This is a genomic window from Aeromonas sp. R2-1 (genome assembly GCF_040908425.1).
Taxonomy (GTDB): domain Bacteria; phylum Pseudomonadota; class Gammaproteobacteria; order Enterobacterales; family Aeromonadaceae; genus Aeromonas; species Aeromonas caviae.
In genome coordinates, this window is record NZ_JBFODR010000055.1 from 167729 (window position 1) to 224406 (window position 56678).

Consider the following 56678-nt stretch of genomic DNA (forward strand, 5'->3'; position numbering starts at 1 on the left):
CCGCCACGCAGCGGCTGCCCTCCTCGGCCAGCTGGCTGGTTTCGGCGGTGGCGTGGGACGCCTGCTCCGCGTGGTTGGCCACTTCTCGAATGGCACCGACCATCTGGCTCATGGCGCTGGCAAGCTGCTCAATCTGGGTGAACTCCTCGTTGATGGCCTCGTTCGCCTCATCCATACAGAGAGTCACCTGGGAGGCGATCTCGTTGAGCTCCTTGCAGGCGGCACGCTGGGTCCCGAACACCTCCTTGAGGTTCTCCTGGGAGTGGGCCACCGCCTTGGCGATGTCGCCGAACTCGTCCCGGGACTTGAGCAGCACGCTGTGGCTGAGATCCTTGTTGGCGAAACGCTCCAGCAGCCCCACCAGGTAGTGGACCTGCTTGACCATGAGGCGGGAGCCGGTGAGCAGCAGCACCACGAAGACGACCCCCATGAGCGCCGTCTCCACCAGCCCGGTCCAGAGCAGGCGATCGGCGATGGTGTTGGCCATGGCGGCATCAATGCCCTCGCTGAGCAGGGTCGCTTCCAGGTTGCTGGCATCGAACCAGAGTTTGGCCAGCAGCAGCAGGGTGCTGAACACCATGAGCAGCACCACCTTGGGCACCAGTCGGATGTTGCTCATGCGCCTCTCCAGCGGGTTCAACTGCATAATTTTTCTCCTTTCAACGTCCATTATTCCTTTGCCGTCATAGCTATCGGCATTATCTTCCTTTTTATTAATTTGCACCGTGCTTAAAGTTGGAAAATGTATGCGACATCACTTAACTCATTTGCGTACCATGGATCTGCTGATGGGGTTTCTCTCCGTGATTTCGGTCTGCCTGGTGGCTGCTCGCTGGCTGGGGCACGGTGAACTGAGCCCCCAGACTTTGCAGCTCTTTTATGATGTCGACAGTCTGATCTGCTACTTCTTCCTCGCTCACTTCGCCTATGGCTGGGCGCGCGCCTCCGACAGGATCGCTTTCTTCAAGAGCAACTGGTTCTATCTGCCCGGCAGCCTGCCCATGGTGGAACAACTGCGCTGGGCGCGGCTCATCCAGCTGTGGCGGGTCTACCAGTTGCTCCGGGACAGACCGGATCTGCTGGCCATGTTCCGTCGTGAACGCAACGAAACCACCCTCTCCGGCATTCTCTTCCTCTTCTTCCTGTTGCTGGGGGTCGGCTCCGGCGTCATGTACTGGCTGGAAACGGGGCAACCCGGCAGCCAGATCCAGACTCCTTACGATGCCTTCTGGTGGACGCTGGTGACCCTCTCTACCGTGGGGTACGGGGATCTGGTGCCCAAGACGGAGGAGGGGCGCTTCGTCGCCAGCCTGCTGATCCTCTTTGGTGTGGGGTTGTTTGGCGCCCTCAGCGGCTTCATGGCCAGCCTGTTCGTCCATCCCGGCAAGACCAACGACGACACCGCGGTGTGGCGACGCCAACAGAGCGAACAGCAGGCGCAACTGCTCAAAGAGCTCAAGGCCCTGCGCGCCGAGGTGCAGGCGCTGAAACAGAAGTAGGTACGACGTCTGGAATGGTCGCGTCGTAAACCGGCGGCGCTGCGAGACAGCTCTCACTCGGGGAGATGGCGCTTTTCTTTGCTTGTCCTTTGACCCGCAGGCGGCTTAACATTCGGCCTGCAACCTAATCCAACGAAGAGAATCGATCGACCATGCGCGCCCTTCTCGGGATCCTGATCTGCTTGTGTGCCCAACAGGCACTGGCCGATACCCGCTATGTTTCAGACAACATCTTTACCTATATCCACAACGGTCCGGGTACCCAGTACCGGATCCTCGGCAGCGTCAAGGCCGGTGAGCCGCTGGAGGTCAAGGCGGTGAACCAGGAGGCCGGATTCACCCAGGTGGTGGACGGTCGTGGCCGCGAGGGCTGGATCAAGAACAGCGAGCTGCAGGGAGAGATCAGCCTGCGTGAACGCCTTCCCCAGGTTCAGAAAGAGCTGGACGAAGCCAAGGTCCGTCTGCTGAACCTCAATGGCGACAACGAGAAACGCTTCGCCGAGAAGGATGGCAAGATCGCCGAGCAGAGCAAGGAGATCGCCAGCCTCAAAGCCCGTCTGGACAGCCAGAGCGCCGAGATGAGCAGCCTCAAGGAACAGAACGACGCCCTGACCCAGAGCTATGACAACCGTGAGCACGACATGCAGATGGACTGGTTCATCCGCGGTGGTGCCATGGTGGGGGGCGGCATCCTGCTCGGGATCCTCCTGCCCATGCTCCCGCGCCGTCGCAAGAGCAGCGAGCGCTGGATGAACTGATCGCCCCGGCGGTCAACAGGATGAAAGGTCGCCAGAGGCGGCCTTTTTTCATGGTGTGTCTGGCGAGAAGAGGGCCATGTCGGGGGTCGCCATCGGCCCTTCCCGCTCGTAAGATGAGGCGAACGATCCTGTGCCGCGCGCATTCTCAACAAGAGCCTTCATCATATGTCATCAACTGAACAGGCCTTCTGGTTCGTGCTGGGGGGCGATCACCTCGTCCTGCTGGATGAACAGGGGCGTATTCCACAAGGGGCCCGCGCCGTTTTGCCCACCCATCTGCACACAGCCCCCTTCGAGCGCTTCGACGAGTGGGACGGCCTGCCTTGCCATCTGCTGGATCTGGGGGCGGAGGCGGAGACCGGGGCCATGGCCCCGCTGCGCCAGCTCATGGTGGCGGGGGACGAAGAGGGCTTTCGCCTCGCAGGACGGGCCTGGCAGCTCGCCACTTTTCGCCGAACCCATCGTTTCTGCGGTGAGTGCGGCGCCCCCATGACCCCGAGGGAAGGGGAGTGGGCCCAGGGGTGTCATCATGGCCATGTCGTCTATCCGCGCATCTCCCCCTGCATCATCGTCGCTGTGCGCAAGGGGCCGGCCATCTTGCTGGCAGCCCACCGCCGTCACTATCAGGCGGATGATCCCATGTATACCGTGCTGGCCGGCTTCGTGGAGGCAGGGGAGAATCTGGAGCAGTGCGTGGCGCGGGAGGTGTTCGAGGAGAGCGGCATCCGGGTGACCAATGTGCGTTACGTGGCGAGCCAGCCCTGGCCCTTCCCCCACAGCCTGATGATGGGCTTCACCGCCGACTACGAGAGCGGCGAGATCCGGGTGCAGGATGACGAACTGGTGGCGGCAGGCTTTTTTGAGGCTGACCGGCTGCCGCGCTTGCCCCCTCATGGCACCATAGCGCGTCGGCTCATCGAACAGTGCCTCGCCGAGGCGCGTTGAGGGAAAACGGGGGCGCTTGTATGCGCCCCCTCACATCTTTGCACTCCTGCGGCGATGTGCGGCGTCAGGGTCGCCCTCAGCCTTGCACAAAGTGGTATCATGTCCGCCATTTTATGCGTGACATGACTCAGGAACTGGGATGAAAGAGCTGAAGAACGATCGATACCTGCGTGCCCTGCTGCGCCAGGAAGTGGACATGACCCCGGTATGGATGATGCGTCAGGCTGGCCGTTATCTGCCGGAATACAAGGCGACCCGCGCCGTTGCGGGGGATTTCATGTCCCTGTGTCGCAACGCCGAGCTGGCCTGTGAAGTCACCTTGCAGCCCCTGCGCCGCTATCCACTCGATGCCGCCATTCTCTTCTCCGACATCCTGACCGTGCCCGATGCCATGGGGCTGGGCCTCTACTTCGAGCACGGGGAAGGCCCGCGCTTCGAGCGCCCGATCACCTCCATGGCCGCCGTGCAGGCCCTGCCCATCCCGGATCCGGAAGACGAGCTCGGCTACGTGATGAATGCGGTGCGCACCATCCGCCGCGAGCTCAAGGGCGACGTGCCGCTCATCGGCTTCTCCGGCAGCCCCTGGACCCTGGCCACCTACATGGTGGAGGGGGGCAGCTCCAAGGCGTTCACCAAGATCAAGCAGATGATGTATGCAGAGCCGCAGACCCTGCACCTGCTGCTCGACAAGCTGGCGGACAGCGTGATTAGCTATCTCAACGCCCAGATCAGGGCGGGTGCCCAGGCGGTCATGGTGTTCGATACCTGGGGCGGCGTGCTCACCCCGCGGGATTACCGCGATTTCTCCCTGCAGTACATGCACAAGATCGTCGATGGCCTGATCCGTGAACATGAGGGTCGCCGTGTGCCGGTCACCCTGTTCACCAAGAACGGCGGCCAGTGGCTGGAGCAGATCGCCGCCACCGGCTGCGATGCGTTGGGGCTGGACTGGACCACCGACATCGCGGACGCCAAACGCCGGGTCGGCGACAAGGTGGCGCTGCAGGGCAACATGGACCCCTCCATGCTCTACGCCACCCCGGAGCGGATCCGCGAAGAGGTCGCCACCATTCTGGCCGGTTTCGGTCATGGCAACGGCCATGTCTTCAACCTGGGGCACGGCATCCATCAGGATGTGGACCCGGAACACGCTGGCGTGTTCGTCAACGCGGTGCATGAGCTCTCCGCCCGGTACCACGGTCGCTGAGCGCGGCAAACAGCGTGATGAACGGGGCCTGCGGGCCCCGTTTTGCTGTCCGTGACACAGGGGGCTACATCCTGGTCGCGGCTCGGGTTACACTGCACCCCCATGTTGGCAGTCGTGGCCGGGATGGGGTCGTTGAGGGGCAGGAGGCTGGATGGAGAAGCGGGCGTGGGATTGGGGCATCGACCTTGGCGGGACCAAGTGCGAGTGCGTGGTGCTCGATGGCGACGAGGTGCTGCTGCGCCACCGCATTCCCACTGAACGGCACGGCGGCTACCAGCACATGCTGGGCCAGATCGCCAAACTGGTGGACGAGTGTGCCGCCAAACTCGGTCAGCGTCCTGCACTCATCGGCATGGGGACGCCGGGGGCCCGGGACCCCCAGACCGGGCTGCTGAAAAACAGCAACACCACCGAGTTCAACGGCAAGCCGCTCAAGGAAGATCTGGAGCGCAGGCTGGGCGTCCCCGTGCTCATCGCCAACGACGCCAACTGTTTCGCCCTGGCGGAAACCCATCTGGGGGCGGTGCGCCAGCAGCATCCCGATGCAAAAGTGGTGTTTGGCATCATCATGGGCACCGGGGTCGGGGCCGGCATCGTCATCAACGGCCAGATCCTCAACGGTCACCACGGCATCGCCGGGGAGTGGGGGCACAACGTCCTGTTGCCGGAGGGGCCAGAGTGCTACTGCGGCAAGCGCGGCTGCGTCGAAACCCTCATCAGCGGCCCGGCGCTGGAGGCCTGGTACGAGGCCAGGACCAAACGCCGCCTCTCGCTCGCCCAGATTGCTGCGGCCAGTGCCCATGATCATGTCGCCAGGCTCACCATGGACAGGTTGCACCTGCTGTTCGGCCAGGCCCTCGCCAACGTGATCAATATTCTCGATCCGGACGTCATCGTCATCGGTGGCGGCGTGGGCAATGTGCAGAGCCTCTATCGCGCCGGGCGCGAAACGGTATTGCCCTTCCTGTTCAACCCCCGCTTCGCCACCCCCATGATAGCGCCGGCCCTGGGGGACAGCGCCGGTGTATTCGGTGCCGCACTGCTGGCCCGCGGCGTCTTTCGCGAGGCACTGCTCTCGTGAGTCGCCCCTTCCTCCCATCCCTTTGTCGCAGCTAAGGACACAACGTTTCCATGATCAAGATTGCCATCAACGGCTATGGCCGCATCGGCCGCAACGTGCTGCGGGCCCTCTACGAGAGCGGCCGCGACAAGACCATCAAGATAGTGGCCATCAACGAGCTGGCGGCCCCCGAGGCCATGGTGCACCTGACCCGCTTCGACACCAGTCACGGCCGGTTCCGCTATCCGGTGCAGCTGGCGGGCAACAGCATGCAGGTGGGGGAGGATCTCATCGCCCTGTTTGCCGAGCGGGATCCGTCGAACTTGCCGTGGCGGGCGCTGGGGGTGGACGTGGTGCTGGACTGCACCGGGGTGTTTGGCTCCCGGGCCGATGCCGAGCTGCATCTGGGGGCGGGAGCGGGCAAGGTGCTCTTCTCCCATCCGGCGGACGCGGATGTGGACGCCACCATCGTCTACGGGGTCAACCACCAGGTGCTGACCGGGCGGGAGCGGATCGTCTCCAACGCCTCCTGCACCACCAACTGCGTGGTCCCCGTCATCGAAACATTGCATCGAGAATTCGAGATAAATTGTGGTACTATTACGACAATTCATTCGGCCATGCACGATCAGCAAGTCATCGATGCCTATCACGGCGACTTGCGCAGAACCCGGGCAGCCAGCCAGTCCATCATCCCGGTGGACACCAAGCTGGCAAAGGGGTTGGAACGTATCCTTCCCCACTTCGCCGGCAAGTTCGAGGCGATCGCGGTGCGGGTACCCACCATCAATGTAACCGCCATGGATCTGAGCATTACTGTTCGTAAAAAAGTGACAGTTAGTGACGTAAATCAAGCCCTGCAACGGGCATCCAGAGGTACATTACACGGTATTCTGGACTACACGGAAGAGCCACTGGTCTCCGTAGACTTTAATCATGATGCACACTCCTGCATCATTGATGGTACCCAGACCCGGGTCAGCGATGCCAACCTCGTCAAGATGTTGATGTGGTGCGATAACGAATGGGGCTTCGCCAACCGCATGCTGGATACCACCCGGGCCATGATGGCCGCAGGCTGAAAGTCTGCACCGGGCGCAAGGTTACTGTTTTTTTAACATTACCTGAAAATATATAGAGGACTGAATATGTCTGTTATCAAGATGACCGACCTGGATCTGGCGGGCAAACGCGTTCTGATCCGTGCTGACCTGAACGTGCCGGTAAAAGACGGCAAGGTCACTTCCGATGCACGTATCGTTGCGACTCTGCCGACCATCAAGCTGGCTCTGGAAAAGGGCGCCAAGCTGATGATCACCTCCCACCTGGGTCGTCCGACCGAGGGTGAATACAACGAAGAATTCTCCCTGGCTCCGGTTGTCAACTATCTGAAAGACGCACTGTCCTGCCCGGTTCGTCTGGCCAAAGACTACCTGGATGGCGTAGACGTCGCCGCCGGTGAGCTGGTTGTGCTGGAAAACTGCCGTTTCAACAAAGGCGAGAAGAAGAACACCATCGATCTGGCCAAAAAATACGCCGCCCTGTGTGACGTCTTTGTAATGGATGCGTTCGGTACTGCTCACCGTGCCGAAGGCTCCACCTACGGTGTGGCCCAGTTCGCGCCGGTTGCCTGTGCAGGCCCCCTGCTGGCCGGTGAACTGGAAGCCCTGGGCAAAGCCATGCTGAAGCCCGAGCGCCCCATGGTTGCCATCGTGGGTGGCTCCAAGGTCTCCACCAAGCTGACCGTACTCGAATCCCTCTCCAAGATCGCTGACCAGCTGGTGGTCGGTGGTGGCATCGCCAACACCTTCATCGCTGCTGCCGGTCACAACGTCGGCAAGTCCCTGTGCGAGCACGACCTGATCGACACCGCCAAGAAGCTGGCTGCCGAAACCAACATTCCGGTGACCACCGACGTGGTTGTGGGTAGCGAATTCTCCGAATCCACCCCGGCCACCATCAAGTCCGTGTCCGACGTGACTGACGGCGACATGATCTTCGACATCGGTCCGGATTCCGCCAAGGCCCTGGCCGACATCATCATGAACGCCAAGACCATCCTGTGGAACGGCCCGGTCGGCGTGTTCGAGTTCGACCAGTTCGCTGAAGGCACCAAGGTGATCGCCGAAGCCATCGCCGCTTCCCCGGCCTTCTCCATCGCTGGCGGTGGTGACACCCTGGCTGCCATCGACAAGTTCGGCATCGCCGACAAGGTCTCCTACATCTCCACCGGCGGCGGCGCCTTCCTGGAGTTCGTAGAAGGCAAGGTACTGCCGGCTGTCGCGATTCTCGAAGAGCGCGCCAAAGCCTAATTGACCCGGGACGGGGGGCAAAAGCCTCCCGTTTCGTTTATCATGTGGCCGCTGTGCCGGTTCATGATGAACCCCCCACTTTTTATTAACGGCATACGAGACAGGACGATTAAACATGTCTAAGAAAATTTTCGACTTCGTAAAACCCGGCGTGATCACTGGTGATGACGTTCAGAAAGTGTTCGCCATCGCCAAGGAAAACGGCTTCGCTCTGCCGGCCGTCAACTGCGTCGGTACCGACTCCGTGAACGCCGTGCTGGAAGCTGCTGCCAAGGTCAAAGCCCCGGTTATCGTACAGTTCTCCAACGGTGGTGCCGTGTTCACCGCCGGCAAGGGTCTGAAGCTGGAAGGCCAGCAAGCTGCCATCCTGGGTGCCATCTCCGGTGCCAAGCACGTGCACGCCGTTGCCGAAGCCTACGGTGTGCCGGTGATCCTGCACACCGACCACGCCGCCAAGAAGCTGCTGCCGTGGATCGACGGTCTGCTGGATGCCGGTGAGAAGCACTTCGCCGAAACCGGCAAGCCGCTGTTCTCCTCCCACATGCTGGATCTGTCCGAAGAGTCTCTGGAAGAGAACATCGACATCTGCTGCGAGTACCTGACCCGCATGGCCAAGATGAACATGACTCTGGAGCTGGAACTGGGCTGCACCGGCGGTGAAGAAGACGGCGTGGACAACAGCCACCTGGACCAATCCTCCCTGTACACCCAGCCGGAAGACGTGGCCTACGCCTACGAGCGTCTGTCCAAGATCAGCCCGCGCTTCACCATCGCTGCCTCCTTCGGCAACGTGCACGGTGTGTACAAGCCGGGTAACGTCAAGCTGACTCCGAAGATCCTGGACAACTCCCAGAAGTACGTCTCCGAGAAGTTCGGTCTGCCTGCCAAGTCCCTGGACTTCGTGTTCCACGGTGGCTCCGGCTCTACCCTGGAAGAGATCCGCGAATCCATCTCCTACGGCGTGGTGAAGATGAACATCGACACCGACACCCAGTGGGCGACCTGGGAAGGCGTGCTGAACTTCTACAAGTCCAACGAAGCCTACCTGCAAGGCCAGCTGGGCAACCCGGAAGGTGCCGACAAGCCGAACAAGAAGTTCTACGATCCGCGCGTATGGCTGCGTGCCGGTCAGACTTCCATGATCGCGCGTCTGGAGAAGGCCTTCTCCGACCTGAACGCCATCGACGTACTGTAATTCGCAGCACCTTGATTGCATGAAAAGGCGCCCTTCGGGGCGCCTTTTGCATTTCTGTGATCCTGACGGGCTGGATTGGGGATGGGGGGCTGAGTATTATCGATGACACCCGTTTAATTTAGTAAACGAATGCAACCAGGCAGGATGCTGAGCATGCAGACAGGAAGACAGGGACATCAGGAACACACGGCCTCCTATTACGCGGCCACTCGCAACGACCATCGGCAGTGGCCCGAGCTCAGTGGTGAGCTGGATGCGGACGTCTGCGTCATCGGTGGCGGTTTCACCGGCCTCAACACCGCCATCAACCTGGCCGATGCCGGCTACAAGGTGGTGCTGCTGGAGGCGAACCGCATTGGTTGGGGAGCGTCGGGGCGCAACGGCGGCCAGCTGATCCGCGGCATCGGCCACGATACCAGCCAGTTTGCCCGCTGGATTGGCGAAGCGGGCGTGCGGGAGCTGGATCTCATGGGGATCGAAGCGGTGCAGCTGGTGCGCGAGCGGGTCGAGCGTTTCAATATCGAGTGCGATCTCACCTGGGGCTATTGCGATCTTGCCACCAAGGCGCGCCACCTGAAGGGGTTCGAGGAGGATGCCGAGCACCTGGCTAGCCTGGGTTACCGGCACGCACTGAAAATGGTGGCGCGGGAGGAGATGCACACCGTGGTCGGGTCGGATCGCTATATCGGCGGGATGATCGACATGGGCTCCGGTCACCTGCATCCTCTCAACCTGGCTCTCGGCGAAGCGCGTGCGGCAGCCAGTCTCGGGGTCTCCCTGTTCGAACACTCAAGGGTGACCCACATCGACTACGGCGAGCGGGTCGAGGTGACCACGGCCCACGGCCGGGTCAGCGCGGACTACCTGGTGATCGGCTGCAACGCTTACCTGGGCGACCTCCAGCCCGATCTCGGGGGCAAGGTGCTGCCGGCGGGCTCCTACATTCTCGCCACCCAGGTGCTGGAGAAGCGCCTGCGCCAGCGCTTGCTGCCACAGAACATGGCGGTGTGCGATCAGAATGTGGCGCTCGACTACTATCGGCTGTCGGCGGACGGTCGCCTGCTGTTCGGCGGGGCCTGCAACTACTCGGGAAGGGATCCCCGCGATATCAAGGCCTTCATGCTGCCCAAGATGCTGCGGGTCTTCCCCGAGCTGGCTGGCACCGCCATCGAGTTTCAGTGGGGCGGGATGATCGGGATTGGCGCCAACCGGCTGCCCCAGATAGGCCGCCTCGAGCAGCATCCCAACGTCTTCTATGCCCAGGCCTATTCGGGCCATGGCCTCAATGCCACCCACATGGCGGGCAAGCTGGTGGCGGAGGCGATCAAGGGGGAGAGCCGGGGCTTCGATCTCTTCAGCCGCGTCCCTCACATGACCTTCCCGGGTGGCCCGGCGTTGCGCTCTCCGCTGCTGGCGCTCGGGATGCTCTGGTATCGGTTGAAGGATCTGCTCTAGGGGGAGGGGGGCTCGGGATTATCCCTGCTGCGTCGCGTCTGGCTCGGCCAGGCGCCAGCCCTGCTCCGTCTTCATCATCCAGACCTGGGTCTCCTGCGCCAGGGCCTGGCCTGCCTCGAAGTCGCCATATTTGCGCTCGAGCTCCATCAGCCCCATCTCCTGCTGGAAGGGGCCGGCCCTGTCATAGACGAGATCCTCGTCGTGCAGCACCTGCAACTGATCCAGTCCCTGCTTGAAGTGGAGCTGGTAGCTCACCTTGACCAGATAGACCCCCTCCATCCGCTCCTCCTTGCCGAGCACGGCGAAGTCGCGGATGTCGAACAGGTCAGCATCTGTGCCCGCCTGCAACCTGGCGGTGACCTGGCTTTGGATGGTCTCTTCACCGGGACCTGCGTTGCAGCCATAAAGCCAGAGGGCCAGCAGGGGGATGAACCACTTTTTCATCAAAACTCCGGATGATGCGAGACAGGAGGGGCAAAGTTTGCCACGGTACGGGCCAGATACAAGGGATAGCCAGAAAAATCAGCAGTCTATGGGAGGTCCGAGGGAAGGGGACGGCGAACGATGCAGGTCATGACCAGGGTATCGCCGCTGAACCCGGCGATCTGTTTGCGATCTACTTGCTGGAAGCCGTGCTTGGTCCAAAAATGCAGGGCTGGCAGGTTGGTTTCTATGACCCCGAGCCGCATGTTGGTGCAACCCCAGTTTGCCGCCATCTCCATGAGCCGTAGGACGACTTGGCTGCCGATGCCACGGCCTTGCCTGCACTCCTTCAACAGCAGCAGACCGAGATAGGCGGTATCCGGTGTGGGATAGCCACGGATGAGATCGACGCAGCCAAGCAATTCTTCGCCCTCCAGCACGGCCAGCACAAACTTGTCCTCTTGCCCCATCCCCGGTGGACAGACCTTGAGTATCTCTTCGGCATCCGCAGGGGCAGGCCCCTTGCTTTCGGTCAGCCAGCTGTAGGCTGGGGCTGCCATGACAACTTCCTCCAGCCAGCCCCTGTGCTCTGGGTGAAACGCTGACAGACGCCGAAGCTCCATCTAGCGCAGCTTGTCCAGCTGGCCGAGAAATTCGGCAGGCCCCATGAAGCCGGTCACCCGCTGGCCGTTCACCTCGTTGCCATCGCGATCGAAGAAGAGGAGTGTCGGCAATCCCAGCACGTTGAGGCCGTTGAGCAGATCCACGTCGGCGTCGTCGTTGGCGGTGACGTCCGCCTGCAGCAGCACCATCTCGCCGAAGCGCGCCTGCACATCGGGGTCGCTGAAGGTCTTGTGCTCGAACTCCTTGCAGGCCACGCACCAGTCGGCGTAGAGATCCAGCAGCACCGGCTTGCCGCGGGCGGCGGCAAGCTGCACCTTGAGATCGTCCAGGGTCTTGATGCGGTTGAATCGGGGGGCCTGGGTCTGGGCGGCGGCATTGGCCCCCTCGGGTGGCAGCAGCAGATCCTTGCCCACCACCACCAGACCCATCATCGCCAGAAGCAGGACGAAGCCGCCGAGGCTCTTGCCCACCGAATGGGCGCGATGCTGGTTGTGGTGATAGAGATAACCGCACAGCACCAGCCCCCAGCCGAGCCAGAGCAGGGTGGACATCTGGTCGCTCAGGAGCCTTGAGAGCAGCAGGATGGGTACCGCCAGCAGCGCAAACCCGAAGAGTTGCTTGATCACATCCATCCAGGCGCCGGCCCTGGGCAGCAGCTTGCCGCCAGAGGTGCCGAGCAAGAGCAGCGGCAGCCCCATGCCCAGGGAGAGGGCATAGAGGGCCGCACCGCCGAGCCAGAGATCGCCACTCTGGGCCACGTAGATAAGGGCCCCTGAGAGTGGCGCTGTGGTGCAGGGGGAGCAGACCAGTCCCGAGATCATGCCCATGATGGCGACGCCGGCCACGGATCCGCCCTGCTGGCGGTTGGAGAAGCCCGAGAGACGGGTTTGCAGGCTGCTCGGCAGTTGCAGGGTGTAGAGCCCGAACATGGAGAGGGCGAGCAGCACGAACATCACCGAGAGGCCGATGAGCACATAGGGGTGTTGAAGGGCCGCCTGGAATTGCAGGCCCGCCGAGGCGACGACGAGCCCGAGCAGGGTATAGGTGACCGCCATCCCCTGCACATAGACAAAGGAGAGCAGGAAGGCGCGACGGGTGGAGAGGCGATGCCCGGCCCCGGCGATGATCCCGGTCAGGATGGGATACATGGGGAAGACGCAGGGGGTGAAGGCGAGGCCCAGACCCAGAGCGAAGAAGGCGGCGACGCTGATCCAGAACCCCTGGCTGCCGAGGGCGGCCGCCAGCCTGTCCTGCTGGCTGCCCGGCACGTCGGTGCCCTGAAGGGGGGCCGCCGCTTCCGCCCGGGCGGGGGCGGCGAGGGGCTCGACGGCGATCCGCTTGTCGGTCGGTGGGTAGCAGAGTCCCTCGGTGCAGCCCTGGTAACTCAGGGTGAGGCTGGCCGCGTCCCCGACCCGGGTCAGCGCCACGGGGATCTGCACCTCCTGGTAATAGACCCGGCTCTTGCCGAAGAAGTCATCCTCGTGCTCGGTGCCGGGGGGCAGGACGGGCTCGTCAAAGGCGAGGTTCTCTCCCTTCACACGGATGCTGTGGCGATAGAGGTAGTAGCCGTCGGCGATGCGTATCCGGAGCAGCAGCCGATCACCCTGTTGTTCGCTCTCGAGGGCGAAGGCCTGATCCACCTTGAGGAATCTGGGCTGGGTCTCGATGCCGAGGCTGCCGAGCAGATCCTGGCTGCTGGCCCGGGCGGGGGCCGTCGTCAGGACACAGAGCAGGCCCAGCAGCATCAACAGGAAGGAGAGGGGGCGAGAGGCGGTCATGAGGTCTCCTGTGTCAACCAGTCGAGATAGGCAGGGTGGCCCTTGCTTGCCGGGAGCGCCAGGATCTCCGGTACCTCGTAGGGATGGTGGGCGAGAATGCACTGGCGCAGGGGTTCGAACAGAGCGGCCCGACTCTTGATGACGAGCTGGATCTCCCGGGTTCGCTCCGTCTTGCCCTGCCAGCGATAGACGGAGGTAACCCCGGGCAGCTGGTTGATGCAGGCGGCGAGGCGCTGGTCGAGCAGCTGCTCGCAGAGGCGGTCTGCACTGGTCTCGTCGGGGCAGGTGCAGAGCACCAGAATGGCGTCGGTCATAGGGATGGACGGTCTCGGCAACGGGGCGCACGGGCCCCCTGGATCAGCCGCTACTATACCGGGCCGGGGGGCAAATAGCACCCGGCCCCCCGCACCCGGAATAAGTCATGCGCCCGAGATGGACGCTGTGAAAAGGACAGGGCAGAATGAGCGGGCTTGTTCCAATTCTACGTAAGGAAATGTATGACCCAACAGAATGAGCAGCAGAGAAACCGCATGTTGAGCCTGTTGCGTGAAGGGGAGCGCCGCATGCTGGTGCAACTGGCCGGTCTGCTGCGTACCAGTGTCGACGAGATCAATGCGGAGCTGGAAAAAGAGGAGCTGTTGTCGGCGTTGGAGCAACCCATCACGGTGGAGTACCTCAACGGCGTGGTGCAGCATCATCTGTTCGAGCGCCTGCACAAGGGGGACATGGTGGCGGCCCAGCGCATGCTGAACCAGTACCAGAGCGACCTCGAAGCCATGATGCGCCAGGAAACCAGGCAGGACGATACCCCGCCGGAAGAGGTCAAGGCCCAGGCCTGACCCCGCGAGGCCCTCTTCAGCACCATCATGCCATCGCATGATGGTGCCTCGCCCTTACCCCTCGAATCGCTTATCCCAGCGCCTTCTGCACCTGTCCCATGGGAATGGGGAACACCTTGTCGTAGCTCCAGTTGTAGACGAAGGCATAGACCAGGTAGAAGAGCACGAAGCCCATATCCAGCACCAGCGCCTCCAGCAGGCCGATGTCGAGCCACCAGGACATCACCGGCAGGGCCACGATCAGAAGGCCCCCCTCGAATCCCAGGGTGTGCAACACACGCTGCCACAGCGCCTTGTGGGTGTGGCCCTGATAGCGCAGCAGCAGCTTGTCCACCCCGATGTTGTAGACATAGTTCCAGACGGTGGCGACCACCGAGAAGAACAGGGCCAGGGGGCCCATGTGGTTGAGCCCGACGCCGGTCACCCAGCTGGCCAGCGGGGCGGCGATCAGCAGGCCAATCAATTCGAAGCCGATGGCGTGGCGCAGGCGGTCACGGGTCGTACGCATGGTCTGTCTCTCTCTTTGATCAGGGAATGGCGGCAATGTATCGCCAAAACCAGATAGATTCACGTTAGTATCTATCGCTAAAATAGATAGATGTGACGACACAACAGCACGGCGGAGCAGGCTCATGACCCCTTCACTGGAACACTTCAAGGCATTGCTGGCGACGGCCGAGACCGGGTCGTTCTCGGCGGCGGCGCGCAGGCTGGGCAAGGCCCAGTCGGTGGTGAGTGCCGCCATCGCCAACCTGGAGATCGATCTCGGCCTTGCGCTGTTCGATCGCAGCGGCCGCTATCCCGTGCTGACCGAGGCGGGGGCCCGCATCTGTCAGGAGGCGGGGGTGCTGCTGGCCCAGAGCGAGCGACTGCAGGCCATCGCCGGCGAGCTGGCCAACGGCGTCGAGTCGCGCCTCACCCTGGCCATCGACGATGACTCCCACCTGCCCTGGCTTGGTTCCCTGCTGGAGGAGTTCGCCAGCCGCTACCCGGCGGTGGAGCTGGAGCTGCTGTTCCCGCTGATGGAGGACGTGACCGAGCTGCTCAAGAGCGGCCGCGCCCAGCTCGGCATCAGCTATCAGAAGGCGCACCCCGAGCGGGAGCTGGTCTCCCGCTCCCTGGGGACGGTCACCATGCCCCTGGTGGTCTCTCCGGATCACCCTCTGGCCCACAAGACGCCGTTGAAGGAGAGCGACCTGCAAGGGGCTCGCCAGTTGATGGTGACCGGACGGCGGGAGGGGACGGAGCGCCATCGCTTCCGCCTCTCGGCGCAAGTGTGGTGGGTGGAGGGGGATCTCGGGATCCTGGAGCTGGTGAAACTGGGGCTGGGATGGGCGGCGGTGCCCGAGTTTCTGCTGCACCGGCCCCTGGCGCGGGGGGAGCTGGTGGTGCTCAAGCCGGACTTCATCGCCGAGGCGGAACTGGCGCTGGAGTTGCAGTGGTATCGCGCCCGCCCGCTCGGGCAGGCGGGGCGCTGGTTGCAGGAGGCACTGCTGGCGCGGGTGCCTCGCTAGGGGGGGATTCAGTCGATCAACGCATAGGGCAGGGGCTGCAGACTGAGGCTGGAGCCCTCTTCCAGCTTGAGGCGGAAGCGGGCGTCGGCCTCGGTATCCTTGGGCAGCACGGCGGTGAGCCACACCTGACCCTGCTGCTGCCAGGCATTGAGCACCAGACCGCTGCGGCGCCAGTTGTCACCGAGCTGGATCTCCAGGGTGTCACCGCTGGCCACCTGCGTTGCGGCGGTGCCGCTCAGCACGAAGAGGGCGCGGTTGTTGGCGCCGCGATACTTGGCGCGCGCCACCGTCTCCTGCCCCATGTAGCAGCCCTTGTTGAAGCTGATGCCATCAAGGGCTTGCAGGTTCAGCATCTGGGGGATGTATTCCCCCTGATGGACAGCTTCCAGATGAGGGAGACCGGCTTTGATTTCCAGCCCCCACCAGAGTCCTTCGTCGCCCACCGGCAGGTTCAGGGCCTGCGGGGATGTGCTCGCCAGCAGCCAGCGGTCCGCCTCCACCCTGACTGCCATGCCGCCCTCCACCAGGCCGGTGCCGGTCAGCGCGAAGTGTTGTGCCATCCAGTCGTCCGTCCCCTGACCGGCCAGTCCGGTCAGGCTGCCCTGAAACTCGCCAATCTCGACCTTGGCAAAGATCGCAAACTTCTTGAGCTCCGGCAGCTGGCGGGCCAGCACCGAGGGCTTGGTCAGCATCAGCAGGCTGTCTTCCAGGCAGAGCAGGCGAAAATCGCTCCACAGCTTGCCCTTGGGATCGCAGTGGCCGCCGAGGGTGCTCTGGCCCGGTTGCAGGGCGTTGACGTCGCAGGTGACCTGACCTTGCAGATACTTGGCGCGATCCGGGCCGCCGAGGCGGGTGATGGCCAGATTGGTCAGGGAAAACAGGGTCGGCTCGGCAGGAAGAAGAGGGGTCGGCAGGCTCACGATGGGATTCCAGAGACAGAAAGTATGTGACCTGCATGGTAAAGACGTAAGGAATGTTTGTCAGCCGGAAAATCCTGCTGCTACCATTCCCCGGTCTTTGTAAGGAGAGTTCCATGTTGAACCCAAGTGAGAAGTCCCGCCTGAAGTGGGCCTGCCGTCGCGGCATGCTCGAGCTGGATGTGATCTTTATGCCCTTCTTTGAGCACGAGTTCGATGGCCTCGGCGAGGCCGAACAGCGCACCTTCATCCGCCTGCTGGAGTGCGAGGATCCCGAGCTGTTCCGCTGGTGCATGGGTCACGGCGTGCCCGAGGATCCCGATTTTGCCGCCATGATCCCCCTGATCCTCGAGCGCAACCAGGCCCGCCACGACAGCCTGCGCTGAGCCCGACTCGCGACCGCCACCCCTCATGGCCAGCCTCGCGTCTCCCCAGCGGGTAGTGATGCCCGTGATCGCCTCCCGCCATCAGCGTCTGCTGCTGTGCATCCTGTTTCTGTTGCTGCTCTTGCCCGTCGCCAGCCTGATCCAGGGCTGGCAATGGGGGCTGTTCCTCCCTGTCTGGGGGCTGAGTCTGTGGCGCGCGTTGCGCCGCCATCCGGCGGCGAGCGGCGTGCTCGTCTGGGATGGGGAGTGGCTCGAGTGGCAAGGGGGGCGCCATCGGCTGGATCCCCGCAGCCGCATCCTGCCCGGGGTGCTCTGGTTGCGGCTGAAGACGGTGGAGGGCTCCGAGGGGCAGCTCTGGCTCTTCTCCGATGCCCTGGCCCCTGCACACTACCGCGCCCTGGCCCGCGCCATCCACCTCGCTGTCCGCTAGGGGCGTCTCTCTCTACCTGCCACATCTGCCGCTCATAGCAGATGACCCCGCCTGGGCGGGGTCATCTGGGGGAGGGCATACGCCCGAATCGAACGCAACGGCCTTATTCCTGATCCGGCGTCATTCCCGATCCGGGGTCAGCACGGTCGGCTTGGAGTCCGGCTGCATGTCCGGATAATCCAGGTTGTAGTGCAAACCGCGAGACTCCTTGCGCTCCAGGGCGCAGTTGACGATGAGCTCGGCCACCTGCAACAGGTTGCGCAGCTCCAGCAGGTTGTTGGAGACCCGGAAGTTGGCGTAGTACTCCTGCACCTCCTGCTTGAGCAGATCGATGCGACGCTTGGCCCGGGCCAGGCGCTTGTTGGTGCGCACTATGCCCACGTAGTCCCACATCATCAGCCGCAGCTCGTGCCAGTTGTGCTGGATCACCACCTGCTCGTCCGAGTCATCCACCTGGCTCTCGTCCCAGGCCGGCAGGCTGGGGGGCGCCACGCTGGTGGGCAGCTTGGCCAGGATGTCGGCTCCCGCCTGGTGGGCATAGACCACGCATTCGAGCAGGGAGTTGGAGGCCATGCGATTGGCGCCGTGCAACCCGGTATAGGTCACCTCGCCGATGGCATAGAGGCCGGGGATGTCGGTCTGGCCGTTGTTGTCGATCATCACGCCGCCACAGGTGTAGTGGGCCGCCGGGACGATGGGCATCGCCTCCTTGGTGATGTCGATACCGACCGCGAGGCAGCGCTCATAAATGGTCGGGAAGTGCTTGATGATGAAATCCGCCGGCTTGTGGCTGATGTCCAGATACATGCAATCCGCCCCGAGGCGCTTCATCTCGTGGTCGATGGCGCGGGCGACGATGTCCCGCGGGGCCAGCTCGGCCCGCTCGTCAAACTCCGGCATGAAGCGGCTGCCGTCGGGGCGGCGCAGATAGGCCCCCTCGCCACGCAGCGCTTCGGTCAGCAGGAAGTTGGGGTCGTCCGGGTGGAACAGGCTGGTGGGGTGGAACTGGTTGAACTCCAGGTTCGCCACCCGGCAGCCGGCGCGCCATGCCATGGCGATGCCATCGCCGGAGCTTACATCGGGGTTGGAGGTGTACTGGTACACCTTGGAGGCCCCGCCGGTGGCCAGCGCCACGAAGCGGGCGCGGATCACCTCGACCTGCTCGGCGTTGCGATTCCAGACATAGGCTCCCAGTACCTTGTTGCCCGGCAGACCCAGCTTGCGGGTGGTGATGAGATCGACCGCGTTGAAGCGCTCCATCAGCTGGATGTTGGGGTGGGCGCGCACCTGGTCGATCAGGGTGAGCTGCACCGCCTTGCCGGTGGCGTCGGCCGCGTGGAAGATGCGGCGATGGCTGTGGCCCCCTTCCCGGGTCAGGTGATAGTGGGATTCCCCCTCGGCATCCTCTTCCTGATCGAAGGGGACCCCTTGCTGAATGAGCCACTGGATGGAGTCGCGGGCGTTGCGGGCGGTGAACTCCACCACCGCCGGGTCGCACAACCCGGCGCCGGCGTTGAGCGTGTCGCTCACGTGGGATTCGATGCTGTCGGTCTCGTCGAACACGGCAGCGATGCCTCCTTGCGCATAGAGAGTGGCCCCCTCACTGATGGGCCCCTTGCTCAGAACCAGGACTTTGGCCTGGTCTGCCAATCGCAACGCGAGGGACAGACCGGCGGCACCGCTGCCAATGATGAGTACGTCGCAAAGGTATTCAACACTTGCTTTCATAAGTATCATTGGCCTGGATTAAGAACTGGCCCCATGGTAGCCCAAGGGGGGTTGTGATGCAGCCCGCATCACATTTTTTTCAATGCAAGCGAACTTTCCCTGATTCCTCCTGTCTGAACTTGTGCGCTTAGAAGGGGCCGGAAAAGAAAAACGATAACCTGATGGGGGTTTTACGGCTCTGATGAGCGACCAGAATCTACTGGACGAACAGCTGGTTGAACGGGTCCAGCGTGGCGATAAAAATGCATTCAACCTGTTGGTACGCAAGTACCAGCACAAGGTGGTCAACCTGGTGGCCAGGTATGTCAACAATCCGGGCGATGTACCGGATGTGGCGCAGGAGGCCTTTATCAAGGCCTACCGTGCGTTGCCGACATTCCGTGGCGAGAGCGCGTTTTACACCTGGTTGTACCGGATCGCCGTCAACACGGCCAAAAACTACCTGACGTCACAGGGGCGCAGACCGCCCAGCAGTGATGTCGAAGCGGACGAGGCTGAATATTATGGTGGTGGTGAAGCCCTGCAAGAGGTGGCCACCCCGGAAAACCTGGCGCTGACCGACGAGATCAAGCGTACTGTGTTTACCGCCATAGAAGCCTTGCCAGAAGATTTGAGAACGGCGATCACCCTTCGTGAAATGGAAGGGCTGAGCTACGAGGAGATTGCGGAGATCATGGATTGCCCGGTGGGTACGGTGAGATCCCGCATCTTCCGGGCGAGGGAAGCAATCGATAAAAAGCTGCAACCTCTGATCGAGCATTAACTGGGGAAAGACAGGCAAACTTATGGCAAATAAAGAGCAACTTTCAGCCCTGATGGATGGCGACCTCAGCGAAATCGAGGTACTGAACGAGCTGGGAACGGATCCCGCTCTGCAGGATACCTGGTCGCGTTACCATCTGATCGGTGATGCCATGCGGGGTGACCTGCCGGTCAATCTGCAACTGGATCTCAGCGACAGCATCATGCTGGCGCTGGAGGATGAACCCGCCATACTGGCGCCCAAGCCGGCACAGCCTGCTGCGCCCCAGGTGCAGCCCGCCGGCAAGGTGATCCCCTTCGTTCGCCGCTTTGGCCAGCAAGTGGGGCAGTATGCCATTGCCGCCTCCGTGGCTGCCGCCGTCATCTTCGGCGTGCAGCAGTACCAGGGCAAGGATGGTGTGCCGACCAGCCCGGTGCTCAATACCATACCCGTGGGTGGCAGTGCTGCGCCGGTGAGCGTGCACTATCCCCAGGATGGCAGCCGGACCGGTGTGCGTCAGCAAGGTCTGAGCGAGCAGCAGATGCAGGAGCAGCGCGAGCGCATCAATGCCTTCCTGCGCGACCATCAACTGCAACAGCGTCTGCTGCAAGACAAGCAGATTCAGGAATAACGCATTTTTAGGGATCAGATCGTGCGCCAGTCCAGCCGTATCCTGCTGGCCTCTCTCCTGTTGATTTGTGCCAAGGCCTCGGCCGACGATCTGTCGGCCGAGGCCTTGTTGCAGCAGATGCAGAGTGCCGTTTCGCAACAAAACTTCGAATTGTCCATGGTCAAGGCCCGCCAGGGGCGCCTCGAGCCTATCCGTTTCAGCCACGGGATCATCGATGGCAAGGAGGTGGCTCACCTGAGCTATCTCGACGGCAAGGCCGTGGAGTTCCTGCAACGCCAGAACGAATACACCTTCTTCGAAAACACCCATGAACCCTACACCCTCAAGGGGGCGCGTTTCCCCGGGGTCTGGTCGAGCCTGGTGAGGATGCCGCTGCCCCGGGTGATGGAGAGTTATGACCCCGTGCTGGCGGGCCGCAGCCGGGTGGCCGGCCTGGTGGCACAAGTGGTACGGCTGGTGCCCAAGGAGGCGGACAAGTACGGCTTCGTGCTCTGGATTGACGAACAGAGCCATCTGCTGCTGCGGGTGGACATGGTGGATCGAGAGGGCAATCTGGTGGAGCAGGTGCTGGGGGTGGATCTGGACAGGCAATCTGCGCCGGCCCCCTGGCTGGTCACCCTGGCACGCAGCAAGCTGCCGGATGCGCTGGCGCTGGAAGATGCCTATCCCGCTCCCCAGCAGACTCTCAACTGGCACCTGACCTGGTTGCCCGATGGCTTCAAGGTGCTCTCTCAGGATCGGCATCAGCTGGTCAGCACCAGTCTGCCGGTGGATTATATGATGCTCTCCGACGGGCTGGTGGATCTCTCCGTCTACGTCTCCCGGGTCGATCCCAAGCAGGCGGTGCGCCAGCAGTTGATTCGCCAGGGGGCCACCTCGCTAGTGAGCTTCGTCAACGAGGTCGGGGTGGAGATCACCGTGGTGGGCGAGGTGCCCGCCGAAACTGCCAAGCGCATCGCCGAGGCAGTGCAGCCCCTGGCTCGCAACGAGGCGGTGCAGTGAGTCTTTGCCGTGAGACTTGCCCTGAGGGTGCCGCCGTGCTGAGATCTGGAGCATCCACCGCCCCCTGTGAGGAGTCATCAGGTGAGTAACATGAGTGAAGAGCTGGCCACAGTAGTGGCCATCGACGGTAATCACGCCTGGGTGGAGTGCGAGCGGCGATCCGCCTGCAGCGGTTGCCACCAACAATCCAGCTGCGGGACCGGCACCGTCGCCAAGGCCTTTCCCATGAAGGCGCAGCGGCTGCGGGTCGCCCTCACAGGTGATGTGGCGGTGGGCCAGCAGATCCGCCTGGGCATCCCTCAGGCCAGCATCCTGCGCGGTGCGGCTCTGGTGTACGTGCTGCCGCTGTTCTGCCTGCTGCTGGGCGCCCTGCTCGGCCAGCTCTGGCTGGCGCCGCTCTTGTCGGCGGGAGAGGGGGTGACCATCCTCTGCTGTCTGCTGGGCGGCGCCATCGGATTTTTACTGGTTCGTTACTTTTCTGACCGGCTCGAGCAGGGGGAATACGGTCCCCGCATGCTCGGGGTGGTGCTCAATACCCGTCATCTCTCTTGAGGGGCCGGGTCTGGCGGAGGGCATCCAGGTGCCCAACGCCCGCCAGACAAGGCGCTATTTGTGGGGCCCGCCGACTAAAGATTGGCCGTCGACCGGGTTATCCAGTAAAATCCTGCCCTCATATCCGACCCTAACTTAATTTTGAGTGATTCTTGCTCGATGAAACACATTCGTAACTTTTCGATTATTGCGCACATCGACCACGGTAAGTCGACCCTGTCGGACCGTCTGATCCAGACTTGCGGCGGCCTGTCCGATCGCGAGATGCAGGCCCAGGTGCTGGACTCCATGGATCTGGAGCGCGAGCGCGGCATTACCATCAAGGCACAGAGTGTGACCCTGAACTACCAGGCACAAGACGGTAACACCTATCAGCTGAACTTTATCGACACCCCGGGCCACGTGGATTTCTCCTACGAGGTTTCTCGCTCCCTGGCTGCCTGTGAAGGGGCACTGCTGGTGGTGGATGCCGGTCAGGGGGTTGAGGCACAGACTCTGGCCAACTGCTACACCGCCATGGAAATGGATCTGGAAGTGGTGCCGGTGCTGAACAAGATTGACCTGCCGGCCGCAGAGCCCGAGCGGGTTGCCGAGGAGATCGAGGACATCGTCGGCATCGACGCGGTGGACGCGGTGCGCTGCTCCGCCAAGACCGGCCTCGGTGTCGATCTGGTGCTGGAAGAGATCGTCGCCAAGATCCCGTCCCCGGAAGGGGATCCGGAGGCGCCGCTGCAGGCGCTGATCATCGACTCCTGGTTCGACTCCTACCTCGGGGTCGTGTCGCTCGTGCGGATCAAGAACGGTTCCCTGAAAAAGAACGACAAGATCAAGGTGATGAGCACCGGTCAGGTATGGGGTGTGGATCGCATCGGTATCTTCACGCCGAAGCAGGTGGACACCGACGGCCTGGGTTGTGGCGAGGTAGGTTGGGTCGTCTGCGGCATCAAGGACATCCACGGTGCGCCGGTGGGGGATACCCTGACCCTGGCCAAGCACGGTGCCGAGAAGGCGCTGGCCGGCTTCAAGAAGGTGAAGCCCCAGGTCTATGCGGGCCTGTTCCCCATCTCCAGCGATGACTACGAGTCCTTCCGCGATGCGCTGGAGAAGCTCTCCCTCAACGATGCCTCCCTGTTCTACGAACCGGAGAGCTCCACGGCGCTGGGCTTCGGCTTCCGCTGTGGCTTCCTCGGGATGCTGCACATGGAGATCATCCAGGAGCGTCTGGAGCGTGAATACGATCTGGATCTCATCACCACAGCGCCGACCGTGGTCTACGAGATCGAGCTGAACGATGGCTCCACCATCCACATCGACAGCCCGGCCCAGATGCCCGCCATCAACAACATCAAGGAGATGCGCGAGCCCATCGCCGAGTGCCACATCCTGCTGCCGCAGGAGTACATGGGCAACGTCATCACCCTCTGCATCGAGAAGCGCGGCGTACAGACCAACATGGTCTACCACGGCAAGCAGGTGGCGCTGACCTACGAGATCCCGATGGCGGAAGTGGTGCTCGACTTCTTCGACCGTCTGAAGTCCACCAGTCGCGGCTACGCCTCCCTGGACTACGGCTTCAAGCGTTTCGAAACCTCCGACATGGTCCGTCTGGACATCATGATCAACGGCGAGCGGGTCGACGCCCTGGCCATCATCACCCACAAGGAGAACGCCCAGTATCGCGGTCGCCAGGTGGTGGAGAAGATGCGCGAGCTGATCCCGCGCCAGATGTTCGACATCGCCATCCAGGCCGCCATCGGCAACCAGATCATCGCCCGCAGCACCGTCAAGGCATTGCGTAAAGACGTCACCGCCAAGTGCTACGGTGGTGACGTGAGCCGGAAGAAGAAGCTGCTGAACAAGCAGAAAGAAGGCAAGAAGCGGATGAAGTCCCTGGGCCGTGTGGACGTGCCGCAAGAGGCCTTCCTCGCCATTCTCCACGTCGGAAAGGATTAATCGATGGCAAGCACCTTTTCCCTGATCCTCGTCGTCGTCACCCTGCTGACCGGCATCATCTGGACGCTCGACAAGCTGGTCTGGGCCAAGCAGCGGGCGGCCAAGATTGCCGCCGCCCGTGCCAATGCCGGTCCGGATGTGGACGAGAAGACACTGGCCAAGGTGGCCCCCATGCCTGTCTGGATCGAACAGACCGGCGGGGTTTTCCCGGTGATCGCGCTGGTGCTGATCCTGCGCTCCTTCATCTTCGAGCCGTTCCAGATCCCGTCCGGCTCCATGATGCCGACCCTGCTGGTGGGCGACTTCATCCTGGTGGAGAAGTTTGCCTACGGCCTCAAGGACCCGGTGACCAACACCAAGTTCCTCGAGACCGGCGAGCCGAAGCGCGGTGATGTGGTGGTCTTCAAGTATCCGCTGGATACCCGGGTGGACTACATCAAGCGGGTGGTCGGCATGCCCGGCGATCGGGTCATCTATCGCAACAAGGAGCTGATGATCCGGCCCAAGTGCGATGAGCAGGAAGGGAAAACGTGCCCCGGCTTCCAGAAGCTGGACGTCAAGTTCGAGCAGCGCGGCGAGTTCAGCCAGATGGGGATCCCGCTGGATCGCTACACCGAACAGCTGGGTGATGTCTCCCACGAGACCTTGCGCAACCCGCTGATGCCGGACCTGGTGGACCGCTACTATCGCCAGCCCGGCACCTACCCCGACGAGTGGGTGGTGCCGGAAGGCCACTATTTCGTGATGGGTGACAACCGCGACAACAGCACCGACAGCCGTTTCTGGGGCTTCGTGCCCGAGCAGAACCTGGTGGGCAAGGCGGTCGCCATCTGGATCAGTTTCGAATTCGAGCGCGAGGAAGGGTCCAGCTTGCCGAGCTGGGTGCCGACCGGTGTGCGCTTCAACCGCATTGGCGGAATCAAGTAAATGAATATCAAGATGAACAGACTGCAGTCCCGTCTCGGGCATGTCTTTCAGGATCCTGAGCTGCTGACCCGGGCTCTGACCCATCGCAGCGCAGGGTCCCGTCACAACGAGCGCCTGGAATTTCTGGGGGACTCCATCCTGAGTCTGGTGATTGCCGATGACCTCTTCCACCGCTTCCCGCAGGCGGCGGAAGGGGATCTCAGCCGGATGCGCGCCACCCTGGTGCGCGAGAAGACGCTGGCCGAGCTGGGCCGGGAATTCGACCTCGGGGATCACCTGATCCTGGGGCCGGGGGAGCTGAAAAGCGGCGGTTTTCGCCGCGAGTCCATCCTGGCCGACACCGTCGAGGCGGTGATCGGCGCCATCTATCTGGACACGGATCTGGAGCGGGTGCGCAGCCTCCTGCTCGGCTGGTATGCCAGCCGCCTTGGCGAGATCAAGCCCGGGATCGAACAGAAGGATCCCAAGACCCGTCTGCAAGAGATCCTGCAGGGCAGCCGCAAATCCCTGCCGACCTACACGGTGACCAACGTCAAGGGCGAGGCCCACAACCAGGAGTTCACCGTCCAGTGCGAAGTGGATGGGCTGGATGGCCCCCTGGTCGGGATCGGCTCCAGCCGCCGCAAGGCCGAACAGGCCGCGGCGCAGCAAGCACTGGAACGGCTGTCATGAGCATCATGACGGATCCGGCACTGTGCGCTCTTTTCACTCCATCAGCATTGGGAACGCGGTCATGACAGATACCACCTATTGCGGCTTTGTCGCCATCGTGGGCCGCCCCAACGTGGGCAAGTCCACCCTGCTCAACAAGTTGCTCGGCCAGAAGGTCAGCATCACCTCGAAGAAGCCCCAGACTACCCGTCACCGGATCCTGGGGATCGACACCGAGGAGAACCATCAGACCATCTATGTGGATACCCCGGGTCTGCACATCGAGGAGAAGCGGGCCATCAACCGCCTGATGAACCGCGCCGCCACCAGTTCCCTGGGGGACGTGGCCATGGTGGTGTTCGTGGTGGACGGCACCCACTGGACCAAGGATGACGAGATGGTGCTGGGCAAGCTGCGCCACCTCAAGTGCCCCGTGGTGCTGGCGGTCAACAAGATCGACAACGTCAAGGAGAAAGAGGATCTGCTGCCGCACCTCGAGTGGCTGGGTCAGCAGATGAACTTTGCCCACATCCTGCCCATCAGTGCCGAGAAGGGCACCAACGTGGAGAAGATCCGCGAGTGGGCCAAGGATCTGCTGCCGGAGAACGTCCATTTCTTCCCGGAAGATTACGTGACCGACCGCTCTTCCCGCTTCATGGCCTCCGAGATCATCCGCGAGAAGCTGATGCGCTTCACCGGCGAGGAGCTGCCCTATTCGGTGACAGTGGAGATCGAGCGCTTCAAGGTCGAGGAAAACGGTCTCTACCACATCCACGGGCTCATCCTGGTGGAGCGCGAAGGCCAGAAAAAGATGGTCATCGGTAACAAGGGCGAGAAGATCAAGACCATCGGCACAGAGGCGCGCATCGACATGGAACGGCTGTTCCAGAACAAGGTGCATCTCGAGCTGTGGGTCAAGGTCAAGTCCGGCTGGGCCGACGACGAGCGGGCCCTGCGCAGCCTCGGGTATGGCGACGACTGATTGCTGACCCCGGCTTTCGTCATCCACAGTCGGCCCTATCGGGAGACCAGCCAGCTGGTCGAGGTCTTCACCCAGGATAGCGGTCGATTCACCCTGGTGGCTCGCGGTTCCCGCGGGCCACGCTCCTCTCTGAAGGGGCTGCTTCAGCCCTTCACCCTGCTCACCATTGCCTGGCGCGGCAAGGGGGATCTAAAGAACCTCACCCAGGTGGAGTGCCCGGATCACTCGTTGCGCCTCGGCGGGGATCGTCTCTTCTACGGCCTCTATCTCAACGAGCTGGTCTACTACCTGCTGGAAGCGCACACCCCCTTCCCCGAGGTGTTCGACGCCTATGCCCGTGCCATCATGGCCCTGGCGGACGGCGAGACCCCGGAGCTGCCCCTGCGCCGCTTCGAGTTCCTGCTGCTGCAGGCCCTGGGCTACGCGGTGGACTTCGAATATGCCGCGGACGACGACTCCCCCATCGACCCTACCCTGCTCTACGGCTTCGAGCGGGAGCTCGGCTTTGTCGCTTGCGAGCGGGCGCCGGATCCCCGTACCCTGTTCCTCGGCGCCCACCTGCTGGCCTTCGCCGAAGGGCGTTTCGACACGCCTCCCTTGCTGCAGGCGGCCAAGCGTTTCAGCCGGCTGGCGCTGCAGCCCTATCTCGGCAAGCGTCAACTGAAGAGCAGGGAGCTCTTTTTGAAGCGAAAAGGCAGTGTTTCAAGCTGATTTTTATTATCTGGTGATGTTTTGTGTTTATGACATCGCCTTTCATGAACAATAATGCTGTCGCCGTGGCCATAACCGGGCTGCGACGGCACATGGACAGAGGGGCGGGCACCACCCGCTCCGGCATTCACAGATGACCTGTATCAAGGAGTAAGCAATGAGCGAGATCTACCTGGGTGTGAACATCGACCATATCGCCACCCTGCGCAACGCCCGCGGCACCCAGTATCCGGATCCGGTACAGGCCGCCTTCGTGGCCGAGCAGGCCGGTGCCGATGGCATCACGGTCCACCTGCGGGAAGATCGCCGCCACATCACCGACCGGGACGTGGAGATCCTGCGCCAGACCATCCAGACCAGGATGAACCTGGAGATGGCGGTGACCGAGGAGATGATCGGCATCGCCTGCCGCATCAAGCCCCACTTCGTCTGCCTGGTGCCGGAGAAGCGCACCGAGGTGACCACCGAGGGTGGTCTGGACGTGGCGGGCCAGCTGGACAAGGTGACCGATGCGGTGACCCGTCTTGCGGCCGTCGGTGCTCAGGTATCCCTCTTCATCGATGCGGATCCGTTGCAGATCGATGCGGCCGCCGCGAGCGGTGCTCCCTTCATCGAGATCCACACCGGCCGCTACGCCGATGCCACCACGGATGCCGAGCGCAACGCCGAGTTCAAGCGCATCGCCGCCGGTGCTTCCTACGCCGCTGGCAAGGGCTTGAAGGTCAATGCGGGCCACGGTCTGCACTATCACAACGTCAAGGCCATCGCCGCCATCCCCGAGCTCTATGAGCTCAACATCGGTCACGCCATCATCGGCCGCGCCGCCTTCGACGGTCTGGCCAAGGCGGTCAGCGACATGCGTGCGCTGATGCAGGAAGCCCGTCAGGGGATCTGATGCCGCTTCGCAGGTATGAAAACCACAAGGGACGCTTCGGCGTCCCTTGTGGTTTTCAGGAGTGGAAGGCGGGGTGAACCCCGTGCTCATCTGGCATGGGGCCGGGCATCCGTGTGCAGAGGGGGAAAGGGAAGGGGCGTCTCAGCCTGGTTCCGGGAAGTAGCGCTCCAGCAGGGCGGTGAGGATGGCCTGGCACTCGGCATCCGGCTCGCCGGTGACCAGGGCGGGGCGAAAGTGAAGCTGGAAGGCGCGCAGGACGGCGCGGCTCTGCTCATCCCAGGCGCCGTGCTGGGGGAGGCCGTAGCCGTAACGGGCAAGCTGCTGCTGCCATTGCAGCGCATCCCAGGGGATGAGCTGCGTCTGGCGCAGCTCGGCCACCCGGGCCTCGTCGGGCCAGGCGCCGACACCGTAGCGCAGGGCGAGCTCGCGCCAGGGGAACCGGGGGCCGGGATCCTGCTTGCGCTCGGGGGCGACATCGCTGTGGGCCAGCACCTGGGTGGGGGGTATCTGGTAGCGTTCGACCAGATCCCGGGCGAGTGCGCCGAGGGCGGCGGTCTGGGCAGGAGGATAGGGTTGCCAGTGTCTCAGATGGGCGGGCAGGGCCGCGTCTTTCTCGTCATACCCGAGATTCACTATCTCGATGCCGAGCGAACTGGCGTTGAGCCCGGCGTAGTGATGCCAGCGACTGCGTCCGGCGTGCCAGGCCCGCTGGCTGTCGGGCACCAGCTGGTAGACCGGGAACGGTTGCTCGTCGGTGTCGCGGGGGATCAGGTAGTGGGCGCTCACCTTGTGCTCCGGTTCGGTCAGCAGGCGCAGGGAGCGGGCATCCTCTTCATCCGTGTAGTGCAGGATGAGAAAGGCGATGCGCTCGTTCTGGCTGGCGCTCTGATGCTCCTGATTGAGCCGATAGGGTGCAGGCTGGCAGGCGCCGAGCAGCAGGATGAGGGGCAGTGACCAGAACCAGCGCGCCGCGAACCGACACGCACCGCCACTCGCCGACGGGCGTGGAGTCAGCAGGCGGCGCCAGCCCATGGTCTAGCCTCGCACCTGGCCGGAGGCGGTCATCAGGGCCCGGGCCTGTATTTGGCGGTGAGGCCAATCAGGAAGTTGCGCAGGATCTGATCCCCGCAATCCTGATAGTGCTTGTGATCCCTGGCGCGGAACAGGGCGCTCAGCTCGGACTTGGAGAGGTTGAAGTTCGCGAGCTTGAGGGTGCCCAGCATCTCCTCTTCCTTGTAGTTGAGGCCGATGCGCAGCTTGCGCAGGATCAGGTTGTTGTTGATCCGGTTCGGGATCACCTGGGGCGGGGCATCTTCTCGCACACCGCGGCGCAGGGCGATGAAGCCGTCGAGGAACTGGCTCAGTGCCGAGTCCGGGCAGGCGGCGAAGCCCGCTTCCTGTGCCTCGCCCTCTTCGGCCTCTTTCATCAGCCAGCCGTGCAACTGGGCATGGGTGATGGCCAGATTGCCCTTGGCAAAGATCTCGACCATCTGGTCGTTGCTGATGCTGAGGGCATAGCGCAGGCGGCGCAGAATATCGTTGTTGGTCATGTTGACTCCTGTGGAAACGGTGCAGATGTTACCACCTGCCGCCTGTCCAGTCAGAAAAAGCGCCTCAGTCGGTCAGGGCCAGGTAGCGGGGGGCCTCTTGCCTCACCTGCTCCAGAGCATCCTGCAGCTCCAGCAATTCGGGCTCCAGATCGCTCACGGCGACCCCGTCGCGCAGCTGCTGCTCGAGCTGGGAGAGCAGGCGTTGCAGACCCGGCACCCCGGAGTAGGCGCAGCCACCGTTGAGGCGGTGGAGCTGGGCCAGCACGTCTGCATCGTCGACACTCCCTTCCAGCGCCGCCGCCAGGATGGGCTCCACCTCGTCGAAGCTGGCCAGCAGCATGGTCAGCATCTCCCGGGCGAGGGCCGGCTTGCCGGCGGCCTGACGCACGGCGAGGGGCCAGTCTATCTGCTGATCCCCGTGATTCTGGTGCCGCCGGTGGGCGAAGTCGGTGATGAGCTGCGCCAGCATCCCCTCGTCGATGGGTTTGGCCAGGTAGTCGTCCATGCCCTGGCGAATGAGGCGCTCCCGCTCACCGGGAATGGCATGGGCGGTGACCGCGACGATGGGGGTCTCGGTGTTGAGGGAGTAGTGGCGGATCGCCTGGGTGGCGCTGATGCCGTCCATGACGGGCATCTGGATATCCATGAAGATGATGTCGAACGGCTGGCTCTGGGCCAGGTTGACCGCCTCCTTGCCGTTCTTGCACACCACCACCTCAGTCACCATCTCCTTGAGCATGGCGGCGATGAGCTTGAGGTTGGCGGCGTTGTCATCCACCGCCAGCACCTTGACCGCCTGCACACTGCGCGGCGTCGGCGCGGGCAGGGGGGCACGGCGTACCGCCTCGGGGGAGAGCAGGGCGTGCAGCAACTTGCGATGGTTGATGGGCTTGGAGAGGCAGTGGACGGCGCCGTGGGCCAGCATGGCGTCGTAGAGGGCCGGCTCGTGGCTGCTGAGCAGCACTATGGTGTTCTGCTGGCCGTCCAGTCCGTCGAGACGGGCAATCACCTGCTGCGGGCTGTGCAGGGTGCTGCTGCCGATGAGCACCATGTCCTGGCTGCTCATCGGGGGCCACTCCTCGTCCACCGTCAGGGAGTGCACATCCAGGTGCCACTCTCCCAGCAGGGCGAGCAGGGAGGCGTGAGTAAAGGGATCCGGCTCCAGCAGCCAGACCCGCTTGCCCTGGATGCGATCCAGCGGAAGCCGCTCGCTCTGGGGCAGGGGCGAGACATCCAGATCCAGGTGGAACGAGAAGACCGACCCCTTGCCGAGTTCGGATTCGAAGCGGATCTGGCCCCCCATCTGCTGCACCAGCTTCTGGGTGATGACGAGCCCGAGCCCGGTGCCCCCATAGCGGCGGGAGATGGAGGAGTCTGCCTGGTTGAAGGCCTGGAACAACTGGCGCTGCTGCTCTTCCGAGATGCCGATGCCGGTATCGCGAATCAGCACCCGCAGGCGCACCTTGTTGCCGCTGGATTCCCCGGTCTGTTCGACACGCACGTCCACGTTGCCACGCTCGGTGAACTTGATGGCGTTGCCGGTGAGGTTGGTGAGCACCTGCTGCAGGCGCATGGGGTCGCCGGTGAGGTAGTCCGGCACGGCGGCATCCACCTGGAGGGAGAGTTCGAGCTGCTTGTCGTGGGCGCTCGGCCCCAGCAGGTGCATGGTCTCGTTGAGGGTGTCCCGCAGACTGAAGGGGATGTGCTCGAGCTGCAACTTGCCCGCCTCCAGCTTGGAGAAGTCGAGGATGTCGTTGATGATCCCAAGGAGGTTGCGCGCCGACTTCTCGATGGTCTGCATGTAGTCGGTCTGACTCGGGGTCAGGCTGGTCTTGAGCAGCTGGCGGGTGAAGCCGATGACCCCGTTGAGAGGGGTGCGCAGCTCGTGGGACATGTTGGCGAGGAACTCGGACTTGACCCTGGCCGCCTCCTGGGCGCGCTTCTTCGCCATGTCGAGCTCGACGTTCTGGATCTCGATCTGTTCGAGGGTCTCCCGCAGATCCGACGTCGCCTGATCGATGTTCTGCTGCATCTCCTCGTGATATTCGGAGAGCGCCTTGGCCATGGCGTTGATGCCGTTCTTGAGCATGTCCAGCTCGCCGGTGAGCTGGCCGCTGACCCGGGTATCGAGCCGCCCCTCCCTGATCCGGTGCACCGCCTGCACCATGTCGGTGATGGGCTGGGTCACGCTCTTGACCAGACGGAAGCCGAACAGGGCGCTGATGGCCAGCCCGATGAGCACGATGATGACCGCGAAGAAGGCGTCGCGGTACTGCAGGACGATGGCCCTGTCCGTGGCGAGTTGCATGGAGATGTAACCGATGACCGGCGGCTCCAGATCGCTTGGCAGCGGGAAGCCGTCCAGGCTGGTCTCTGCCTGGATGGGGGTGCGCAGTATGATGTCATCGCCGTTGACGGAGACGCTGGTCAGGGCCGGGATGACGCTGCCGTCCGGCAGACGAAGCTGGCTGAAGTCCCTGTGGTAGTTGGACGTCACGAACAGCTGGTTCTCCTGGGTGAAGACGGCGATGGACTTGATGAAGGGCGAGTTCTTGCGATGGGTGAGCCCGATCAGCCGCTTGAGGGATTCGCGGCTGTGCTGTGTCATGCCGTATTCGCTGGCGATGGCCAGGGGCTCGATGATGTTGATGCCCTGATCGATGAGGTTGTTTTCCAGCTGCTGATAGCGGTGGAAGGTGAAATAGCCGGCGATGAGGCCGCCGATGATGAGGGTCGGCAAGATGGTGAAGGCCAGCACCCGGGCCCTGAGACCGTACTTGGTCATGCCGCCGACCCGCCTTTCGCAAGAGAAGCCATGACCCGGGGCGCATGCAGGCACCGGGGTCGGGCAGGCAATACAGTCATTGTCGCTGTACGGGGTCTCAGGCCGTATCCGATCATATCAATGGGCCACTTTTGGTCAGAATGGACGATGGGGCGGATGCCGCGGCTGGGGCCCTCAGGCCGTATTTGGTCATACGATTATTCTTGTGGGACAATGGTCTGCCGCAGATTCCACAATCATGACATAGCCACCTATAGGCACCAAGTTTTATGGCCCAGTTTTTCAAGCCCCAAAAGAAATCCACCCAGCCCCAACGTATTGAATTTACGGTAGACAGTCTGGATCACCACTGTGTCGGCGTCGGCCGTCATCAGGGCAAGGCCATCTTCGTCGAAGGGGCGCTGCCCGGCGAGGCCATCAAGGCCCGCATCATCGACGACAAGAAGCACTATGCCCACGCCGCCCTGCAACAGGTGGTGACCCCGGCGGCCAACCGGGTCGCCCCCTTCTGCGACCACTATCGCGAGTGTGGCGGTTGCAGTGCCCAGCACCTGGGAGAGGGAGATCAGCTGGCGGCCAAGGAGGCGGGACTGGTCAGCCTGTTCGAGCGCCTTGGCAACATCCAGGCGCCAGCGTTGGCACCTGCGCTGACGGGGGAGTCCCGCGCCTACCGCCGGGTCTGCCGTCTGGCCATCAAGTTTGACAAGAACGGTCGCTGCACCCGGGTGGGCTTTCGTCGTCGCCAGTCGAACGATCTGGTAGAGATTGCCAGCTGCCCTGTGCTGGCCGAGCCCCTCTCTGCTCTTATCGCCCCTCTGCGCGAATGCCTCAACCGGTTGAAGAGCCAGCGCGAACTGGGCCATGCGGAACTCATTCAGGGGGAGCAGGGCATTTTGATGCTGCTGCGCCACACCGGTCGCCCCACCGAGGCGGATCGGGCGCACTTGACCGAGTTTGCCACCGCCCAGGGGATAGACCTCTATCTGCAGGCGGCGAACGAGCAGATCGAACCTCTGCGTCAACAGTCTCAGCCAAGTTACACGCTGGATGGCCTGTCTCTTGCATTCGCTCCCGGCGACTTCATCCAGGTCAACGGGCCCGTCAACCAGCGCATGGTGGAGCAGGCATTGAGCTGGCTCGACGCAGGCAAGGATGACAAGGTGTTGGACCTCTTCTGCGGCATCGGCAACTTCACCCTGCCGCTGGCCCGTCAGGCCCGCGAAGTGGTGGGGGTGGAAGGGGAGCTCGCCATGGTGACACGTGCACAGGAGAATGCCCGCCGCAACGGCATCGACAATGCCCGCTTCTACAAGGCGGACTTGAGCGGCGACATCGTGGGCATGTCCTGGGCCCGGGAAGGGTTCGATCTGGTACTGCTGGATCCGGCCAGACCCGGGGCGCTGGAGGTGATGAGCCACGTGGTGGCACTTTCCCCCAAACGGGTGGTCTATGTTTCCTGTAACCCGGTCACCCTGGCCCGTGACAGTCAGGTGCTGGTGCAGGGGGGCTACAAGCTGACCCGTCTGGGGATGCTGGACATGTTCCCCCACACCGGTCATCTGGAGTCCATGGCGCTGTTCGAACGGGGCTGAGTCGAGGCGACCGCATTATTCTGGATGAATCAAGATGCGGTCGTGATGATTTTTCGATGTGCATGATGCTGCCAGAGTGAGGTAAAACAGGTGTTTCTCGCTGCCTTCAACGGGCAGGGCAGCATGCGGTTATCTTGGTTTTCCAGCGGCGGCAGCGCTGTTTGAGCGGGAGTGATTAGGGTAATCTAGGTCGTCGATAGTGGATCGGATGCGGGGAAGAGCCCTGTCACCTTGCGCGGTGACATGCCTTGAAAACTCTTGCATGCATCCCCATTTGAGGCAGTCATCAGTTGATGAGGGGATGAGGAGAGCATCGGCTTTCGACCCCACACTTTTAAGGATTGATACCATGGTTGCGGTGCGCGATATTCATTTGAAAGACAATTTCACTCTGGATGAGTGGGTCAGTTCCCTTACCCTGAGTGAAAGTGACAAGAATCAGCTGCGAACCGTCTACCAGTACTGCCTGACCCTGGGTGACGAAGCGCTCACCAACCGCCTGCTGGTGCGCGGGGTCGAGATGGTGGGCATCCTGCTGATGCTCAGCATGGATCTCGCCACCCTCAAGGCCGCCATTCTCTATCCCTTCGTCGAAGCCGGTCTCATCAGCCAGGAAAAGGTGAACGAGGACTTCGGCCCCAAGATCGCCAAGCTGGTGGAAGGGGTGCTGGAGATGGAGGCCATCCGCTCCCTGCAAACCCTTCACCGCAGCGAAACCTCGCCGGAGCAGGTGGACAACGTGCGCCGCATGCTGCTCGCCATGGTCGAGGACGTGCGCGCCGTGGTCATCAAGCTGGCGGAGCGCATCGCCTGCCTGCGTGAGGCGAAGAAGGCGGATGAGGAGACCCGGGTGCTGATGGCCCAGGAGATCACCAACATCTATGCTCCCCTTGCGAACCGCCTCGGTATCGGTCAGCTCAAGTGGGAGCTCGAGGATCTCGCCTTCCGCTACCTGCACCCGGATACCTACAAGCAGATCGCCAAGCAGCTCGACGAGAAACGGCTCGACCGCGAGCGCTACATCCGTGAATTCGTGCAGTCTCTGCGCGATGCCCTGGCCGAGGCCGGCGTCGAGGCCGAGGTCTATGGCCGACCGAAACACATCTACAGCATCTGGCGCAAGATGCAGAAGAAGCACCTCGAATTCAACGAGCTGTTCGATGTGCGCGCGGTGCGGGTGATCACCAAGCGGCTGCAGGATTGCTACGCGGCGCTCGGTATCGTTCACACCCATTTCCACCATATTCCCCGCGAATTTGACGACTATGTCGCCAACCCCAAGCCCAATGGCTACCAGTCCATCCACACCGTGGTGGTGGGGGAGGAGGGCAAGACGGTGGAGATCCAGATCCGTACCGAGCAGATGCATCAGGATGCGGAGCTCGGTGTGGCTGCGCACTGGCGCTACAAGGAAGGGGCCCAGGCCGCTGCCAAGACCAGCACCTTCGAAGACAAGATCGAATGGCTGCGCAAACTCCTCGCCTGGCAGGAGGATCTCTCGGAGAGCGGCTCCTTGCTGGACGATCTGCGCAGTCAGGTGTTCGAGGACAGGGTTTATGTCTTCACTCCCAAGGGCGATGTCATCGACCTGCCGGCAGGGGCGACGCCGCTCGACTTCGCCTATCACGTGCACAGCATGATCGGTCACCGCTGCATCGGCACCAAGATCGACGGTCGTATCGTGCCCTTCACCTATACGCTGCAAACCGGTGATCAGGTGGAGGTGATCACCCAGAAGGAGCCGAACCCGAGCCGCGACTGGATGAACCCGAATGCCGGCTTCCTGCGCTCCAGCCGGGCGCGGGCCAAGGTGGCCACCTGGTTCAGAAAGCTGGACCGGGACAAGAACATTGCCGCCGGCAAGGAGCTGCTGGAGAAAGAGCTGGACAGACACAACCTCACCCTCTCCAAGGTGGACAAGGTGGTGCTGGAGCGTTTCCATGCGGAGGAGCTGGAAGATTTGCTGGCCGGTATCGGCAGCGGCGACATCCGCATCAACCAGCTGCTCAACTACCTCGACACCCGTTACAACAAGCCGACGGCGGAAGAAGAAGATCGCCGTCTGCTGGAGAAGCTGGAGCAGAAGGCCAATGTGCCCTTCCGCCCCAAACCCAAGGATCACATTGTGGTGGAAGGGGTGGGCAACCTGATGACTCACATCGCCCGCTGCTGCCAGCCCATCCCGGGGGACGCCATCCAGGGCTTCATCACCATGGGACGGGGGGTTTCCATCCACCGGGAGGATTGCGAGCAGCTCAAGGAGCTGTCGCGTCGCAACCCGGAGCGCTTGATCGATGCGGTCTGGGGGGAGAACTACTCCGGCGGTTACGGTCTCACCATCCGCATTCTCTCCAACGACAGATCCGGCCTGCTGCGCGACATCACCACCGTGCTCGCCAACGAGAAGATCAACGTGATGGGAGTGCGTTCGCGCTCCAACGTGCGCGAGCAGACCGCCGAAATAGACATGGAGCTGGAGATTTACAACATCAACGCCTTCAACCGGGCGTTGGCCAAGCTCAGTCAGCTCAACGACGTGATCAGCGCCAAGCGGCTGTAATGCTCAACCGACCGGCCCCAATGGCCGGTCTGCATTTTCTCCCTCCTTGCAGAGCATTGAAGACGGATATCACGCGCCCCATCTCCGGCCGCCATGGCGCCACATCATGTGGAGCAGTGGCGTGAGCGGATATTCATGAACCCATTTACTGAATCGAAAGTGAGTTGCCCATGTCCCAACGCTACGACCTTCCCCAACTGCTCGACATCATGGCCAGATTGCGTGACCCGAACGGGGGCTGTCCCTGGGATCTCAAGCAGAGCTTCCAGACCATAGTGCCGCACACCCTGGAGGAGGCCTACGAGGTGGCGGATGCCATTGAGAGCGAAGATTGGCAAGGGCTGAAGGGGGAGCTCGGTGATCTGCTGTTCCAGGTCGTGTTCTATGCCCAGCTCGGCAAGGAGCAGGGATTGTTCGACTTTGCCGACATCGTCGATACCGTGAGCGAGAAGCTCATTCGCCGCCACCCCCATGTCTTCTCCGATGCCGACCTGGGTGACGAGCAGGCGGTCAAAGCGAACTGGGAGGCGGAAAAGGCGAAAGAGCGTGCGGCGCTCGACAAGGAGAGCGTGCTGGACGATATCCCCCTCTCCCTGCCTGCCCTGACCCGGGCAGCCAAGATCCAGAAGCGCTGCGCCACCGTCGGTTTTGACTGGAAGACCCTGGGGCCCGTGGTGGACAAGATCCACGAGGAGATCGAGGAGGTGATGGAAGAGGCGCTGATGGTCGACGTGGACGAGACTCGGGTGAGCGACGAGCTCGGCGATCTCTTGTTTGCCACCGTCAATCTGGTGCGTCATCTGGGCAAGGATCCCGAGCAGGTGCTGAGGGCTGCCAACACCAAGTTTGAGCGTCGTTTTCGTCAAGTTGAACACTTTATTGCCGCAGAAGGTCTGAAAATGACGGATTGCTCCCTGGAGAAGCTGGACGAGGCCTGGAACAAGGCCAAGGAAACCGAGCAAAGTTGATTTGGCGCAAGACGGGGCGGCGGGGAGCCTGATAGATTTTTGTTCATTGTTTGGGAGTGGGGGTTTTGGTATACTGTTTCCCCGTCCTGCTTCATCCCCGAAGCACCCCTTAAAATTCCCTAAACTTCTTTCAGGTTCAGCATGACGACCAAATATATTTTTGTGACTGGTGGCGTTGTTTCATCCCTCGGCAAAGGCATTGCCGCAGCTTCTCTGGCAGCCATTCTGGAAGCCCGTGGTCTGGATGTGACCATCATGAAACTGGACCCGTACATCAACGTGGATCCGGGCACCATGAGCCCGACCCAGCATGGTGAAGTGTTCGTAACCGAGGACGGGGCCGAAACCGATCTGGATTTGGGCCACTACGAGCGTTTCATCCGCACCAAGATGACCCGCCGCAACAACTTCACCACCGGCCGCATCTATGCCGACGTGCTGCGCAAAGAGCGTCGTGGTGACTATCTGGGCGCCACCATCCAGGTGATCCCGCACATCACCAACGCCATCAAGGAGCGGGTGATTGCCGGTGCCGAAGGCCATCAGGTTGCCATCGTCGAAGTGGGCGGTACCGTGGGCGACATCGAGTCCCTGCCGTTCCTTGAAGCCATTCGTCAGCTGGCGGCCATCGTGGGTCGCAACAATGCCATGTTCATGCACCTGACCCTGGTTCCTTACCTGGCCGCCGCCGGCGAGGTGAAGACCAAGCCGACCCAGCACTCCGTGAAGGAGCTGCTCTCCATCGGTATCCAGCCGGATGTGCTGATCTGCCGCTCCGACCGCGCCATTCCGGCCAACGAGCGTGCCAAGATCGCCCTGTTCTGCAACGTGCCCGAGCGCGCCGTCATCTCCATGAAAGATGTCGACTCCATCTACAAGATCCCGGCGCTGCTGAAATCCCAGGGGCTGGACGGCTACATCACCGAGCGCTTCGGCATCGAGTGCAAAGAAGCCGACCTGGCCGAGTGGGAACAGGTCATCTATGAAGAGGCCAACCCGACTGCCGAAGTCACCATCGGCATGGTGGGCAAGTATGTCTCCCTGCCGGACGCCTACAAGTCCGTCAACGAAGCGCTCAAACACGGTGGCCTGAAGACCCGTCTCTCCGTCAACATCAAGTACATCGACTCCCAGGACATCGAGACCCGTGGCGCCGAGCTGCTGGAAGGTCTGGATGCGATCCTGGTACCGGGTGGCTTCGGCGAACGCGGCGTGGAAGGCAAGATTCTGGCCGCCAAATATGCCCGCGAGAACAAGATCCCGTACCTCGGTATCTGCCTGGGCATGCAGGTCGCCTTGATCGAATACGCCCGTAACGTGGCGGGCATGGAAGGGGCTCACTCCTCCGAGTTCAAGAAAGACAGCCCTTACCCCGTGGTCGGTCTCATCACCGAGTGGGTGGATGACGAAGGCAACGTCGAGACCCGGACCGAGAAGTCCGATCTCGGCGGTACCATGCGTCTGGGCTCCCAGCTCTGCCACCTGGTGGAAGACTCCAAGGTGCGTCAGATGTACGGCAGCCCGACCATTTACGAGCGCCACCGTCACCGTTATGAAGTGAACAACAAGCTGCTGCCGCAGATTGAAGCGGCAGGTCTGAAGGTGACCGGTCTCTCCGCCGACAAGAAGCTGGTGGAAATCATCGAGATCCCGGATCACCCCTGGTTCGTGGCCGCGCAGTTCCACCCGGAGTTCACCTCGACTCCCCGTGATGGCCACGCCCTGTTCGCCGGTTTTGTGAAGGCGGCGGGCGAGTATCAGAAGCGTAATTTGAAGTAATTGAAAATAAATGCGGTTGGGGCTCTGTGCCACAGCCGCTTTTTTTGGCATATTTTTGTTGTTTTTTTACGAAACCTGAGGAAATACACATGTCCAAGATCGTTAAAGTGATCGGTCGTGAAATCATCGACTCCCGTGGTAACCCGACCGTTGAGGCCGAAGTTCACCTGGAAGGTGGTTTTGTTGGTATGGCAGCCGCTCCGTCTGGCGCGTCCACCGGTTCCCGCGAAGCGCTGGAACTGCGTGACGGCGACAAGAGCCGTTTCCTGGGTAAAGGCGTGCTGAAAGCCATCGAAGCCGTCAACGGCCCGATCGCTCAGGCTCTGCTGGGTAAAGATGCCAAGGACCAGGCCACTGTCGACCAGATCATGATCGACCTCGACGGTACCGAGAACAAATCCAAGTTCGGCGCCAACGCCATCCTGGCTGTTTCCCTGGCCAACGCCAAAGCTGCCGCTGCTGCCAAAGGCATGCCGCTGTACGCCCACATCGCCGAGCTGAATGGCACCCCGGGTGTCTACTCCATGCCGCTGCCCATGATGAACATCATCAACGGTGGTGAGCACGCCGACAACAACGTCGACATCCAGGAGTTCATGATCCAGCCGGTTGGCGCCAAGACCCTGAAAGAAGCCGTTCGCATGGGCGCAGAAGTGTTCCACAACCTGGCCAAAGTGCTGAAGTCCAAGGGCTACAACACTGCCGTCGGTGACGAAGGTGGTTTCGCTCCGAACCTGAAATCCAACGCCGAAGCGCTGGAAGTGATCGCTGAAGCCGTTGCCGCTGCCGGTTACAAACTGGGCACCGACATCACCCTGGCCATGGACTGCGCTGCGTCCGAGTTCTACGACGCAGAGAAGAAAGAGTACAACCTGAAGGGCGAAGGTCGTGTCTTCACCTCCAACGGTTTCTCCGACTTCCTGGCTGACCTGACCACCAAGTTCCCGATCGTCTCCATCGAAGATGGCCTGGACGAATCCGACTGGGAAGGCTTCGCCTACCAGACTGCCGAACTGGGCAAGAAAATCCAGATCGTGGGTGACGACCTGTTCGTAACCAACACCAAGATCCTGAAGCGCGGTATCGACAACGGCATCGCCAACTCCATCCTGATCAAGTTCAACCAGATCGGTTCCCTGACCGAAACGCTGGCTGCCATCAAGATGGCCAAAGACGCTGGCTACACTGCCGTCATCTCCCACCGCTCCGGTGAGACCGAAGACGCGACCATCGCCGACCTGGCTGTGGGTACCGCTGCTGGCCAGATCAAGACCGGTTCTATGAGCCGTTCTGACCGTGTTGCCAAGTACAACCAGCTGATCCGTATCGAAGAAGCCCTGGGTGCCAAGGCTCCGTTCCGTGGTCTGAAAGAAGTGAAGAACCAGGCTTAATTTTCGCCTGCGTTCATGCTTCACAAAGCCCCGCCATCTGGCGGGGCTTTTTCGTTCTGCGCTTATGGGCGTGTGCGACCTGCATTTTTTATTCCGACCAACCCATCCGGCACACAGGCTTTCTTTTGTCTTGCCTGCGAATATGGGAAACTAGGCCGCTTGAAGGAGACTCAGTGCATGCGGCTACTCACTCTTATCCTGCTCCTCCTGTTGGGAGGGCTGCAATATGACCTCTGGCTGGGGAAAAACGGCCTCTCCGACTATCGGGAACTCTCCACCGCCATCGAGCGGCAGCAACAGGACAACCTGGTACTCAAGGACCGCAACAGCCTGATTTACCGGGAAATCGACGATCTTACCTCTGGCCTTGAGGCCATCGAGGAGTTGTCGCGCAACGATCTTGGCTACATCAAGCAGGGCGAGACCTTCTACCGAATCATTCCCAAAGAAAAGGATCAGGTGACGGAGCCTGATGGTGCCCCCTACGATGACTGATAGCCTGAGCGGCCTGACCGCCATCGTCCCGGCTGCCGGTATTGGTAGTCGCATGGGGGCCAGTTGCCCCAAGCAGTACCTGTCCCTGGCAGGGAAATGCATTCTGGAGCACACCCTGGAGCGTCTGCTCTCCCATCCCGCCATCGCCCGTGTGATCGTGGCGCTGGCGCCCCACGACCGCTGGTTTGAGACCTTGACCGTGGCAACCGATCCGCGGGTGCTGCGAGTGGAAGGGGGAAGCGAGCGCGCCTTCTCCGTGCTCAATGCGTTGCACGTGGCAGAAGGGGAGTGGGCACTGGTGCATGACGCCGCCCGGCCCTGTCTGACCCACGAGGATCTCGATGCGCTCATTGCTGCCGCCATGGCCTCTGGCGGTGCCATCCTCGGCAGCCGGGTGCGCGATACCATGAAGCGCACCGATGCGGCCGGCAATATCCTCGCCACCGTGGATCGCGAGCAGCTCTGGCATGCCCTGACGCCCCAGATGTTTTTGGTCCGCCCCCTCAAGCGGGCGCTTGAGGAGGGGCTGGCGCTCGGCGCCGCCATCACCGATGAAGCCTCCGCCATGGAGCGGGCCGGTTTCCCCGTGCGCATGGTGGAAGGGCGGGCCGATAACATCAAGGTGACCCGGCCGGAAGATCTCTCCCTGGCCGGGCTCTATTTACAGCAACAACGTGCGTGCCGGTCGGCACGACCCGATTCATCCCCAGAGGAGCAGGCATGATCCGCACCGGACATGGTTTTGATGAGACAGATTTCCGTGTATTGAGGAGGGCGCAGGCATGATGCGGATCGGACATGGTTTTGATGTTCACAAGTTTGGCGGGGTCGGCCCCTGCATGCTGGGCGGGGTGGCGGTGCCCTATGAACAGGGCCTGCTGGCCCACTCCGATGGCGACGTGGTGTTGCATGCGGTGAGCGATGCCCTGCTGGGGGCCATCGGCGCCGGCGACATCGGCCGCCACTTCCCCGATACCGCCGCCGAATTCAAGGGCATCGACAGCCGCATCCTGCTGCGGGATGTCTTTGCCCGCGTGCAGCTCGCAGGTTATGCCATCGGCAACCTGGATGTGACCATCATCGCCCAGGCCCCCAAGATGGCCCCCCATATCGACGCCATGTGCGCTGTGCTGGCCGCGGATCTGCAATGTGATTTGAACCGGGTGAACGTCAAGGCGACCACCACCGAACAACTCGGATTCACGGGGCGCAAGGAAGGGATCGCCACCGAAGCCGTCGTCTTGCTGGTGAAACAATGATGCTTGAACAACTTGCCTATCTGCACGGGACGCCCACTGCTCGCGGCATCCTCAAGGCCGAGGCCGCCGACTTCGTGGTCAATGAAGATCTCGGGTTTGCACCTTGCGGCGAGGGGGAACACATCTTCGTCCGGGTACGCAAAACCGGTGAGAATACCGCCTGGGTGGCTGGCCTGCTGGCCGATGCGGCCGGGGTTGCCCGCAATGCGGTGACCTGGGCTGGTCTGAAAGATCGCCATGCGGTGACCGAACAGTGGTTCGGCATCCATCTGCCGGGCAAGGGCGAGCCGGATCTCTCGGTCATCGAGAACGACAACATCCGGATCCTTGAGGTGAAGCGCCACAACAAGAAGCTGCGGGTCGGCTATCTCAAGGGCAACCACTTCACCCTGCGCCTCACCGGGCTGGAGCAGGCCGACGGGCTGGAATCCCGTCTGCAGGCGATTGCAACCCAGGGGGTACCCAACTACTACGGCGAGCAGCGTTTCGGCCGCGGTGGCAACAACCTGGAGGCCGCCAAGGCGATGTTCGCCGGCAAACGGATCAAGGATCGCAACAAGCGCTCCCTCTATCTGTCCGCCGCCCGCAGCATGCTGTTCAATGCCATCGTCAGCGCCCGCATCGAGCAGGGACTGGCCCATCAGCTGCTGGCAGGCGACTGCGTGATGCTCAAGGGCAGCCACTCCATCTTCAGCGAAGAGAGCGTGACTCCCGAGCTGGAGGCGCGCCTTGCCTCCGGAGACGTGCAACTGACCGCTCCCCAGTGGGGCCGTGGCCGTCTGGCGAGCCAGGGTGCTGCCGCCGAGTTCGAGCAAGGAGTGCTGGCCCCTTATGGCGACTGGTGCGAAGGACTGGAAAAAGCCGGGCTGGATCAGGACAGGCGCCCGCTGCTGCTCAAGCCGGAGCAGATAAGCTGGAAACGTGAGGACGCGGTGCTGACCCTGTCGTTCTTCCTGCCGGCCGGCGCCTTTGCCACCAGCGTGGTACGCGAATTAATGCAGGCCGAAGAGGCCGATCACGGTTTCAGGAACTCAACCGATGCGAATTCTGGTCAGTAATGACGATGGGGTGCACGCCGAGGGCATTCGCGCCCTCAGCGAGGCGTTGCGTGCCTGTGGCGAGGTCGTGGTGGTGGCGCCGGATCGCAACCGCAGCGGTGCCAGCCACTCCCTGACGCTGGAAGTGCCGCTGCGGGTCATCCGCCTCGATGCGTCCAGTTTTCACGGCATCAAGAGTTATGCGGTCAAGGGGACGCCGACCGACTGCGTTCATCTGGCGGTCAACGAACTGCTGCGCCCTGAGCCCGACATGGTGGTGGCCGGTATCAATCACGGGGCCAACCTGGGGGATGACGTCATCTACTCGGGGACGGTGGCGGCCGCGACGGAAGGGCGTCATCTTGGTTTCCCCTCCATCGCCGTTTCGCTGGTGGGCAAGACTCATTTCGCCAGTGCGGCCCACTACGCCGCCCAGCTGGTGCGGGGGCTGATGGTGCATCCGTTGCCTGCGGATCAGATCCTCAACGTGAATGTGCCGGACCTGCCGCTTGAGCAGATCAAGGGGATCAGGGTGACCCGCCTTGGCAATCGCCACCGGGCGGAGTCGGTGATCCGCACCGAGGATCCCCGTGGTCAGCCGGTCTACTGGATTGGTCCCCCCGGCAACCAGCAGGATGCGGGAGAGGGAACGGACTTTGCCGCCATCGAGCAGGGTTATGTCTCCATCACTCCCCTGACCATCGACATGACGGCCTACGGCAGTCTGTCGACCCTGGGCGCGTGGCTGGATCTGCAGGGATGACGTTGTGATAGTACAGCGCCTGTTGAATCAACTGATTGCCCAGGATGTCCGCGATTTCCGCGTATTGGCGGCGATCGCGAAGGTGCCGCGCCAGCTGTTTGTGGACGAGGCCATGGCCCACAAGGCCTGGGACAATACGGCCCTGCCCATCGGCCATGGGCAGACCATCTCCCAGCCTTACATCGTGGCGCGCATGACCGAGCTGCTGATCCAGAACGATCCGGCCCATGTGCTGGAGATCGGGACGGGATCGGGCTACCAGACGGCGGTACTGGCCCACCTGGTGGAGCATGTCTACACCATGGAGCGGATCAAGTCGCTGCAGTTTCAGGCCAGGCGCAGATTGCGCCAGCTCGATCTGCACAATGTGTCGGCCAAGCACGGCAATGGGTGGCTAGGTTGGCCCAACAAGGGCCCTTTCGACGCCATTCTGGTGACGGCGGCGGCCAGTGAGGTCCCCAAGGCCCTGACCGATCAGCTGGCTGACGGTGGTCGTCTGGTGTTGCCGGTGGGTGATGGCCAGCAGACCCTGCAGCTCATCGAGCGATCGGGCTCCCAGCTCACCAGCCGGATTCTGGAGCCGGTACGTTTCGTTCCCCTGATTGACGGAGATGTCGAGTGAAGTTGTTTTCCCGCCTTTATGTTCTGGTGATGCAGTGGGCACGCCACAAGTATGCCCCCTGGTATCTGGCCATCACCGCCTTTATTGAATCCATCTTCTGGCCCATCCCGGTGGATGTGATGCTGGCGCCCATGGCGCTCGGCAAACCTCATCGCGCCTGGCACTATGCCGCGCTGGCTACCCTCTTGTCGGTGCTGGGCGCCCTGTTTGGTTATCTGCTCGGCTATGCCCTGTGGGAGCCAGTGGTGCAGCCGCTGGTGACCTCGGTTGGCTATGAGGACAAGATTGCCCTGGCCGAGCAGTGGTTCGCGCAGTGGGGCATCTGGGTTATTTTTATTGCCAGCTTCACGCCGATCCCCTACAAGGTGTTTACCGTCACGGCTGGCTTGCTCCACATGGCACTGTTGCCTTTCATCCTGACCTCGCTGATCGGTCGTGGCATGCGCTTCTTCCTGGTTGCAGGTCTGATGCGCTGGGGCGGCGAGAAGATGGAGCGCAAGCTGATGCACTATGTGGATGTGCTGGGCTGGCTCTGTATTGGTTTGGCCGTTGCGGCCTATTTCTGGTTTAGTCGTTAAGGATCCACTATGTGTTCGCGTGTTTGGCAAGGTAGCGGTGTCGTCGTGTTGTCATGGCTGCTGCTTGCCTGTTCCTCCAGCAAGACTGCGGCTCCGGTGCACAGCCTGGGCAATGATCAGGTCGCTTCGACCATCCCCGTGCGTCAAGGTATGACCAAGCCCGGCATTGCAGGCAACGGGTACACCGTGGTCAAAGGAGACACTCTCTACTCCATTGCATTTCGTTCTGGCATGGATGTGGCTTCGCTTATCAGCATCAATGGCATCACTCCCCCCTATAACATTTATCCCGGCCAGCAGCTCAGGCTCGATGGCGCTTCCGCCCCCATGGCGGTGGCAACCGTCGGCAGCCCTGTCAGTCGTGGCAGCGTGACGGGGTCTGGTAGTTACGAGGTGCGCCGTGGCGATACCTTGAGCAGCATCGGTCGCCAGTTCGGTCTCTCCAACCAGGCCTTGGCCCAGCGCAACAACCTCCAGGCTCCTTATGCATTGCACGTGGGCCAGGTGCTCAATGTAGGGGGCTCGGGTTCCTCGGGTGGTCAGATGGTGGCAGCAACCACACCGGTGGTGACCAGCACGGGGCCCAAACCCCTGGCCACGGCTCCGGCAGGTACGACCACACCATTTATTGCTCAGAAAACGATTGCTCCTGCCTCGTCAACAGCATACGCTCAGGCGAAAGAACAAAAAACCGTCAGTTCCTCGTCAACACTCTCCTGGCATTGGCCGACCAAAGGGCGGATCGTTGAAGGCTTCTCCGTTGCGGAACAAGGCAACAAGGGCATCGACATTTCCGGCCAGAAGGGCCAACCCATTTACGCTGCGAGCAGCGGCAAAGTGGTCTATGCGGGCAGTGCACTGCGAGGTTATGGCAAGCTGATAATTCTCAAGCACAACGATGACTACCTCTCCGCCTACGCTCACAACGATGAGTTGAGGGTCAAGGAGGGAGACACCGTGAAGGGCGGAGCGGTTATCGCCAATATGGGTAGCACGGATGCGCCGGATGTGCGCTTGCACTTTGAAATCCGGTACAAAGGCAAGTCGATCAACCCGATGGGCTATTTGCCAAAGCGTTAACTCAGAGAGCTGAGTCTTACTCTGGTGTAGGTCAGGGAGAGATATCATGAGCCAAGAACAACTGGTAATGCAGGATGCAGAGTTAGAGTTCGACGAGGAGCTGGAGGTTCAGGAGGAAGAAGAGGTTCAGGAAGTGGCGGCCGAAGCCGAAGAGACCATTTCCGATGAACTGATGGCGCCAGAGCTGAACAAGGTAATGGACGCCACCCAGCTCTATCTGGGGGAGATAGGCTTCTCCCCCTTGCTCACGGCCGAAGAGGAAGTCTACTACGCCCGCCGTGCCCTGCGTGGCGACAAAGCGGCGCGCAAGCGCATGATTGAATCCAACCTGCGCCTGGTGGTCAAGATTGCCCGGCGCTACAACAACCGCGGCCTGGTGCTGCTGGATCTCATCGAAGAGGGCAACCTCGGTCTCATCCGCGCCGTCGAGAAGTTCGACCCCGAGCGAGGCTTCCGTTTCTCTACCTATGCCACCTGGTGGATCCGCCAGACCATAGAACGGGCCATCATGAACCAGACCCGTACCATTCGTCTGCCCATCCATGTGGTCAAGGAGCTGAACGTCTATCTGCGCACTGCGCGCGAGCTTTCTCATCGTCTCGACCATGAGCCGACCGCCGAGGATATCGCCTCTGCACTGGATCGCTCTGTGGACGATGTGAATCGCATGCTCAAGCTCAACGAGAAGATCACCTCGGTGGATACTCCCATTGGTGGCGATCGCGACAAGGCGCTGCTGGACGTGCTCTCCGACGAGCGCGGCATGGGGCCCGAGCTGGAGTCCCAGGAAGATGACATGCGCAGCAGCATAGTGCACTGGCTGGAGGAGCTGAATCCCAAGCAGCGCGAAGTGCTGGCCCGCCGTTTCGGTCTGCTCGGCTATGAACCGGCCACCCTGGAAGACGTGGGCGCCGAGATTGGTCTGACCCGCGAGCGGGTGCGTCAGATCCAGGTAGAGGGGTTGCGCCGCTTGCGGGAGATCCTGCTGGGGCAGGGACTCTCCATCGAAGCGTTGTTCCGCACCAACTAAACGGGTATGAATACCGTCATCAAGATGAAAAAGGGGCCGCAGGCCCCTTTCTTTTTGTCGTGGATCCTCCGGATCATACCGGATCCAGAGTGTCCAGCGGCCAGCGCGGCACGGCCTTGACGACGAGGGGCTCGAAGACTCCCGCCTTCAGGCGTTGCATGCCGGCATAGGCGATCATGGCGCCGTTGTCGGTGCAGTACTCGGTGCGCGGGTAGAAGACTTCACCTTTGAGGCTCTCCATCAGCTCGGCCAGCTGGGCGCGCAGATGACGGTTGGCGCTGACGCCGCCTGCCACGACCAGACGATTGAGACCGGTCTCCTTCAGGGCACGACGGCACTTGATGGCCAGGGTGTCGACCACCGCATCCTCAAACGCCCGGGCGATGTCGGCACGGGTCTGCTCGTCGTCGCCATTGGCGGCTATGGTATTGGCGGCAAAGGTCTTGAGGCCGGAGAAGCTCATGTCGAGCCCGGGACGGTCGGTCATGGGACGGGGGAAGGTGAAGCGCCCAGTGGTGCCCTTTTCTGCCAGCCGGGAGAGCAGCGGGCCACCGGGATAATCCAGACCCATCAGCTTGGCGGTCTTGTCGAACGCCTCACCGGCGGCATCGTCGATCGATTCGCCCAGCAGCTGATAGCTGCCGATACCATCGACCCGAACCAGCATGGAGTGGCCGCCGGAAACCAAGAGCGCCACGAAGGGAAACTCGGGGGCCTTCTCTTCCAGCATGGGGGCCAGCAGGTGGCCTTCCATGTGGTGTACGGCGATGGCCGGCTTGTCCCAGGCCATGGCCAACGAGCGGCCTATGGTCGCCCCGACCAGGATGGCACCAACCAGACCTGGCCCCGCGGTATAGGCGATGCCGTCGATGTCATCCTTGCCAAGTCCAGCCTCTTTCAAGGCGGCCTGGATCAATGGGATCGTCTTGCGTACATGGTCCCGGCTGGCGAGCTCGGGAACGACGCCGCCGTAGTCCGCATGCAGCTTGACCTGGCTGTACAACTGGTGGGAAAGGATCCCTTTTTGATCATCGAAGATCGCGATCCCGGTTTCGTCACAGGATGTCTCTATGCCCAATACACGCATTGCTAAAAAATTTCACTGCTAAAATGAGACGGCTATGGTAACCTTCGCGGGTTTTTTAAACCAGAGCGATCTCTGCGGGTTTACTTTCATTCCCTGTCCAGAGTATAATTTCGCACCATTTTAAGACATGCTGATCGATTGAAGGTCAGCTAACAATTTATCACTGAGGTGAAAGGCACATGCCAGTAATCAAAGTCCGTGAAAATGAGCCGTTTGACGTTGCTCTGCGTCGCTTCAAGCGTTCTTGCGAAAAGGCCGGTATCCTGTCCGAAGTTCGTAGCCGTGAGTTCTACGAGAAGCCGACTACCATTCGCAAGCGTGCCAAAGCGTCCGCTGTCAAGCGTCACGCCAAGAAGCTGTCCCGCGAAAACGCACGTCGTATCCGCCTGTACTAATCAAGGGATCATGCCGTGTCTCTGAAGGATCAACTCAAGGATCAGCAAAAGCTCGCCATGCTTGCCAAAGACAAGCCTCGGTTGGGTGCTATCCGCTTGTTGATGGCAGAAATCAAGCAGCGTGAAGTCGATACCCGTGTCGAGCTCAATGATGAAGAGATCCTCGCTGTCGTGACCAAAATGGTCAAACAGCGTCGCGATTCCATCAGCCAGTTTGAAGCTGCCGGTCGCCAGGATCTTGCCGACAAAGAGTCCGCCGAGATCGTTGTGCTGCAGGAGTTCCTGCCACAACAGCTGACCGCAGACGAAATTGCCGCCCTGATCGAGCAAGCCATCACTGAAAGTGGTGCTGCCGTCATGGCTGACATGGGTAAAGTCATGGCTGTCTTGAAGCCAAAAATTCAGGGGCGTGCCGATGTCGGCGCCGTCAGTGCTCAGGTGAAAACCCGCTTGGCGTAACAGGCAACTCTCTTGTTTGGTCGAAGAAGCCGTGCTTCCCATTGGAATGCGCGGCTTTTTTATTTCCTATGCAATGAAACAGGACGGTTATGGCTGGCAGGATCCCGCAATCCTTTATCGATGATCTGCTCGTACGCACGGACATAGTCGAGTTGATCGACTCCCGTGTGCGGTTGAAGAAAGCCGGTAAGAACTACCAGGCTTGCTGCCCTTTTCATAACGAAAAAAGCCCCTCCTTTACCGTCAGCCAGGAGAAGCAGTTCTATCACTGTTTCGGTTGTGGTGCCCACGGCAATGCCATCGGCTTTGTCATGGAGTACGACGGCCTGGAATTCCCCGATGCCATCGAAGAGCTGGCAAGCCTGCACGGTATGCAGGTCCCCCGTGAGCAAACGGCGGGTGGATCAAGCCATAGCCAACCAGCCGTCAGCAAGGATCTGTTCGAGCTGATGAACCAGATTGCGCGCTTCTACGAGAGCAATCTCAAGAACGCGCCTCAGGCGGTGGAGTATCTGAAAGGCCGGGGCCTGACTGGCGAGGTGGTCAAGCGCTTCAACATCGGTTATGCCCCTGGGGACTGGGATCAGGTGCGTCGCCGCTTTGGCGCCAGTAGGGATCACGAACAACTGCTGATTTCGGGCGGTATGCTGATCCCCCGTGACAGCGGCCCGGGCAGCTACGATCGTTTCCGCGATCGCATCATGTTTCCGATCCGGGACAAACGCGGCCGGGTCATCGGCTTCGGTGGCCGAGTGCTGGGGGATGGCACGCCCAAGTACCTGAACTCCCCCGAAACCCCCATCTTCCACAAGGGGCGAGAGCTGTTCGGCCTTTATGAGGTCAAGCAGGCACACAAGGATCCGCGCCGGATCCTTGTGGTGGAAGGCTACATGGATGTGGTGGCGCTCGGCCAGTACGACATCGACTATGCGGTGGCGGCACTGGGGACTGCGACCACCAGCGATCACATCCACACCCTGTTCCGTACCACGGCAGAGGTGGTCTGTTGCTACGACGGCGACAACGCCGGTCGGGAAGCGGCCTGGCGGGCGCTGGATAACGCGCTCTCCCATCTGCAGGATGGCCGTGAACTCAAGTTCGTCTTTTTGCCGGATGGCGAGGATCCCGACTCGCTGGTACGCCAGATCGGCAAGGAGGGGTTCGAAGCGCTGCTCGACAAGGCCCAGTCGTTTGCGGATTTCATGTTCGAACGCCTCGGGCGCGATGCGGCTCTTTCCGGTGAGGCAGGCAAGTTTGAAGTGGCCAACAAGGCCGCCGAGCTGATTCGTCGGGTACCGGAAGGTTTCACTCGTGAGGGGTTGATTACCCGACTCTCCAGCATGATGCGTTGGGGAGAAAACAAGCAGCGGATTACCGAGCTGTTTGCCCGCAACAGCCAGCCCAAGGTGGAAGTCAACAAACCCAAGGCGACCAAGCTGACGCCGATCCGCAGGGCTCTGGCCCTGATGGTGCAGTATCCGGCGATCACCGCCGAGCTGCCGGCCATGCCCGAGTTGGCCGGGCTGCGCCTGCAGGGGATCCCTTTCCTGCTGCAACTGCACCAGCAGATCCTGATCCAGCCGGGAGTGACAACGGGTATCCTGCTGGAGCATTGGCGCGGTACCAAAGAGGGAGAAATCCTGGCCCAGCTGGCGATGCACGATTTGTTTGAAGAGGTAAAGCTCGACCAGGAGCCCGATATTCTGGGAGAATTACAGGATACCTTTGTCGGTTTCATCAACCTTTTCCTGAAGCAACGGATCGAAGAATTGCAGGCCAAGGTGGCGCAGGAAGGGCTAAGCTCTGAGGAAACTCAGGAGCTGATGATGCTGATCAGAGAGGTGCAGATTGAGAAAAGAAATGAGAGTGGGGCTTGATATTTGAGTGAGCAGTCCCAATATGAATAGCGTTGCCCGAATCGACGGGATTGAAAGCAAACACTTTATAACCACCTGGCCCCGACAACACTGCGGGCAGGGGTTTCTCATGACCGACGCCGCAACCAGACATAGCATGTCTGGCGGTTTTCTATTAGAATTGGCTATTTGCGCAGCAGCGCACTGTACGCGCAACCTAGCAACACCAACCGGATGAGTTCTATGGAGCAAACCCCGCAGTCTCAGCTTAAACTCCTCGTTGCCAAAGGTAAAGAACAGGGCTACCTGACCTATGCCGAGGTGAACGATCACCTCCCGCAAGACATTGTCGATTCAGACCAGATCGAAGACATCATCCAGATGATCAACGATATGGGCATTCAAGTGGTTGAAAACGCTCCGGATGCCGATGACCTTATCATGGCTGAAGGTGGTACCGCCGATGAGGACGCTGCCGAAGCAGCGGCCCAGGCTCTGGCATCTGTTGAATCTGAGATTGGTCGCACGACCGATCCCGTCCGCATGTACATGCGGGAAATGGGTACCGTCGAACTGCTGACCCGCGAAGGCGAGATCGACATCGCCAAGCGGATTGAAGACGGTATCAACCAGGTACAAAGCTCCGTCGCCGAGTACCCTGAAGCCATCACTTACCTGCTCGAACAGTACGACAAGTACGAAGCCGAGCAGCTTCGCCTGTCCGACATCATCTCCGGCTTCATCGATCCGAACGAAGTGGATGACGTGGCGCCGACCGCCACTCATATCGGCTCCGAGCTCAGCGAGGACGACCTCGCCGACGAAGACGAAGACGAAGATGAGGACGAAGACGAAGACGGTGACAACTCCGACGATGACGGCGACGGTGGCCCGGATCCGGAAGTCGCTCGCGAGAAATTCGGCGAACTGCGTGCCCAGTACGAGGTGACTCGTCTCTCCATTCAGCAGAATGGCCGTGCCCACGACGACACCCAGAATGCCATCGCCCAGCTGGCCGATGTCTTCCGTCAATTCCGCCTGATGCCCAAGCAGTTCGATCGCCTGGTCAACAACATGCGGGAGATGATGGAGCGTGTCCGCGTGCAGGAACGCATCATCATGAAGCTCTGCGTTGAGCAGGCCAAGATGCCGAAGAAGACCTTCGTCGCGGCCTTCACCAACAACGAGTGCGAAACTGCCTGGTTCGAATACCAGAAGCAGGCCGGCAAGGCGTGGTCTCCCCGCCTGCTCGAGATGGACGAAGAAGTCCTGCGTTCCATCGGCAAGCTGCAGCAGATCGAAGAAGAGACCGGTCTGTCGATTGCCCAGATCAAGGATATCAACCGCCGCATGAGCATTGGTGAGGCCAAAGCCCGCCGTGCGAAGAAAGAGATGGTTGAGGCTAACTTGCGTCTGGTTATCTCCATCGCCAAGAAGTATACCAACCGCGGTCTGCAGTTCCTGGATCTGATCCAGGAGGGTAACATCGGTCTGATGAAGGCGGTCGACAAGTTCGAATATCGTCGCGGCTACAAGTTCTCGACCTATGCCACCTGGTGGATCCGTCAGGCCATTACCCGCTCCATCGCGGATCAGGCCCGTACCATCCGTATCCCGGTGCACATGATCGAGACCATCAACAAGCTCAACCGTATCTCCCGCCAGATGCTGCAGGAGATGGGTCGTGAACCGAACCCGGAAGAGCTGGCCATGCGCATGGGCATGCCGGAAGACAAGATCCGCAAGGTACTGAAAATCGCCAAGGAGCCCATCTCCATGGAGACGCCCATCGGTGATGATGAAGACTCCCACTTGGGTGACTTCATCGAAGATACCACCCTGGCTCTGCCAGCGGATGCGGCCACCAGCGAGAGCCTGCGCAACGCGACCCGCGAAGTGCTGGCCGGTCTGACCGCACGGGAGGCCAAGGTACTGCGCATGCGCTTCGGTATCGACATGAACACTGACCACACCCTCGAGGAAGTGGGCAAGCAGTTCGACGTCACCCGTGAGCGTATCCGTCAGATCGAAGCCAAGGCCCTGCGCAAACTGCGCCATCCGAGCCGCTCGGAAGTGCTGCGCAGTTTCCTGGACGAGTAGTCCCGGGTTCTGTCAGCCTGACATAGCAACAAAAAGCCCCGCCATGCGGGGCTTTGTTTTATCCGTGCTGGCATGGGCGTGAAGAGGGGTCATGGAACCGCTTGAATATGGATGAAATCTCGCCAAGTGGTTGATCTGACTATGGACGGGGTATCCGCCATCCCCTATAATCCACGCCGCTAACCAGCATCAATGGCCCCTTAGCTCAGTTGGTCAGAGCAGTCGACTCATAATCGATTGGTCGTGGGTTCAAGTCCCCCAGGGGCCACCATTTTCAGAAAAAGCCGCTCTTTTGAGCGGCTTTGTCGTTTCTGGCGCTTACCAGTGTCTGTCCAGATCCTCGGCATAGAGTGCCATGGCGCGCCGGTAGGGAAGCAGGGCGGGATCCGTGGTGGTGGTCGCGAGGATCCCCAGCAGCGTCTCCATTCCCTCCTTGCTGCGCCCCAGGTTGTAGCAGGTCATGGCACGAAACACCTTGAACTCCACGGCATCGGGGAAGCGGGACAGGGCCTCGTCAAAGGTGGCCAGCGCCTCGGCATGACGGCCCGTGGTGCGATAGGAGCTGCCAAGTCCAAGCAGGGCTCCGCGCAGCGACGACTCGCCAAGCCCCAGCGACACGGCCTTCTGATAGAGGGGAATGGCCTCGGCCTCTCGCCCCAGCATGTCGTGCAGTCCGGCCACTTCGTAATGCAGCTCGGCGTGGGTTGGGTGCGCGATGAGTTGCAGCAGACCGTGCTGACGGGCTTCCTCGAGCCGTCCCTCGGCCTTGAGGGTGTTCAACTGTTTCATATGCGCTCCTGCATGGGGATGAAGGAGCAGTATGCCTGCCAGCAGGCTGGCGGGGAACGGGTCATGGGGCCATGAAAAAGGCCTCCCGTCGATGGCGGGAGGCCTGGTTCGGCGCCGGGGCGCAATGGCCCGGGCGTGTGTCCAGCCTTACTGGGCGCTCAGGCTGTAGGCCAGGGTCTGGTCGTTGAAGCGCACCACATAGGCACCGACCACTGCCGTGGTGATGTCTGCCCCGGCCAGCTCGGCCACGCCATCCTTGTTGGTGTCGCCGTAGTTCTGGGTCCAGTCCCCCTTGACGTCGAACTTGAAGCGCTGGCCGCCGTTGCCATCACCGCTGCCGGTGAAGGTGACGCTGGCCTGCCAGAGGTGATCCCCGACCAGGGACATGGGGGTGGTGCCCCAGTTGTTGGTGGTGCCGCGAATGTTGAGGCTGGCGACATTCTTGGCATAGATGACGCTCACCGGAGTCAGGCTGTATTGCAGGGTCTGATCGTTGAAACGTACCCGGTACTGGCCGATGACCGGGGTGAGGATGTCACTGCCGGTCAGTTCGGCCACGCCGTCCTTGTTGGTGTCGCCGTAGTTCTGGGTCCAGTCCCCCTTGACGTCGAACTTGAAGCGCTGGTTGGTCTGACCGTCGAAGGTGACCAGGGCTTCCCACTGATTGTCGGCGACCAGCGTCATGGCAAGGGAGCCCCAGGCATTGGGGGTGCCGCGGAAGTTCAGGGTGGGCAGTACGCTGGCGTAGGTGCCGTTGTCATCGGTGACGGTCACGGTGGCGCTGGCACTGGCGGTCAACCCTTCCGCATCGGTCACGGTGACCGTCACGGTATGGGTACCCGGGGTATCGAACCGGACTGTCTCCTTGGCGGCGGTGCCCCCGCTGGACCAGCTGTAGCTCACCACGCCGCCGTCATCGCTGGAAGCGGAAGCGTCGAACACCACGCTCTCCCCCGCCTTGATACTGAGGGTCTTGGGGGAGAGGGCGGCGACCGGTGCCTGGTTGCTGGTGAGGGGGGTGACCGTGTAGCGCAGATCGCTCTCGCTCAGGGTGATGCGGTAGGTGCCCGCCCCGCTGACCAGGATATCCTTGCTGCTGCCCTTGTCGGCGATGCCATCCCCTTCGTTGTCGCCGTAGTTCTCGGCCCAGTTGCCGAAGACGTCGAACTTGAAGCGCTGGGCACCGGTGGCGTCACCGTTGCCGGTCAGGGTGAGGGTGGCGGACCAGACACGGTTGGCATCGACGGTCATGGGGGTGTTGCCCCAGGCGTTGTGGGTACCGCGCAGGTTCATGCTGCTGAACTTGTTGCCCGGCAGGACGGAACCGCCGCAGGGGCTGGCCTTGGTGCAACCGGCGATGATGGCGGCCGCCTTCATGCCGGGGACGTTCAGGCTGGCCTTGCCGCTGCCGTCGACGGTGACATAACCGCCGCTGCAGTAGTCATTGCCCCCCAGGAGGTTGCAGTACTCGCCGGCCGGCAGACCGGTCTGCACCGAGGCCACCAGGCTGCCGCTCTCGTTGTTGATGGCGACGAAGCCCTTGTCACCGCGGCTGAAGGCGATCTGGTTGTTGCCGTTGTCCCACCAGTTGCTGACGAGCTGGCCTTCGGTCCGGTTGTGGAACAGGGCCATGTTCATGATGGTCGGTCGGCGCTGTTCGCAGTTCCACTGGCTGTCCGTGCAGGGCGTGCTGCCCGGCGCCCCCTTGTCGGTTTCATAGGTGCCCATGTTTTCGAAGCGATAGCCCGACATCACCTGCTTCCAGCCATAGGGCCAGGCCATCATGAAGGTGTTGGCCAGATCGTAGCGGGCACCGCTCATGAAGGTGAGCATGCCGCCACCGCCGTGGCCGCGTTCGCGGTCGTGGTTGACCACGAAGACGAAGGCCTTGTTGGAGGGGAGCAGGCCCCAGCTCTCGCCCAGGGTCTTGAGGTTCTTGATCTGGCCGTTGAAGTTGGCGGCGAGATCGGTGCCGTATTTGAAGTCGGTGACGGTGTCGATGTAGGTGTAGCGGCCCGGCTGAATGTCGGGGGACTCCCCGCCTGCGCCGATCACCTCCAGGTAGGCCCTGGGGCTGCCTGCCTTGTCGAGGATGGCCTTCACATCGGCCGGCGCCATGTGCTTGGCCGCATCGATGCGAAAGCCCGCCACGCCCCAGCCGAGCAGGGTCTTCATGTAGGTGGCGATCTGATCCTGGACGTAGGATGAGCCGGTATTGAGGTCCGGCATGCCGTAGAGGGCGCCGTTCCAGACGTTGTTGCTGTCACCGTAGTTGGTGATGTCGCCGCTGTGATGGAAGTCGTTGTAGCCGAACTGGGGATATTGGTATTGCCCCGAGTTGTAGCTGCCGCCGCCGGTGGCGGTGCCCGAACCCGATGCCAGCTGGT

Annotated in this window: 55 protein-coding genes and 1 tRNA gene (2 of these 56 running past the window's edge); 42 read left to right on the forward strand and 14 right to left on the reverse strand. The window is 61.7% G+C overall.

Annotated features, from left to right (window positions below):
- Nucleotides 1-646 carry the 5' portion of a methyl-accepting chemotaxis protein gene (locus tag AB5Y80_RS20680; RefSeq protein ID WP_010675666.1) on the reverse strand. It extends 605 nt beyond the left edge of the window, so only the first 646 of its 1251 coding nucleotides appear in the window; it begins with the start codon at nucleotides 644-646; its stop codon lies off the left edge, out of view.
- Between the two features lie 100 nt (nucleotides 647-746).
- Between AB5Y80_RS20680 and AB5Y80_RS20685 the strand changes: the two genes are divergently transcribed.
- The 9 genes from AB5Y80_RS20685 to AB5Y80_RS20725 all read left to right on the forward strand — a co-directional run bounded on the left by AB5Y80_RS20685 (nucleotide 747) and on the right by AB5Y80_RS20725 (nucleotide 10431).
- The gene (locus AB5Y80_RS20685) at nucleotides 747-1499 is read left to right on the forward strand and encodes a potassium channel family protein (protein ID WP_202016183.1); all 753 of its coding nucleotides are present in this window, start codon (nucleotides 747-749) and stop codon (nucleotides 1497-1499) included.
- Between the two features lie 152 nt (nucleotides 1500-1651).
- On the forward strand, nucleotides 1652-2257 hold the full coding sequence (locus AB5Y80_RS20690; RefSeq protein WP_368173472.1) for a TIGR04211 family SH3 domain-containing protein: 606 nt from the start codon (nucleotides 1652-1654) through the stop codon (nucleotides 2255-2257).
- Between the two features lie 165 nt (nucleotides 2258-2422).
- Complete coding sequence (nudC, locus tag AB5Y80_RS20695; RefSeq protein ID WP_039040550.1) at nucleotides 2423-3202, forward strand: NAD(+) diphosphatase; 780 nt, start codon at nucleotides 2423-2425, stop codon at nucleotides 3200-3202.
- 139 nt (nucleotides 3203-3341) lie between these two features.
- Complete coding sequence (hemE, locus tag AB5Y80_RS20700) at nucleotides 3342-4409, forward strand: uroporphyrinogen decarboxylase (RefSeq protein WP_368173473.1); 1068 nt, start codon at nucleotides 3342-3344, stop codon at nucleotides 4407-4409.
- Between the two features lie 151 nt (nucleotides 4410-4560).
- Nucleotides 4561-5490, forward strand: a complete 930-nt coding sequence (locus AB5Y80_RS20705; protein WP_042864937.1) for an ROK family protein — start codon at nucleotides 4561-4563, stop codon at nucleotides 5488-5490.
- Nucleotides 5491-5540: 50 nt separating this feature from the next.
- A complete protein-coding gene (gene epd / locus AB5Y80_RS20710; protein WP_041211676.1) occupies nucleotides 5541-6551 on the forward strand; it encodes an erythrose-4-phosphate dehydrogenase in 1011 nt (336 codons plus the stop codon).
- 66 nt (nucleotides 6552-6617) lie between these two features.
- Nucleotides 6618-7781, forward strand: a complete 1164-nt coding sequence (locus tag AB5Y80_RS20715) for a phosphoglycerate kinase (protein ID WP_010675659.1) — start codon at nucleotides 6618-6620, stop codon at nucleotides 7779-7781.
- Between the two features lie 115 nt (nucleotides 7782-7896).
- On the forward strand, nucleotides 7897-8976 hold the full coding sequence (gene fbaA, locus AB5Y80_RS20720; protein ID WP_010675658.1) for a class II fructose-bisphosphate aldolase: 1080 nt from the start codon (nucleotides 7897-7899) through the stop codon (nucleotides 8974-8976).
- Nucleotides 8977-9129: 153 nt separating this feature from the next.
- Complete coding sequence (locus tag AB5Y80_RS20725) at nucleotides 9130-10431, forward strand: NAD(P)/FAD-dependent oxidoreductase (protein WP_368173474.1); 1302 nt, start codon at nucleotides 9130-9132, stop codon at nucleotides 10429-10431.
- Between the two features lie 18 nt (nucleotides 10432-10449).
- Here the strand turns inward: AB5Y80_RS20725 and AB5Y80_RS20730 are convergent, their stop codons facing one another.
- The 4 genes from AB5Y80_RS20730 to cutA form a co-directional block, all read right to left on the reverse strand.
- Nucleotides 10450-10875, reverse strand: coding sequence for a hypothetical protein (locus AB5Y80_RS20730; RefSeq protein WP_010675656.1), 426 nt, complete (start codon nucleotides 10873-10875; stop codon nucleotides 10450-10452).
- A gap of 86 nt (nucleotides 10876-10961) precedes the next feature.
- On the reverse strand, nucleotides 10962-11414 hold the full coding sequence (locus tag AB5Y80_RS20735; RefSeq protein WP_050498250.1) for a GNAT family N-acetyltransferase: 453 nt from the start codon (nucleotides 11412-11414) through the stop codon (nucleotides 10962-10964).
- Nucleotides 11415-11477: 63 nt separating this feature from the next.
- Nucleotides 11478-13256, reverse strand: coding sequence for a protein-disulfide reductase DsbD (locus tag AB5Y80_RS20740; RefSeq protein WP_368173475.1), 1779 nt, complete (start codon nucleotides 13254-13256; stop codon nucleotides 11478-11480).
- Nucleotides 13253-13570, reverse strand: coding sequence for a divalent-cation tolerance protein CutA (cutA, locus tag AB5Y80_RS20745; RefSeq protein WP_270829705.1), 318 nt, complete (start codon nucleotides 13568-13570; stop codon nucleotides 13253-13255). The genes AB5Y80_RS20740 and cutA overlap by 4 nt, the downstream gene beginning before the upstream one ends.
- Before the next feature lie 183 nt (nucleotides 13571-13753).
- Between cutA and AB5Y80_RS20750 the strand changes: the two genes are divergently transcribed.
- Complete coding sequence (locus tag AB5Y80_RS20750) at nucleotides 13754-14095, forward strand: hypothetical protein (protein ID WP_010675652.1); 342 nt, start codon at nucleotides 13754-13756, stop codon at nucleotides 14093-14095.
- A 70-nt stretch (nucleotides 14096-14165) separates the two neighbouring features.
- Here AB5Y80_RS20750 and AB5Y80_RS20755 read toward each other — a convergent pair whose 3' ends face one another.
- Nucleotides 14166-14603, reverse strand: a complete 438-nt coding sequence (locus AB5Y80_RS20755) for a PACE efflux transporter (RefSeq protein ID WP_039040541.1) — start codon at nucleotides 14601-14603, stop codon at nucleotides 14166-14168.
- A 124-nt stretch (nucleotides 14604-14727) separates the two neighbouring features.
- Between AB5Y80_RS20755 and AB5Y80_RS20760 the strand changes: the two genes are divergently transcribed.
- The gene (locus tag AB5Y80_RS20760; RefSeq protein WP_010675650.1) at nucleotides 14728-15609 is read left to right on the forward strand and encodes a LysR family transcriptional regulator; all 882 of its coding nucleotides are present in this window, start codon (nucleotides 14728-14730) and stop codon (nucleotides 15607-15609) included.
- Between the two features lie 8 nt (nucleotides 15610-15617).
- Here AB5Y80_RS20760 and ygfZ read toward each other — a convergent pair whose 3' ends face one another.
- On the reverse strand, nucleotides 15618-16529 hold the full coding sequence (gene ygfZ, locus AB5Y80_RS20765; protein ID WP_199770525.1) for a tRNA-modifying protein YgfZ: 912 nt from the start codon (nucleotides 16527-16529) through the stop codon (nucleotides 15618-15620).
- A gap of 113 nt (nucleotides 16530-16642) precedes the next feature.
- Here ygfZ and AB5Y80_RS20770 point away from each other — a divergent pair, with 113 nt between their 5' ends.
- A complete protein-coding gene (locus AB5Y80_RS20770; RefSeq protein WP_041213909.1) occupies nucleotides 16643-16912 on the forward strand; it encodes a succinate dehydrogenase assembly factor 2 in 270 nt (89 codons plus the stop codon).
- 58 nt (nucleotides 16913-16970) lie between these two features.
- The gene (locus AB5Y80_RS20775; RefSeq protein ID WP_368173492.1) at nucleotides 16971-17342 is read left to right on the forward strand and encodes a protein YgfX; all 372 of its coding nucleotides are present in this window, start codon (nucleotides 16971-16973) and stop codon (nucleotides 17340-17342) included.
- A 120-nt stretch (nucleotides 17343-17462) separates the two neighbouring features.
- Here AB5Y80_RS20775 and nadB read toward each other — a convergent pair whose 3' ends face one another.
- On the reverse strand, nucleotides 17463-19070 hold the full coding sequence (gene nadB, locus AB5Y80_RS20780; protein ID WP_048208412.1) for an L-aspartate oxidase: 1608 nt from the start codon (nucleotides 19068-19070) through the stop codon (nucleotides 17463-17465).
- Nucleotides 19071-19251: 181 nt separating this feature from the next.
- On the opposite strand from nadB, the gene rpoE reads away from it, so the two are divergent.
- From rpoE to pdxJ, 10 genes are all read left to right on the forward strand, one after another.
- Complete coding sequence (rpoE, locus tag AB5Y80_RS20785) at nucleotides 19252-19833, forward strand: RNA polymerase sigma factor RpoE (protein ID WP_010675645.1); 582 nt, start codon at nucleotides 19252-19254, stop codon at nucleotides 19831-19833.
- Between the two features lie 22 nt (nucleotides 19834-19855).
- Complete coding sequence (locus tag AB5Y80_RS20790; protein WP_041211670.1) at nucleotides 19856-20443, forward strand: sigma-E factor negative regulatory protein; 588 nt, start codon at nucleotides 19856-19858, stop codon at nucleotides 20441-20443.
- Nucleotides 20444-20464: 21 nt separating this feature from the next.
- Entirely contained in the window at nucleotides 20465-21445 is a 981-nt protein-coding gene (locus AB5Y80_RS20795; protein ID WP_010675643.1) for a MucB/RseB C-terminal domain-containing protein, read from the forward strand.
- 90 nt (nucleotides 21446-21535) lie between these two features.
- Nucleotides 21536-21997 carry a SoxR reducing system RseC family protein gene (locus AB5Y80_RS20800; protein ID WP_010675642.1) on the forward strand — a complete coding sequence of 154 codons (462 nt, stop codon included), beginning with the start codon at nucleotides 21536-21538 and terminating at the stop codon, nucleotides 21995-21997.
- A gap of 159 nt (nucleotides 21998-22156) precedes the next feature.
- Nucleotides 22157-23950 carry a translation elongation factor 4 gene (gene lepA / locus AB5Y80_RS20805; protein WP_010675641.1) on the forward strand — a complete coding sequence of 598 codons (1794 nt, stop codon included), beginning with the start codon at nucleotides 22157-22159 and terminating at the stop codon, nucleotides 23948-23950.
- A 3-nt stretch (nucleotides 23951-23953) separates the two neighbouring features.
- Entirely contained in the window at nucleotides 23954-24877 is a 924-nt protein-coding gene (lepB, locus tag AB5Y80_RS20810) for a signal peptidase I (protein ID WP_010675640.1), read from the forward strand.
- Complete coding sequence (rnc, locus tag AB5Y80_RS20815; RefSeq protein WP_010675639.1) at nucleotides 24878-25549, forward strand: ribonuclease III; 672 nt, start codon at nucleotides 24878-24880, stop codon at nucleotides 25547-25549.
- Nucleotides 25550-25610: 61 nt separating this feature from the next.
- A complete protein-coding gene (gene era, locus AB5Y80_RS20820) occupies nucleotides 25611-26510 on the forward strand; it encodes a GTPase Era (RefSeq protein ID WP_010675638.1) in 900 nt (299 codons plus the stop codon).
- Nucleotides 26511-27221, forward strand: a complete 711-nt coding sequence (gene recO / locus AB5Y80_RS20825) for a DNA repair protein RecO (RefSeq protein ID WP_039040537.1) — start codon at nucleotides 26511-26513, stop codon at nucleotides 27219-27221.
- Nucleotides 27222-27378: 157 nt separating this feature from the next.
- On the forward strand, nucleotides 27379-28116 hold the full coding sequence (pdxJ, locus tag AB5Y80_RS20830; protein WP_010675636.1) for a pyridoxine 5'-phosphate synthase: 738 nt from the start codon (nucleotides 27379-27381) through the stop codon (nucleotides 28114-28116).
- Between the two features lie 141 nt (nucleotides 28117-28257).
- On the opposite strand, the gene AB5Y80_RS20835 is transcribed toward pdxJ, so the two are convergent.
- From AB5Y80_RS20835 to barA, 3 genes are all read right to left on the reverse strand, one after another.
- A complete protein-coding gene (locus tag AB5Y80_RS20835; protein ID WP_368173476.1) occupies nucleotides 28258-29148 on the reverse strand; it encodes an N-acetylmuramoyl-L-alanine amidase in 891 nt (296 codons plus the stop codon).
- A 32-nt stretch (nucleotides 29149-29180) separates the two neighbouring features.
- Nucleotides 29181-29666, reverse strand: a complete 486-nt coding sequence (locus AB5Y80_RS20840; RefSeq protein ID WP_010675634.1) for a DUF1456 family protein — start codon at nucleotides 29664-29666, stop codon at nucleotides 29181-29183.
- Nucleotides 29667-29730: 64 nt separating this feature from the next.
- A complete protein-coding gene (gene barA / locus AB5Y80_RS20845) occupies nucleotides 29731-32451 on the reverse strand; it encodes a two-component sensor histidine kinase BarA (RefSeq protein WP_266136323.1) in 2721 nt (906 codons plus the stop codon).
- A gap of 269 nt (nucleotides 32452-32720) precedes the next feature.
- Here barA and rlmD point away from each other — a divergent pair, with 269 nt between their 5' ends.
- The 14 genes from rlmD to rpoS all read left to right on the forward strand — a co-directional run bounded on the left by rlmD (nucleotide 32721) and on the right by rpoS (nucleotide 47605).
- Nucleotides 32721-34043, forward strand: a complete 1323-nt coding sequence (gene rlmD / locus AB5Y80_RS20850) for a 23S rRNA (uracil(1939)-C(5))-methyltransferase RlmD (RefSeq protein ID WP_368173477.1) — start codon at nucleotides 32721-32723, stop codon at nucleotides 34041-34043.
- 349 nt (nucleotides 34044-34392) lie between these two features.
- Nucleotides 34393-36603, forward strand: a complete 2211-nt coding sequence (gene relA / locus AB5Y80_RS20855) for a GTP diphosphokinase (RefSeq protein ID WP_010675631.1) — start codon at nucleotides 34393-34395, stop codon at nucleotides 36601-36603.
- A gap of 170 nt (nucleotides 36604-36773) precedes the next feature.
- Nucleotides 36774-37571, forward strand: a complete 798-nt coding sequence (gene mazG / locus AB5Y80_RS20860) for a nucleoside triphosphate pyrophosphohydrolase (protein WP_213320120.1) — start codon at nucleotides 36774-36776, stop codon at nucleotides 37569-37571.
- A gap of 141 nt (nucleotides 37572-37712) precedes the next feature.
- Complete coding sequence (pyrG, locus tag AB5Y80_RS20865) at nucleotides 37713-39350, forward strand: glutamine hydrolyzing CTP synthase (RefSeq protein ID WP_039041042.1); 1638 nt, start codon at nucleotides 37713-37715, stop codon at nucleotides 39348-39350.
- A gap of 89 nt (nucleotides 39351-39439) precedes the next feature.
- Complete coding sequence (eno, locus tag AB5Y80_RS20870; RefSeq protein WP_005335583.1) at nucleotides 39440-40741, forward strand: phosphopyruvate hydratase; 1302 nt, start codon at nucleotides 39440-39442, stop codon at nucleotides 40739-40741.
- 177 nt (nucleotides 40742-40918) lie between these two features.
- Nucleotides 40919-41236 (forward strand): cell division protein FtsB, encoded by a 318-nt coding sequence (gene ftsB / locus AB5Y80_RS20875; RefSeq protein ID WP_010675628.1) that lies wholly within the window; start codon nucleotides 40919-40921, stop codon nucleotides 41234-41236.
- A complete protein-coding gene (gene ispD / locus AB5Y80_RS20880; protein ID WP_048208397.1) occupies nucleotides 41229-41960 on the forward strand; it encodes a 2-C-methyl-D-erythritol 4-phosphate cytidylyltransferase in 732 nt (243 codons plus the stop codon). The genes ftsB and ispD overlap by 8 nt, the downstream gene beginning before the upstream one ends.
- Nucleotides 41961-42018: 58 nt before the next feature.
- Nucleotides 42019-42495, forward strand: a complete 477-nt coding sequence (gene ispF, locus AB5Y80_RS20885) for a 2-C-methyl-D-erythritol 2,4-cyclodiphosphate synthase (protein WP_010675626.1) — start codon at nucleotides 42019-42021, stop codon at nucleotides 42493-42495.
- On the forward strand, nucleotides 42495-43553 hold the full coding sequence (gene truD / locus AB5Y80_RS20890; RefSeq protein WP_368173493.1) for a tRNA pseudouridine(13) synthase TruD: 1059 nt from the start codon (nucleotides 42495-42497) through the stop codon (nucleotides 43551-43553). Before ispF ends, truD begins: the two co-directional genes overlap by 1 nt.
- Complete coding sequence (gene surE / locus AB5Y80_RS20895; protein WP_039041045.1) at nucleotides 43534-44295, forward strand: 5'/3'-nucleotidase SurE; 762 nt, start codon at nucleotides 43534-43536, stop codon at nucleotides 44293-44295. The genes truD and surE overlap by 20 nt, the downstream gene beginning before the upstream one ends.
- Nucleotides 44296-44299: 4 nt before the next feature.
- Nucleotides 44300-44917, forward strand: coding sequence for a protein-L-isoaspartate(D-aspartate) O-methyltransferase (locus tag AB5Y80_RS20900; RefSeq protein WP_010675623.1), 618 nt, complete (start codon nucleotides 44300-44302; stop codon nucleotides 44915-44917).
- Nucleotides 44914-45495, forward strand: coding sequence for a YqaA family protein (locus AB5Y80_RS20905; protein WP_039041046.1), 582 nt, complete (start codon nucleotides 44914-44916; stop codon nucleotides 45493-45495). The genes AB5Y80_RS20900 and AB5Y80_RS20905 overlap by 4 nt, the downstream gene beginning before the upstream one ends.
- Before the next feature lie 9 nt (nucleotides 45496-45504).
- Complete coding sequence (locus AB5Y80_RS20910; protein ID WP_039041047.1) at nucleotides 45505-46575, forward strand: LysM peptidoglycan-binding domain-containing protein; 1071 nt, start codon at nucleotides 45505-45507, stop codon at nucleotides 46573-46575.
- A gap of 46 nt (nucleotides 46576-46621) precedes the next feature.
- Nucleotides 46622-47605 carry an RNA polymerase sigma factor RpoS gene (rpoS, locus tag AB5Y80_RS20915; RefSeq protein ID WP_010675620.1) on the forward strand — a complete coding sequence of 328 codons (984 nt, stop codon included), beginning with the start codon at nucleotides 46622-46624 and terminating at the stop codon, nucleotides 47603-47605.
- Nucleotides 47606-47678: 73 nt separating this feature from the next.
- On the opposite strand, the gene tsaD is transcribed toward rpoS, so the two are convergent.
- The gene (gene tsaD / locus AB5Y80_RS20920) at nucleotides 47679-48692 is read right to left on the reverse strand and encodes a tRNA (adenosine(37)-N6)-threonylcarbamoyltransferase complex transferase subunit TsaD (protein ID WP_041213897.1); all 1014 of its coding nucleotides are present in this window, start codon (nucleotides 48690-48692) and stop codon (nucleotides 47679-47681) included.
- 179 nt (nucleotides 48693-48871) lie between these two features.
- Between tsaD and rpsU the strand changes: the two genes are divergently transcribed.
- The 5 genes from rpsU to AB5Y80_RS20945 all read left to right on the forward strand — a co-directional run bounded on the left by rpsU (nucleotide 48872) and on the right by AB5Y80_RS20945 (nucleotide 53773).
- On the forward strand, nucleotides 48872-49087 hold the full coding sequence (gene rpsU, locus AB5Y80_RS20925; protein WP_005309452.1) for a 30S ribosomal protein S21: 216 nt from the start codon (nucleotides 48872-48874) through the stop codon (nucleotides 49085-49087).
- A 15-nt stretch (nucleotides 49088-49102) separates the two neighbouring features.
- Nucleotides 49103-49546 (forward strand): GatB/YqeY domain-containing protein, encoded by a 444-nt coding sequence (locus AB5Y80_RS20930; RefSeq protein WP_010675618.1) that lies wholly within the window; start codon nucleotides 49103-49105, stop codon nucleotides 49544-49546.
- 89 nt (nucleotides 49547-49635) lie between these two features.
- Nucleotides 49636-51423, forward strand: a complete 1788-nt coding sequence (gene dnaG, locus AB5Y80_RS20935) for a DNA primase (protein ID WP_113068962.1) — start codon at nucleotides 49636-49638, stop codon at nucleotides 51421-51423.
- Nucleotides 51424-51606: 183 nt separating this feature from the next.
- Nucleotides 51607-53502, forward strand: a complete 1896-nt coding sequence (rpoD, locus tag AB5Y80_RS20940) for an RNA polymerase sigma factor RpoD (RefSeq protein WP_263639565.1) — start codon at nucleotides 51607-51609, stop codon at nucleotides 53500-53502.
- Nucleotides 53503-53696: 194 nt separating this feature from the next.
- A tRNA-Ile gene (locus tag AB5Y80_RS20945) sits at nucleotides 53697-53773 on the forward strand.
- Nucleotides 53774-53820: 47 nt separating this feature from the next.
- Here the strand turns inward: AB5Y80_RS20945 and AB5Y80_RS20950 are convergent.
- Complete coding sequence (locus AB5Y80_RS20950) at nucleotides 53821-54291, reverse strand: tetratricopeptide repeat protein (RefSeq protein ID WP_368173478.1); 471 nt, start codon at nucleotides 54289-54291, stop codon at nucleotides 53821-53823.
- Between the two features lie 147 nt (nucleotides 54292-54438).
- Nucleotides 54439-56678: the 3' portion of an alpha amylase C-terminal domain-containing protein gene (locus AB5Y80_RS20955; protein ID WP_368173479.1), read on the reverse strand. Its footprint extends 337 nt past the window's final position; only the last 2240 of its 2577 coding nucleotides appear in the window; its start codon lies beyond the right edge, outside the window; it ends in the stop codon at nucleotides 54439-54441.

Coding starts and splice junctions, on each gene's coding strand:
- AB5Y80_RS20685 (WP_202016183.1), top strand. CDS start 747: ATGCGACATCACTTAACTCATTTGCGTACCATGGATCTGCTGATGGGG.
- AB5Y80_RS20690 (WP_368173472.1), top strand. CDS start 1,652: ATGCGCGCCCTTCTCGGGATCCTGATCTGCTTGTGTGCCCAACAGGCA.
- nudC (WP_039040550.1), top strand. CDS start 2,423: ATGTCATCAACTGAACAGGCCTTCTGGTTCGTGCTGGGGGGCGATCAC.
- hemE (WP_368173473.1), top strand. CDS start 3,342: ATGAAAGAGCTGAAGAACGATCGATACCTGCGTGCCCTGCTGCGCCAG.
- AB5Y80_RS20705 (WP_042864937.1), top strand. CDS start 4,561: ATGGAGAAGCGGGCGTGGGATTGGGGCATCGACCTTGGCGGGACCAAG.
- epd (WP_041211676.1), top strand. CDS start 5,541: ATGATCAAGATTGCCATCAACGGCTATGGCCGCATCGGCCGCAACGTG.
- AB5Y80_RS20715 (WP_010675659.1), top strand. CDS start 6,618: ATGTCTGTTATCAAGATGACCGACCTGGATCTGGCGGGCAAACGCGTT.
- fbaA (WP_010675658.1), top strand. CDS start 7,897: ATGTCTAAGAAAATTTTCGACTTCGTAAAACCCGGCGTGATCACTGGT.
- AB5Y80_RS20725 (WP_368173474.1), top strand. CDS start 9,130: ATGCAGACAGGAAGACAGGGACATCAGGAACACACGGCCTCCTATTAC.
- AB5Y80_RS20730 (WP_010675656.1), bottom strand. CDS start 10,875: ATGAAAAAGTGGTTCATCCCCCTGCTGGCCCTCTGGCTTTATGGCTGC.
- AB5Y80_RS20735 (WP_050498250.1), bottom strand. CDS start 11,414: ATGGCAGCCCCAGCCTACAGCTGGCTGACCGAAAGCAAGGGGCCTGCC.
- AB5Y80_RS20740 (WP_368173475.1), bottom strand. CDS start 13,256: ATGACCGCCTCTCGCCCCCTCTCCTTCCTGTTGATGCTGCTGGGCCTG.
- cutA (WP_270829705.1), bottom strand. CDS start 13,570: ATGACCGACGCCATTCTGGTGCTCTGCACCTGCCCCGACGAGACCAGT.
- AB5Y80_RS20750 (WP_010675652.1), top strand. CDS start 13,754: ATGACCCAACAGAATGAGCAGCAGAGAAACCGCATGTTGAGCCTGTTG.
- AB5Y80_RS20755 (WP_039040541.1), bottom strand. CDS start 14,603: ATGCGTACGACCCGTGACCGCCTGCGCCACGCCATCGGCTTCGAATTG.
- AB5Y80_RS20760 (WP_010675650.1), top strand. CDS start 14,728: ATGACCCCTTCACTGGAACACTTCAAGGCATTGCTGGCGACGGCCGAG.
- AB5Y80_RS20770 (WP_041213909.1), top strand. CDS start 16,643: ATGTTGAACCCAAGTGAGAAGTCCCGCCTGAAGTGGGCCTGCCGTCGC.
- AB5Y80_RS20775 (WP_368173492.1), top strand. CDS start 16,971: ATGCCCGTGATCGCCTCCCGCCATCAGCGTCTGCTGCTGTGCATCCTG.
- nadB (WP_048208412.1), bottom strand. CDS start 19,070: ATGAAAGCAAGTGTTGAATACCTTTGCGACGTACTCATCATTGGCAGC.
- rpoE (WP_010675645.1), top strand. CDS start 19,252: ATGAGCGACCAGAATCTACTGGACGAACAGCTGGTTGAACGGGTCCAG.
- AB5Y80_RS20790 (WP_041211670.1), top strand. CDS start 19,856: ATGGCAAATAAAGAGCAACTTTCAGCCCTGATGGATGGCGACCTCAGC.
- AB5Y80_RS20800 (WP_010675642.1), top strand. CDS start 21,536: ATGAGTGAAGAGCTGGCCACAGTAGTGGCCATCGACGGTAATCACGCC.
- lepA (WP_010675641.1), top strand. CDS start 22,157: ATGAAACACATTCGTAACTTTTCGATTATTGCGCACATCGACCACGGT.
- lepB (WP_010675640.1), top strand. CDS start 23,954: ATGGCAAGCACCTTTTCCCTGATCCTCGTCGTCGTCACCCTGCTGACC.
- rnc (WP_010675639.1), top strand. CDS start 24,878: ATGAATATCAAGATGAACAGACTGCAGTCCCGTCTCGGGCATGTCTTT.
- era (WP_010675638.1), top strand. CDS start 25,611: ATGACAGATACCACCTATTGCGGCTTTGTCGCCATCGTGGGCCGCCCC.
- pdxJ (WP_010675636.1), top strand. CDS start 27,379: ATGAGCGAGATCTACCTGGGTGTGAACATCGACCATATCGCCACCCTG.
- AB5Y80_RS20835 (WP_368173476.1), bottom strand. CDS start 29,148: ATGGGCTGGCGCCGCCTGCTGACTCCACGCCCGTCGGCGAGTGGCGGT.
- AB5Y80_RS20840 (WP_010675634.1), bottom strand. CDS start 29,666: ATGACCAACAACGATATTCTGCGCCGCCTGCGCTATGCCCTCAGCATC.
- barA (WP_266136323.1), bottom strand. CDS start 32,451: ATGACCAAGTACGGTCTCAGGGCCCGGGTGCTGGCCTTCACCATCTTG.
- rlmD (WP_368173477.1), top strand. CDS start 32,721: ATGGCCCAGTTTTTCAAGCCCCAAAAGAAATCCACCCAGCCCCAACGT.
- relA (WP_010675631.1), top strand. CDS start 34,393: ATGGTTGCGGTGCGCGATATTCATTTGAAAGACAATTTCACTCTGGAT.
- mazG (WP_213320120.1), top strand. CDS start 36,774: ATGTCCCAACGCTACGACCTTCCCCAACTGCTCGACATCATGGCCAGA.
- pyrG (WP_039041042.1), top strand. CDS start 37,713: ATGACGACCAAATATATTTTTGTGACTGGTGGCGTTGTTTCATCCCTC.
- eno (WP_005335583.1), top strand. CDS start 39,440: ATGTCCAAGATCGTTAAAGTGATCGGTCGTGAAATCATCGACTCCCGT.
- ftsB (WP_010675628.1), top strand. CDS start 40,919: ATGCGGCTACTCACTCTTATCCTGCTCCTCCTGTTGGGAGGGCTGCAA.
- ispD (WP_048208397.1), top strand. CDS start 41,229: ATGACTGATAGCCTGAGCGGCCTGACCGCCATCGTCCCGGCTGCCGGT.
- ispF (WP_010675626.1), top strand. CDS start 42,019: ATGATGCGGATCGGACATGGTTTTGATGTTCACAAGTTTGGCGGGGTC.
- truD (WP_368173493.1), top strand. CDS start 42,495: ATGCTTGAACAACTTGCCTATCTGCACGGGACGCCCACTGCTCGCGGC.
- surE (WP_039041045.1), top strand. CDS start 43,534: ATGCGAATTCTGGTCAGTAATGACGATGGGGTGCACGCCGAGGGCATT.
- AB5Y80_RS20910 (WP_039041047.1), top strand. CDS start 45,505: ATGTGTTCGCGTGTTTGGCAAGGTAGCGGTGTCGTCGTGTTGTCATGG.
- rpoS (WP_010675620.1), top strand. CDS start 46,622: ATGAGCCAAGAACAACTGGTAATGCAGGATGCAGAGTTAGAGTTCGAC.
- tsaD (WP_041213897.1), bottom strand. CDS start 48,692: ATGCGTGTATTGGGCATAGAGACATCCTGTGACGAAACCGGGATCGCG.
- rpsU (WP_005309452.1), top strand. CDS start 48,872: ATGCCAGTAATCAAAGTCCGTGAAAATGAGCCGTTTGACGTTGCTCTG.
- dnaG (WP_113068962.1), top strand. CDS start 49,636: ATGGCTGGCAGGATCCCGCAATCCTTTATCGATGATCTGCTCGTACGC.
- AB5Y80_RS20950 (WP_368173478.1), bottom strand. CDS start 54,291: ATGAAACAGTTGAACACCCTCAAGGCCGAGGGACGGCTCGAGGAAGCC.